Source organism: Gilliamella sp. B3482, assembly GCF_026536805.1.
GTDB classification, from domain to species: domain Bacteria; phylum Pseudomonadota; class Gammaproteobacteria; order Enterobacterales; family Orbaceae; genus Gilliamella; species Gilliamella apicola_E.
Window position 1 is genome coordinate 576,715 of the sequence record NZ_JAFNNL010000001.1, and the last position, 57,671, is coordinate 634,385.

Sequence of the window (57,671 nt, forward strand, 5' to 3'; positions counted from 1 at the left end):
TCACCTACTACATTCGAAAAATCAATGGAGATAAAACGAACTTTATGAGAAGAACCAAATCTCTTCCACAAATAATGAGCCATTTGTTTAACGCCAATTTCATGAGTTTTTCCACCTAAATTAAAGAAGCAATAGTGAACTCGGCAGCCTCGTCGAATAAACATATAGCTCGACACACCAGAATCAAATCCGCCAGAAATAAGAGAAATAACATCTTCTTGAGTTCCTGTCGGAAAACCACCAATTCCTGCATGGCGTTCTTTAACTAATAATAGCTTGTCTTTATCTATTTCAAGATTAACTGTTACATCCGGACGAGTTAATTTTACTTTAGCTGTCGAAACATGTTGATTCAGCCCTCCACCAACATAACGCTCTACATCAATTGAAGTAAACTCATGCTTACCACGACGTTTTACTCTAACACAAAATGTTTTATTCTCAATTAAAGGGGCAAAATGAGTAAACGCTTTTTCATATATATCATGCAGATCGACAAAACTAAGCTCTTCAACTACTAATATATGGTGAATACCAGGAATTCGAGTTAATAGTTCTAAGATTTGACTTTCACTATTTATAACTTTAGGGCGAACTTCAATAAAATCCCAATGACGAATAACTGCAACATCATCAATTGAATGTTTTAAAATATTACGAATGTTACTCGTTAATATTTTAATAAAACGTAAACGAACAGATTCACTTTTGATCGTGATTTCAGGAAAAAGTTTAACTATAAATTTCATACAACAGAATTTGCGAGACTAAAAATGGCGACATTATACTTATTTTTCCCTAAAAACGTACAATTGATTATGATAAATACAGAAAATAACAAAATATACTTGCTTGTTGCTCACTCTTTCGCTAATATTTCGCATCAATAAATTCTGTTCTATAACATAAAATTGACAGGTTGAAATGTACGAACTATTAATTATAGGTTATTTAATTATCGCACTTGCGATAATCGTTTTAGTGTTAATACAGCGCGGAAAAGGTGCTGACATGGGCTCATCTTTTGGTGCGGGTGCATCTGCGACTCTATTTGGCTCATCAGGTAGTGGAAACTTCCTTACACGTACAACGACAATATTAGGTGTATTATTTTTTGCATTAAGTATTATTTTGTCCAATATTGGTAGTTTAAAAGCAACTAATATCAGCGATGATTTCAAAAATATTGGCGATAATACACAGCAAAGTACAGATGACTTGAACAGTAATAGACAAGTAATTCCAACTACTGATCCAGTTATACAGCCACAGAGTATTAATCCGACTTCAGATATTCCAGAATAAAAACGGCGCCGTGGTGGTGAAATTGGTAGACACGCTATCTTGAGGGGGTAGTGCTCTAAGGGCATGCGGGTTCAAGTCCCGCCCACGGCACCAATTTAATAAACAGGAACATTCTTTAAAATCCTTTAAACCACACCAAAACCAGTATAAACAAGGCTTATAGCCTATTTTACTATTCTATAAGCATCAGTAAGATACATTTACATTCATATTTTTGGGGACTATATTAAGGACTACGTGAACATAGTCCTATAATTTCTTAGTCCCAAAAGGTGAAAGTATGCCTAAAAGAATAGCTCCAATGACTGATACACAAATTTTGTAGTTATCTTGATGCGCTTGATTATCCTAATGGGATGTTTATGGGAGGTTTGGGGATGATCACCCCTTTAACCCAAGAAGATATTTGTATCATGCTTATATTGAATATATACGCAATACAGGCTTAAACAACCTTTTATCGCTCACACAATTTGGTACATCACTTAATTATGCAATGAAAGAAAACGGTAAAAATTATATCCGTAAAAGATCAAATAAAGGAATGAGTACAAACGTAGAGATTAATACCTATACTAGTCAGGATTGGCTACCAAGAGCAGAAGAACCTAGTTAGTTGTTATTACTTGTTATCATATAAATCGCTTAATTTTGGCGTTTTTTTGTTATAATTAACGAAATAAATAATAATGGCTTTTCTCTATAATGAAAAAAATAACTAGTTGTATTTTTATAATTTGTTTAATTATTCCTAATATTCTATTTGCAGACGATAGAAATAAAAGCGTTGAACTTAGAATAAAAGTATTCAATGAACATAAAAATATTACGACTTGTATTTGGGGATATGCATCTGAACAGATTAAAAAAACTCAACATTCATCAGAACAAATCGCTTTTGAAGCTATTGTTTCTTGTGATGATGTTATAGAAAAAATGAGGCTATATAATCGAGAATACATTAAATTAGCTTATAAGGATGATCTGAGAAGTAAAGGATTGTTGTTATACAGTGCGGAGAAGCAACTTTGGGAGCAAAAACAAGCATGGATAAATAACATCCAAAATTATATTGATCTTAAAAGAAAAAATGGTGATTAATTACTAATATTGGGCTAAGTCATAAGTTCTATTTCCAACTAAAATAAAAAAGTGAATACCTAAAGTGAACACTAGTGAATAACAAATCCTGAAGTGTTAACCGCCTAAAGCCTGTTTCACTATTTTGCAAGTATCAGTAAGTTACATTTATAACCACGTTTTTAATTATATGCTTATTTATGTGAATCTTGTATAACTAAAAATTTTATAACGATAGAAAGAACTGTCAAATAAAGATAGGAATAAATCAAATCACTAGAAATACCCTTTGACTGAAATTGAAAGTCTACATATTGATAAGGTTTGATTGAAAATGAAAATTTCATTAATGCAAAGTCTAACATATAATTGATATTGAAGAATAATTCTCATATTATTATTCAAAAACAAAGGAATGTTATGAAAAATTTTATTCTTAGCATGGTTAGTCTAATCCTATTCGGTTGTGGTGAGAGTGATAATAAAGTTCTCAAAGAATATCTTGTGGGCGATTGGCAATGCACTATGATATATAGTATAGGGCTAAATGTATCCCCAGAAGAAGAGCTTAAACATACCACTGAGCCTGAAGATTTTACAATTAAATTTAGAATATTAGATGATAAGCTTTATGAAATTAAAAATGATGGAACAAAACAAGCTATCGATGTCAACGGCTTTAACAGTACAGTAAATGAAATATGTTATGAATCAAATTGCACTCTGAAACAATATTTAGAAATCAAGGATGACGACTCATTTGACATCATAATAACGAAACGCATAAAAAAACTCAATAATCACACAGATACTATTGATTTTAGATCTAAAATCGAATCAGTTTGTAATAGAATAAAATAAGTATCAGAAATAACACTTTAATTTGCTTATAGATACTTTAATATTTATTAGTAACAAATTTTGAGCAACTATTATTAATAGATAGGATACATACATTAGTGAAAAATTTGGCCATTGGCTAATTATGCTGCATATGTTATTGTTCTGAAGTATTCATGAGGTTTAAAAGAGCCGCCACCCATTCACCAATTCAATATTCAGCAGCATTCTTTAAAATCCTGTAAAGCACATCAAAAAGAGTATAAATAGTTTGTAGCCTATTTTGTTATTTTAAACAAGGCAAATACCAATCATACTTTTTGATTAGATTGAACGCTACCATATACCGCCGACATAAAGTCGGCGAATTAGTTTGTTAAATTAAATTATGCAAAGCCTTTTAAACCAACCACATGAACATGTTCTTGGTTATTAATGACTTTACGTACTAATTTATACGTTGTGCCTTTTTCCGGACTGATATTTTCTGGCGCAGCAATAATAAGTTGCATTTCCAATCTTTCGCAAAGTTCAAAGAGCGTTGCAATTGATTTAGCATCAAGTCGGGCTGCTTCATCTAGGAATAATAAGCGACAAGGTGATATGTCTTTATTACGCAAGCGTTTAGATTCTTCTTCCCAACTTTGAATCACCATCAATAGGATCGACATACCTGTACCGATTGCTTCACCTGTTGATAATGCACCACTTTCAGCACGTAACCAGCCATCAGCGCCACGATTAACTTCAACATCCATTTCCAGATAGTTTCGATAATCAAGCAATTCTTCACCTATATTTTGCGCAGTTCGCTGCCCCATATCAATATGAGGATTCAAGCGTTGATAAAGTTTAGCTAATGCTTCTGAGAAAGTAATACGATTATTACTAAACAGATCTTGATGCTCGTTTTGATCATCAGCTAATGCTGCTAATAACGAAGAGTGAGCTTCCCGGATACTAACATTAAGACGTACACCATTTACCTGACCAAATGCCACCGCTTGCAGACCTTGATTAAGCATACGAATACGGTTTTGCTCTCGTTGAATAGTTTTACGAATAATATTAGCCACACTTTTTGAGCTAATTGCCAATTGCTGTTCACGTGAATTAAGTTCTTCAGTTAATCGTGATAACTCAATTTCCATTTGCTCAATAGCTTCAATTGGGTCATCCGTTTTAACAATATCTTGGCGAATTCGTTCACGAAGATGTTTATAAACCGCAATATAAAATTGTATTTTACGTTCTGGTCGTTTTGGATCTTCGGATAATCTTAATACATCACGTAAATGTTCATTATCATTTACTGCTAGACGCAATGAACCGAGTGCCTTATCTGACATAGAGCGCAATTCATCAGCACTTAGATAAGCTAATTCTCGACGATGTAACCTTCGTTCAACGCTATTTTCTTTAACTAATCGTAAAACTAAACACCACCCTGCTTTCGCTTCCACAACTTGTTCACGTAATTGTTTATAATCACGTAGTGTTTGTGCTAAACGTTTTTGCATTTGTGTCATTTCGCTTTCGCACATAATAAGTAGTTTTTCAAGCGATGTGCATTGTTGCCGATTAGTGTTAAGTTTTTGATGAATTTCATCACGACGAATACGTGCTCGTTCTTCGGTTGCTGCATCCGCTTTAACACCTATTTGTTCAACCTCTTTATGCAACTCATTGAGCATGTCACGTTTAGTTTCAAATGCACTTTTTAAAGAAGCAAGAGTTTGATTATATTGATTGTATTTATCTTGGTACTGTTGCATCTGGCTACGTGCTTCAGTACGCTGTGCTTCAACCACCTCAAGTCGAGAACGTAGTTTTTCATTCAAATCACTATTTTCATTTAGCATTCCAGCCGAATCTTCATAGCTAAAATGCGCACGGCGTTGCATGACTTCGGTTAAGGCAAAAACTTGTTGACGAATAGTTTGTTGCTGAGCTTTGATAGTATTATATTGCTCACGTAGTGAATCATTCTGTTCAGGATCACTTTGTAACACAGCAATAATTGGTTCTAATTCCGAAACAGTATGGCGATGACGACTCACATATTGCGCAGCTTCTTGCGCTTCAGCCACTTGTTCACGTAAATCATCAACTCGATCGGCTAAATCATCATCATCCAATAAATGCATCTGAGCAACTAATCGATTAACTGTAGCTAGCTGCTCTTTACACATTGCCACTTGCTGTTGGTTTTGTTTATCAATGCTTTCTTGTGCTAATAATTGGCGTTCGATTTCATTGCGTCGTGTTGTTAGTTTTTGTACTTCGGCTTCTGGATCGATATCAAAAGCTACAGATAAATATTCACCAATAAACTGCCCAACATTTTGCTCAATACGCTGCAATTTTTGAAGGTCAAACGAAATTGTTGCATAAAGTTCATGTAGCTCATCACGTTCAGCTGATAATTTCTCAAGATGTATTTCACGTGCAGCTCGACCAAACAAAGGAACTTTAGGAAAACTTGAGAAACGCCATTGACGATCACCTGTTTTAACAAGAACCGATTTATTCATCTCTTCACAATCAAATACGCTATCATCAAATGATGATGGATCACCTTCGATAAAATAGATATCTTCTGGATAATCTTCTTCACTGCTAGTAAGGCTTTCGAGTTGTGTTTTGACTAATGATAAATCCGGTACCACAATGGCTTGCCTTGACGGACCATACAATGCTGAAAAATAAGGTGCATCATCAATTGTTACATCTTCATAAATTTCAGAAAGTAAAACACCATTGAATCGTTCAGCTAAAACAGATAAACGCCCGTCATCAACACCACTTGGTTGATTAAGTTGTTCTATTTGCGTATCAAGTTGATTTCGTTTGAAGTTTATTTGATCACGCTGAGTAACTAAAGCACGTTCCTGTTCAAGCAGTTGTTGCATATGCTGAGTAACTGATTGACTATTAGTAAAAGTTTGTTGTGTTTGTTCTTGCAATGCTATAAGTGCATCTTGAGCTTTTAACCATAATGGGGCTTTTTGACGATAGTCACTTATTTTTGTTTGTATTTGCTCAAACTCTTGCCTAAATTCAATTCGTTTTTCACTTGATTCGTTAGCAAGCTCGGCATTTTGATCCAATTGAACTTCAAGTTCTTGTTTTAATTCATCAAGTTCATCATAATTGATTTGACGACCAAAACGCTTACAGAATTGAGTTAGTAATGATTCAGCTTCTTTTTGTTCAAAAAAGCGTTGTTCTAATTCATCTAATTGTAGCTGTAAATGTTCTGCTTGCTCAGCTTGATAACATTGTGAAGGCCATTGTTTTAATGCTTCTCTAGCAGCACTCCATGCTTCACTTCGTACTACATCGCCAACCAACTTAACAACTAGTTGATACGCTCTATCAAATTGACTTATTGCAGCATCAGAAATACTAACTCTCTGTTCCAATTCTAATAATTTTTCAGTAACTTCTTTTTGTTTTTCTTGAAAAACTTCATAGTGATTTTCAACATTGCTTATACCTAATTTAGGCAATTGGCATAGTTGTTGGGCATTTTTCAGAGCTTGAATTGCTTGCTGATATTGAATAGCTCGAGTTTGTTGTACATCTAAAGCTTGTTGATAATCTGCCAATTGAGTTTTAATCTCATCAACTTCTTGTTCTGTCTGTTCAACTTGATCTCGGTAAGTTTGATACTGTTCATTTGCTTCAAATACAACTTCATTTTGCTCTTCAAGTTTTATATTAAGATCATCTAAATCTGCTTGATAGCGGTCAATTTTTTCTTGTTGACGCAAAGCAGTTTGTGCAAGATTAAGATGATCATTTGCTGCCTGAAGGTCTGTCTCTAAATCGCCTTGAGCATCTTGATATTCTTTAAGCTCTTTTGCCATCTCAACTTGTCGATACTGATTACTGATAAGCAGATCTTGCGTTTTGAACATATCTCGACGTAGTCCTAAAACTGATTCGATATGAACTCTACGCTCATTAGCATGACGCATATAATCAGCAGCCACATAGTTTGTAGATTCAGTAATGAGATGTTTGAATAAATCGCGATCTGATTGTGTAACTCGAATAGCTTCAAGTGTCATCCGATTTTCACGAAGTGCTGCTTCCATATCTTGGAATGCTTTTCTAACACCACTATTTTCTGGTAATAAATAATCACGTAATGATCGCGTGATAGCACTTGAAATTCCACCATAAAGAGAAGCTTCAATTAAACGATAATATTTACTTCGATCAGATGAAGAACGTAATCTTTTAGGTAAAATACCAAAATCAAACATGACTGAATGATAATCAGTAATGGAATTAAATTGCTTAAAGATAACCCCTTCCATTGATTCAATCTTATCTTTCAATTCCGGTAAAGATAAAATTCTAGCCTGTTTTTCATTTAAGCGCTCTGTTACTAATTCTGTTGGAGTAATATTGACAGGCAAACCTTGTATTAAAAAAGGTTTAATATCAACTTTTTTATCACGACCAGCAACCTGCTGTAAACGCACACCACAGATAATCCGTTGATTACGAGAATTAATTACATCCAGCATCGAGTAACACACGCCTGGCTTTAATTTACCATGTAAACCTTTATCTCTAGAACCCGAAGTTGCTCCTGCTTCAGTTGTATTTCTAAAATGTAATAAGGTTAAATCTGGGATTAATGCAGTGACAAATGCTGCCATAGTGGTTGATTTACCAGCGCCATTACCACCAGAAAGTGTGGTAACAAGCTGATCAAGCTCAAACGTTCGAGCAAAAAAGCCGTTCCAATTAATTAAGGTTAATGAGTGAAATTTACCGTGTCCCATTATCATTATTCAATCTCCTCATTAACATCTTCATCATCACTATTATCATCATCTAATATAAGTGATGATTCAATTTTAATCGCTTCACCATCGCGAATCAGGCGTAATTGTGCTTCTTGAGCATCATCACTGCTACGCACATCAGCTCCAAATCGGAATATAGATTCATTAATACGAAAACGGCTACTATCATTACCTACAATAAAGAAGATCATACCAAGTCGACGTAATCGATTTAATGCAGTTTTTACTTTATCAAATAATTTTTGGCGATCTAAATCCGAGCCTGTAGAACGCTGATTGACTAGTTTCAATAATTTACTTTCATCCGCTAATGAAACAAGCTCATCAAAAAGTTCTTGTAAGGTAAAAATGCCTTCATGTGCTAATCGCTCTGGACTTAAATAGAGATAACAAAGCACTTTACCGACTAACATATCAAGTTCAGATAATACTGAACGTGGAATCAGAGTAGTTGAACGAGGACGCAGATAGAAAAATCCTTCCGGTGCGCGAATAAGCTCGACATTATAACGTTGATAAAACTGTTCAAGCTCAAGTTGGAAATCCATTAAAAAAGCATGATTATCAAGCTCATCGATACCAATATGACGACCTGACCTTAATAGACTGTCAAGTTCCGGAAATATTGGATTGGCAATAGCTTGAGCTAATTTTACCGGCATAAACTTATCTATCGACGCTTGAGAGCTTGCTGCAATACGCCCCATAACCTCATCAAGATGATAGGAAGTTTGTTCTATTTCTAAATCATTAATATCTGTTGATGACATGTGCTTGTACCTTAGCTCCATAATCGTTAATAGGTTTCCATTCGGCTGGGATACCGAGTAAATCGCTTTCGGCAACACCTAATCGAATAGCCTGATCAATAAACAATCTTGCAATATCAAAATGTTGTTCACGTGGGAACTGTGCTAAATAACTATGAATTGCATTACTCATATCAAGTGGTTTATTTTCTTGTTTAAAGATCAATAAATTTTGTTCTATATGCGAAATAATATGTTCTTGAATTTCTTCAATCATTTCAAACTCAAGCTCGGATGGTAATTCACCCGTCACTTCTGCTTCATGCAGTGCTAACTCTTCATCACGCATATCAAGTAAACGCTCAGCATTAGCAAAAGTGAGTGACCATGGTAAATCAAAATAGCTTTGAATCGATTTACGTAATCGCTGAGAAAAAACTCGATTCTTATCTAAATCGATTGCTGTACGAATAAATTTATGAACGTGTCTATCATAACCAATCCATAGGTCTATTGCTTTTTGTCCCCAGCCAATAATTCGGTCTAGTTTTCCTTGCAAATCCATAACAACATTGTTAATTTTATCAAGATCTGGATTATCTAATGTGGCATCTTGTATCAGAAGCAAACTGGCTTGTAGCTTATCACCTGCAGCTGCCAACGTATCTTGCAGCTCACGCAATGTTTGTGATGTTTCGGTAAGTAAACCTTCACAACTACTGATGGCTGCTTGCCAATCTTGGCTTAACAATGCTGAAATATTTTGTTTAACTTCAGCTTGTTGTTCATCCATTACTCTCTGAGTGATATCAATACTGTCAAAAATTTCTGCAACAGAATATTTCAATGGAGCAAAAACATTTCGATGCCAATGTAAATCATCGCCACCTTCAAGAGCCGCATCTGCTGCACGCTTTAATTCTTGTGCAACAATAGAAAGCTGAATAGATAAGCGTAAAGTCGAGAATTCTCGTTGGCGTATATAGTAATCAGAAATGCCGATTCCTAGTGGAGTTAAACGGTAAATAGAATAACCATCGGTCATTTCGCTAGCAAAGCGAGTAATTAAACGTTGGCGCACTAGATCATTAATGGCATTGTTAGCTCGAACAGTAATAGTATCTTCACTTTGCTCAAAGATCTGAGAGACATGTCTGAATCCGTCAATTAATTCAGATTCAGTCATTTCACCATCAAAGCGCTCACTGTTTAATACAGCAATTGCTAATAAAAAGGCTAATCGCTCAACAGGTAGAGCAATCGAAAAATCATTCTTTTTTGCCCAAGAGACCAGTTCTGGCACTGATTGGGAAAAATCCATCATAGTGATTCCTTAATTAAAGATGCACAACATCGCGACATCTTAAAATAATATGAGAAACACAATATATTGTGTTATGGACAAAATTTTATCGATTATATAACAAATTGTAGTAGTTAAAAATAGCTAAGTTTAGGATTTATTATTAGATGTGATAACCAATATTTAATTTTCTTAAATAAACTTGTTACCAAGACAAAAAAGACCAATTTATTAGCCAATTAACTTTATATTTAAATTGACTTATATAAATATAAAAATGATAATAATTATCGTTTTCATTTAAAATATTGAGGTATCTATGCGTAAAGTATTATTATCAGTTTTATTGGGGACTTTAATGGGTTTAATTTCACAATCCGTGACAGCTCATGGTATATGGATTACTGATCGAGTCGATCAAAAGCAGATTATTTTAGGTGAAGGACCTTTAGATAATGGTTATCAACCTGAAATGGTGAAAAAAGTTAAAGCTTATAATAGTGATTGGTCGGTACTACCCGTTTCAAAAACAGCACATAATAACTTTGTGACCATCGAACCTGCAAAAGATACAGCTGTAGTAACAGTTGATTTTGATTATGGTTATTGGACCAAAAATTCGGATGGTAAATACGTTAATTTGCCAATGAATCAAGTAAAAGGTGCAGATAAGGGCACTCATGCCATAAAATATAGTGTCAACTATTTATCATCCGTTATCAAACCCAAAATAATAGAAGATATTCCACTACAAATTGTTCCTTCTATTGACCCAACAAAATTAAAACGAGGCGACAATTTACCGATAACCGTTTTCAAAGATGGTAAACCACTAACCAATACACCTGTCATCATCGATGTTGTAAATAATTTAGACAAAACAGTGAAAACTGATGATAGAGGCCAGGCTACTATTATTGTGCCAAATCAAGGTTTAAACGTTATAGGTGTTGAAATTGGTTTCCCGCTTAAAGATAATCAACTAGCTACCCAAGACAAATTTTTTACTACATTAGTTTTTACATTAATTCCTGAAGAAGATTAATTTATATATAAAAAACGGGATCATTATCCCGTTTTTTATAATTATCTTTTTAAACTTCAGCACTAATCGGACGCGGTATAAGAAAACTACAAAATAGAGCTAAAATCGTAATGATTAAACCTAACAACATACCATTAAAGTAACCATCAATTGTGTCTCCATTTATCATCTGAATTGCTGGCAATAAAGCAAAACTCAAACCAGCACCTAAATTAAATGCCCCTGCATTCATACCAGGTAAAAATCCTGGATTATCAGTAGGAGATAAGACGATACCTAATCCATTTAAAATGATATTAGCCATTCCAGCATAAAAAATACCTAAAACAATCACGCCAACCGATAAAATAGGTAAAGAATGAATGCCATAAAACATAATAACTAAAATACCAATAATACAACCTACTAAACCTAATTTGAGCACTTTATTATAACCCATTATTGGTGCCAATCTTCCTGAAAATGGCCCAACAAACCAACCAATTAAAGCATAAGGTGTGAGAAAAATTAATGATGCCCAATCGGCGTCTAACCCCAAACCTATTTCATGATTTTGGGCAATTGACATCACTAAACCATTAACGATGGCAAAGATCCCAGTCATGGTTAATGTGGTTGTTAATAACAACGCCCAGGTGGCACGCTTTTTCAAATGATTGATTGTGACTAAAGGTTGCTTACTTCTTTTTTCTACATTCCAAAATAAAATAAAACATAAAAAAGCCAATAAACTTAAACCACTAACAATCAGCCAATTAGCATTGTCAAGTTTACCGGCTTCATTAAGTGCAAGTAATAACGCAGCTATTGTTAAAACAATTAACAAAACGCCTAACCAATCCATCTTGGTACTTTTAGAGGGCTGAGATTCTAACGCAAAACGATGAACAAAAAAAGTCGAAATTGCTGCAACAATAGCTATAATCCAAAATACAGACCGGAAGCCAAAATGCGTAGCAAGTAAACCTCCCGCAATAGCATCAACACCAGCAATACCACCATTTACTGCTGTTATGATACCCATTAACATACCATATTGCTTAACGTCTTTTACTTCAAAACTTAACATTAACAAACATAATGGAACCACTGGCCCTGATACACCTTGAATAATGCGAGCAACATACAAAACCTCAATATTCGGCGCAATAGCAGCAATGACTGTACCTAAAGTCATTATAATCAACATGGCTGTTAATACTTTTTTTCTCCCTTTTATATCACTTAATCGGGGCAAGAATAGTGAAAATAGTGCAGCTGCTGTAAAAAAAGAAGTTTGAGATAGTCCGACAGCTGCATCATTAGTTCCTAATTCTTTCGCTATAGTAACTAACACTGGGCTTAACATGCTTGCATTAAGTTGGAAAGCAACACATGCAGCAAGCAAAGCAACCATTAAAGCCAAGATATTATTTTTTTTCTGGCTTAGATCTGCCATATATTTACCTCATTAAATGTTTTAATTGATCGGCATTTGAATATCATTAGTAACTATACTCAAATGAGATGATTCTTTATTTGTATCTATTTGATATATAATTAAATATCAATAATTTTATTTTCTCACGTATAAAACCAATAAAAGGTTATTATCAGAGATCATGCTGTCGTAGATGTTTTCATCTGACTATGAAATATTAACTAAAGTTCAAATTAACCTTGAATTATCAGATAATTGCAAAACCTAATCTGATAAATCACACACCAATTGAAATATCTAATTAATAATTAACCATAGGTAGAAAAAACAATTTTTGGCAAACAGAGGTGTTCTTAATGGCGATTAAGATAGTTCACTTTTAAAACAAACTATTCACACTGATTACAAGAGAAATATTCTAATTTCAATTCTCAGATTTAAAATCCACTTATTATTAAATTTAATATTAAGATTTCGATAATAAAAAATAAATTACCTACTCGCACTGTCGCTAATTTGTGCTAAAATCGGGAGACATGAATAATCTTTTTTAACATAAGGATGTAACGTAATGCATATCGGTATACCAAAAGAACGGTTAGCCAATGAAGCTAGGGTTGCAGCAACACCTCAAACTGTTGGACAACTATTAAAACTTGGATTTACAGTTTCAGTAGAACAAGGTGCTGGACACGCTGCTCATTTTGAAGACCAAGCTTTTATTGATGCTGGGGCCACTATTCAAAACACAAAGGATATTTGGCAAAATGATCTTATTTTAAAATTTCACGCGCCAACTGATGATGAAATCGCTCTGATGAAAGAGGGATTAACACTCATTAGCTATATTTATCCAGCTCAACATAAAGATCTTTTAGAAAAACTTGCCACTAAAAATATTACTGTAATGGCAATGGATTGTGTGCCTCGTATTTCACGAGCTCAATCACTAGATGCATTAAGTTCTATGTCTAACATTGCAGGTTATCGCTCTGTTATTGAAGCTGCGAACCAATTTGGTCGATTTTTTACCGGTCAAGTCACTGCTGCAGGTAAAGTACCACCAGCAAAAGTATTGGTAATTGGAGCTGGTGTTGCTGGTCTTGCAGCAATTGGTGCAGCAGTTAGTTTAGGTGCTATTGTTCGTGCATTTGATACACGTCCAGAAGTTGCTGAACAAATCAATAGTATGGGTGCTGACTTTTTAGAATTAGATTTCGAAGAGGAAGCTGGTTCTGGAGATGGCTACGCAAAACAAATGTCTGCAGCCTTTATTGAAGCTGAAATGGCTTTATTTGCTGAACAAGCAAAAGATGTTGATATTATTATCACTACAGCATTAATTCCAGGTAAACCTGCGCCAAAACTTATCTCTAAAGAGATGGTTGAGTCAATGAAACCAGGTAGTGTTATTGTTGATTTAGCAGCCTTAACTGGTGGTAACTGCGAATTAACCAAACCGGGTGAAGTATTCGAAACAGATAATAATGTTAAAATAGTTGGTTACACAGATTTAGCTAACCGAATGCCGGCACAAGCATCACAACTATATGGAACTAACATTGTTAACTTATTAAAATTACTCGCCAAAGAAAAAGATGGTAACATCGACATTAATTTTGACGATGTTGTGATTCGTGGCGTAACTGTCGTTAAAGATAAAGAAATAACATGGCCAGCTCCACCAATTCAAGTTTCTGCACAACCACAGAAAAAAGCGGTTGAACCTATCGCCAAACCAGAACCCACACCAATGCAACCTGCAAAAAAATTTGGTATTTTAGCTTTATTGATTATTGCTTATTTCTGGTTAGCTAATGTGGTTCCTGAAACCTTTTTAGGACACTTCACTGTATTTGCTTTGTCTTGTGTAGTAGGGTATTACGTAGTATGGAATGTAACTCATTCATTACATACACCATTAATGTCAGTTACTAATGCTATCTCTGGTATCATATTAGTAGGTGCAATACTGCAAGTCGGTGATGATAATGGCTTAACTACGGCAATTGCCTTTGTTGCTATTTTAATTGCTAGTATCAATATTTTTGGTGGATTTTTTGTTACACAAAGAATGCTAAAAATGTTTCAACGTGGCAAGTAAAGGAGATTATTGATAATGTTTAGTCATGGAATAATTCAAGCAGCCTATGTTCTTGCTGCATTACTTTTTATATTTAGTTTACGAGGACTATCAAATCAAGAATCAGCCAAATCTGGAAACATTTATGGCATGGTTGGTATGGTAATTGCACTTATTGCTGCTATTGCAAGTATTAAAGGCGGACTACACTGGATCATTATTGCTATGGTCATTGGTGCAGCTATTGGTCTTTATCTTGCTAAAAAAGTAGAAATGACACAAATGCCAGAGCTTGTTGCACTACTCCACAGTTTTGTTGGTATGGCTGCAGTTCTCGTTGGTTTCAATAGCTTCTTAGATTCTAATATTATGGTTTTCAGTGGCAGTGAACTTACTGTACATTTAGTAGAAATTTTTATTGGTATCTTTATTGGTGCAGTTACTTTTTCTGGCTCAGTCGTTGCATTTGGAAAACTAAATGGCCGCATTAGCTCTAAACCACTTTCTATTCCTTATAAACACTACTGGAACTTAGCGGCAATCGTTGTTTCAGTAATTTTGATGTTTACTTTTATTGGCGTGAAAAGTGGCGCAGGCGCACTTGTTAGTCTACTTGTTATGACTATCATCGCATTAGTATTTGGCTTCCATCTTGTGGCATCAATTGGTGGTGCAGACATGCCAGTAGTTATTTCAATGCTTAACTCATATTCTGGATGGGCAGCAGCTGCAGCAGGATTTATGTTAGGTAATGATTTACTTATTGTAACCGGTGCTTTAGTTGGTTCTTCAGGGGCAATTCTTTCTTACATCATGTGTAAAGCAATGAATCGCTCATTCATCAGCGTCATTGCCGGTGGTTTTGGTAGCGATGGTAGCGCATCAAGCTCTTCAGAAGAAGAACAAGGTGAATACCGTGAAATGCAGCCAGCAGAAGTTGCTCAAACATTAAAAGAAGCACGTTCAGTTATTATCGTACCGGGTTATGGTATGGCCGTTGCTCAAGCACAAGGTGCGGTAAGCAATATTACTGAAAAACTACGTGGTATGGGTATAGAAGTCCGATTTGGTATTCACCCAGTTGCAGGACGTTTACCTGGTCATATGAATGTATTATTAGCCGAAGCAAAAGTACCTTACGATATTGTATTAGAAATGGATGAAATCAATGATGACTTCCCTGATACAGATGTTGTTTGGGTAATTGGTGCAAATGATACAGTTAACCCAGCGGCAGAAGAAGATCCAAATAGCCCTATCGCAGGTATGCCTGTTCTTGAAGTTTGGAAAGCAAAAACTGTTATTATATCCAAACGCTCAATGAATACCGGATATGCAGGTGTTCAAAATCCACTATTCTTTAAAGAAAATAGTTATATGCTATTTGGTGATGCCAAAGATAGTGTTGAAAAAGTTTTACAAAATCTTTAATGACGGTTAGTCTTTAGTAGATACAAAATATTACTGCGGCTTTAGCCGCAGTATTTTTATAAGATATTAAGGGTTTAAATTTTTTTGATCTAAAAAAGTAGTAATTTGATTAATTATTTCATCATGAATTTCGGTTCTGGTTCGTTCCCCGCCATCTTTACAAATGATACTTTCGCCTTTAGCTTCTTGCTCTAATATTTCTATCGCCTGTGGTTTACAAACTTGTATAAAACTAAAATGCATCGCATCTGGTATAACAGTATAAGTAGATAATGATTTTAAAAGAAACCGTCTTAAATAGCCTGATTCAAGTTCTACATTCATGTCACCAACATCAACACCAGCTCCAATAATCAAAGAGGGAATATTAATATTTTTCAGACTTTCGGGAGTAAAACCTCTGACTAACCCTGCATCTAAAGAGATAAATGATTTTATTTTTGAATCTAACATACTTTGAGTTAATTTTGGGTTATCAAGACCTAGTTCATTTACTAATTGGCAAGCTTTCAATTGTGAATTTTCAGTACAATCTTCTTTAAATAGATCAATATCAAATCTTGCACCAGCAAGCGCTATTACGGTCCAACCGCCAAGGGAATGCCCAATGGCTGATATTTTATTCATATCAATATGGTTAGCTAATAGCTTATCTTCTTTTAAATATCAATAGTTTTACTTAGGTCTTCAGGACGTAGCCATAATTTTCTTGATTGATTAATATCTTTATTAAAAAAAGTTGTTCCTGGATGATTTGGCGCTGCAATAATATATCCCTTACCTGCAAGTTCATAGGCAAGCCAACTTAAATTTTGCCAGCTACCACCGTAACCATGAGAAACAACGATTAACGGAAGTTTCCTGGAATCATTGATAGGTATTGCGTTAGGGACAACTTCAGAACCATTAAAAACTACATTATCGCCTATAAATACTGTTTTCTGTTGATTAGTAGTTGGATACCATATTGCAATGTTAAGAGGTCTACCATCTTCTTCTCCATAATGGATTTCCCTAAATCCAACATTTGAATCTGCATAACCAAAAAATGAAATTGAATATATGAAAAAAAACAGATAGTACACTTTAGCCATTAACTTATTCCCTATATAACTGCATTATATAAATAATATTAATCAATAAGATAGGTTTTGATAATAGTGAGTTAAAATAACGATTTCAACTTACAATAATTATTCATTATTATTTTTGATTTTTTCTTTATGATAAAGGTAATAAGCGCCACGAGAAACCATACGAAGTTGAAATATAAGATCTTCAATTAGTTTTTGGCGTTGTACTATGTCGAAATCAATTGCTTCCGCGCCAGCATTAAATGCGATAGTCACCATTGCTTCGGCTTGAGCTTCATTATAATGATGTGGCATTTGATTGGCATTGTCTAAATAATCAACAAGCTCCACAATAAAGTGCTGAATTTCGCGTGCAATTGCCGATCTGAATGCTGAAGAAGTCCCGGCTTTTTCTCTGAGCAACAATAAAAATACTTTAGGGTTTTTATCAATAAATTCAATAAAGGTGGTTACCGAAGTTCGAAGAACACTCCCTCCCTTTTCAATACGTTTTCGAGCTTGGCGCAATAATTGACGAAGAGTTAAACCGCTCTCATCAACCATCGCTAAACCTAACTCATCCATATCACGAAAATGGCGATAAAATGATGTAGCAGCTATACCTGCCTCACGGGAAACTTCGCGCAGACTTAAACTTGCAAAACCTTGTTCCGCGTTGAGTTGATGAAATGCAGCATCAATTAAACTTCGACGAGTTCTCTCCTTTTGCTGCGCTCTAACTCCACAGGTTTTAACATTTTTCATTTTTTAAATTCTGCGCTATAAGAAATATAAATTATTTCTGGCCTAACAGTCGTTCTTTTTCAGCAAAGACTTTTGGCATATGGTCACGAATAGTTTTAGCGATAGTTTCATAACGAGAACGTAATGGAGAACCAGGTCGATAAATTAAAGCGATGCTTCGTGTTGGGACAGGATCAGTACATGGAATATAGCAAATATTATCACGAGTACGTTCATTTGGAGCCGCTAACTCTGGAAATAAAGTAATTCCACGTCCTGCTGATATCATACTACGCAATGTTTCTAAACTCGTCGCTTTAAATTGTTTATCTTCATCAATTCCTACCTGAAAACAATACCCCATAGCATGTTCGCGTAGACAATGACCATCCTCCAACATTAAAAATTTCTTCCCTTTCAGACTAGAAAGCTTAACTGTCTGTTTACTAGCTAATTCATCATTTGCAGGAACGGCTAAAAACATAGGTTCATTGAATAAAGGTAGTTCAATAAATTGTGCGGTTTCTTTTACTTGAGCGATAATAGCACAATCCAATTTTCCACTTTCAAGTTGAGCAACAATATTGGCAGTTTGCGCTTCATGTAAATAAAGTTCTAGTTGAGGAAAGGATTCATGTAATACGGTAATCACATGTGGTAATAAATATGGAGCGATAGTCGGAATTAATCCAATATGCATAGGACCAGCCATCTCTTCCCCCTGACGACTAGCCATCTCTTTTAAAATCTGTATATTACGTAAAATTTCTTTAGCTTGCTCAACAAGCATCATGCCAGTTTGAGTAAATAACACTTTACGACTAGTACGTTCAAGTAACATTACGCCTAATTCGTCTTCAAGTTTTCTGATTTGACCACTTAGTGTTGGTTGACTAACATTACAAGCATCAGCTGCTTTACGAAAGTGCCGGAATTCAGCTAATGATACAAAATATTCCAAATCTCGAATATTCATAGAGTCCCCAATAAGTTATCAGTTAATATTTTTATACTCTTAATTGTAAACCAAATTAATAATTATTTTTATCAAAAATCTTTTTTAAAAGAGTATAAGTTTAATAAAATCAATTAGTCATTAATAAAATAAATAAGATAATCTATTTTGAATTAATTTTTATTAAGTTAAAAAATAATCTAACTAATTGTACTATATAAATTACTATTGTTGATAATTATGTTCAAAAAATCAAATAAAATATTTAATTAATATAAAGAAATTTCCTTTATTTTGCTTGGTATAACTATTTCAAGAAAAATGGAAAGTTAGATTTAATTGCGATATAATCGCGCGCTATATTTTAGTATAGACCATTATTAATTCGAGGTGCGCTATTTTTAAACAAGTTTCTCGCTTTTATCGTAAAATGTTCCATCACAAAGAGCGACAAGAGTCGCATTATATTTCCATCTCACGTAATGAGCATAATATTTCTCGTAAGAATATAAGCGAAAATGCGTTGAAAGTACTTTATCGATTGAATAAACAAGGATATGAAGCCTATCTCGTAGGTGGTTGTATTCGCGACCTTCTATTAGGTAAAAAACCAAAAGATTTCGATATTGCGACAAATGCTACACCAGAACAAATTCAAAAGATTTTTCGAAATTGCCGCTTGATAGGTAAACGCTTTCGCTTAGCTCATATTATGTTTGGAAAAGAGATAATTGAGGTTGCAACGTTCCGAGGTGATCATGATGATCAGAGTGAACAAAAGAACATATCAAAACGATCACAAGCAGGTATGTTATTAAGAGATAATGTCTATGGAACGATAGAGCAAGATGCCGTTCGTCGTGATTTCACTATGAATGCGCTTTATTATAGCGTCAAAGATTATACAATTCGTGATTATTGTGGTGGACTAAAAGATTTACAAAATGGCATTATTCGATTAATTGGTGATCCACAAACAAGGTATCGTGAAGATCCAGTAAGAATGTTAAGGACAATCCGTTTTGCAGCAAAACTTAACATGAAAATTGACCCAGCTACTGCTGAACCAATAAAAAAACTGGCTCCATTATTAAATAATATTCCTTCTGCCCGTCTTTTTGATGAATCATTGAAATTATTGCAATCAGGATATGGTTACGAGACTTATATATTATTAAAGCAGTTTCATTTATTTAAACAGTTGTTTCCTGTGGTTCAACGTTTATTTACACATGACCATGAAGGAAATATGGAAAAAATGATTGCTCAAGTGTTAAAAAATACTGATTACCGTATAGCAAATGAGCAACGCATTAACCCTGCTTTTTTATATGCAGCATTTTTTTGGTATCCAATTATAGAACAAACTCAATTAAACTGTATTGAGAGCGGTTTGCAATATTACGATTCTTTTTCTATGGCAATTAATGATGTACTAAATGAACAATGCCGTATTATCGCTATACCAAGACGTTTGACAGCGGTTATGGGTGATATGTGGCGATTACAATTAAGAATGAAAAAACGAGAAGGAAAACGTGCATTTGTCATCTTAGAGCATCAAAAGTTCCGAGCAGCTTATGATCTATTAGAAATGCGAGCTTCTATCGAAAAAGGTGAGCTTTTAGATTTAGCTAAGTGGTGGGATGAATTTCAACAAGTATCGACTGAAAAGAAAATAGTCATGGTAAGACAACTTGGTAAAACGAATAAACGACGGACTAAACGTTAATTTTCATTCGCACTTTTATAAATAACCGCTATAATGTTTCAATTAAAATAATCATAATCATATTCTAATCATTAATGAAAAAATTATCGCTTTCTCGTATTGCTATAGCTGTAACATTTTCTTTGTACAATTATAGCAGCCCAAGTTATGCAATAGATTTACCAAAAAATGACACTACTAATCCGCAGTGTCTTGTTGGTGTACCTAAATTTGAGCGACCAATTGTTAATGGAGATATAAATACATTACCTATTAATGCAGAAGCAGATGAGTTTGAAGGACTTTATCCTAATTTAGCTATTTACAAAGGTCGTGTTTATGTAGAGCAAGGCAATCGTACAGTTTTAGCTGATAAAGTGACGGTTGACTCAAAAGATGCAAATAATCGGATGGTTACACTCGATGGTGATATCACTTATCAAGATAATATGATACAAACCAAAGGTAACCACGCATCAATGAATCTAAATAGCAATGATGCGAATATAAATCCAAGTGAGTATCAATTAGTTAATAGACTTGGACGAGGTGAAGCCGATGAGATCAAACTTGAAAAGAATCGCTATGTAATTCTTAAAAATGGTAGTTTTACTTCCTGTCCTGTAGGAGATAGTGCTTGGAATATTACAGGTTCAACAATTATTCACGATAATGAAGAACAGTTGTTGGAAGTTTGGAATGCGGTATTTAGAATAGAGAAAGTACCTGTTCTTTACTCACCTTATTTACAATTGCCTACAGGCAATAAAAGACGATCAGGATTGTTAATTCCTAATTTTGGTTACGATAGTGTTGATGGTATCGATTTTTCATTACCGTATTATTGGAACATTGCTCCAAATTATGATGCAACTATAACACCACGAATACTACAACACCGTGGTGTACAGTTACAAACTGAGTTTCGCTACTTAAATCAATTAGGATTAGGGACTTTCGCTTTTGACTGGTTACAGCATGATAATCAATACAGTGACGATAGAAAAAAATCAACAAATGGCAACAGATACGATAACAATCGTAATCGATGGTTATTCTATTGGAAAAACGACGAATTAATTAACTACAATTGGCGTTTTATAGCTGATACTACACGAGTCAGTGACAATCAATATTTAACAGATCTCAGTTCTAAATATGCATCTCAAACAGCTGGATATCTGACTCAGTTTTATAAATTAGCATACAATGATGAAAATTGGGATGTTGCTTTAGGTTACAAACATTTTCAACCATTTCACTATGATATTCTTTACCAAACTCAGCCTCAATTAGATATCAACTATTATAACTACGAGCTGGGGCCATTAAAATTTAAGACTTTTTCACAACTTTCTCATTTTATAAATTCAACAGATAATGAACCCGAAGCTTGGCGAGTCCATATAGAACCAACTATTAATTATACAGTTTCAAATTCTTGGGCAAATTTATCTGCAGAAACTGGTTTTATGGCAACTCATTACAACCAGAAAAACATATTTAAATATAATAATAATCTTGAACACATAAAAGAAGGGATAAAGTTAGATCGTACTGTAAATCGTTTTATACCTAAATTTAGTATTGATGGTAAAGTAATTTTTGAACGAGACTTTGATCTAATCGATGGGTATAGCCAAACACTCGAACCTAGAGTGAAATATACTTATAACCCTTATCGTAACCAATCAAATATTGGAAATTACGATTCCACACTCTTACAAGCTGATTACATTGGTTTATTTAGAGATCAAACATATAGTGGTTTAGACCGTATTGCATCAACAAATAAACTTTCAACGGGTGTAACTACACGTTTTTATGATAGTAACAAAGTTGAAAAATTTAATATGTCCTTAGGGCAAATTACCTATTTTACAAAATCTAAAACCGGTGATCACAATAATGAATTAGATAAAAATTCTGATACAGGTAGTGTCACTTGGGCAACAGATAATTTCTGGCGAATTAGTGACGATATTATTTTCCGAAGCGGGATTCAATACGACACCCGTATTGATACTATTTCGCTAGCCAATACAACGTTTGAATATCGACCATCGGGTGACAAATTAATTCAATTATCTTATCGTTATGCCAATCGTAACTATATTGACACTGTAGATGACAGGTATAAGTATTCCGCATATAAAGGTTATAAACAAGATCTCTCTCAAGCAGGCATTATGGTTAGTTGGCCACTATCTGAAAAAGTGAGTGCGGTGGGATCTTATTATTATGATATTAAGCAAAAACAAATTTCAGACAGTTTTATTGGGGTAAATTATAGCGACTGCTGTTGGGGAGTAACCGTACAATATGGACGCAAATTGACCGACTGGGATAACACAGAACATATAAGTAAATACAAAAACAAACTGTCAATTAACTTTGAACTTAAAGGTTTAGGAAGTAATCGTGACACGCAAGCCAAAATGTTAAACTTTGGTAAATTACCTTATACAACAACATTTGAATAAACATACTAATAAATTTATTGTGGTAAATTTAATACCGCAACAACATAATGAGTTGAGTAAATATGAAATTATTAAAACTTTTTATTGCATTAAACTTGAGTGTTAATTTAGTGCTCTTTACACCTTTTTCAGCAAATGCAGCTCCCAAAGTGGTAGAACAGGTTGCAGCTGTTGTGAATAACAACGTCATTTTAGAAAGTGATGTTAGTGACATGCTCAAAACGATTAAAGCGAGCGCCGATCCTAAATCTTTACCTAATGATAAAATACTTAGAAAACAAATTATTGATCGCCTTGTTGTTGAAAAATTAATTTTACAAAGAGCGGCTAAAGCAAAAATTACTATTAGTGATGATGAAGTTACCGCCGCAATCGATAGAATAGCTGCTGAAAATGGTATGACAATAGATCAACTAAGAAGCAGATTATCAACTATGGGCATGAGCTATAGCACTTATCGTGATCGTATTCATACTGATATGCTAATAGAACAAGCGCGCTTGCATGAAGTTCGACCTAGAATCAAAGTCTCTAACAGAGAAGTAGAACATTTAACCAAAACAATAGCTAACCAACCAACTAACAATATTGATGTTAAAATTAGTCATATTCTAATTACTATTCCAGAAAAAGCGTCTAAACAACAAGTTGATAGTGCTACCAATAAAGCGATGGACATCATCAATCGTGCAAAAAAAGGAGAAAATTTTGCTAAATTAGCCGCGTCATACTCAAATGATGATCTTGCTTTAAAAGGTGGATCAATGGGCTGGAAAAAGTTAAATGAGTTACCTACTATTTTTGAGGAACGACTAATTCGAGCGCCAAAAGGAAGTATTATAGGCCCAATTCGCTCTGGAGTTGGGATTCACATATTAAAAGTTGACGATAACCGTTCTGAAACACCACAAAAAATTACACTTCAAGAAGTTAATGCTCGTCATATTTTAATTAAAACCAACGTATTAGTTACCGATCAGGTGGCTAAACAAAAATTAATTAACATTCGCAAAGCCATTACCAGCGGAGCAACAACTTTTGCTGCAGCAGCAAAAGCTAACTCAGAAGACACAGGTTCAAAAGATAGTGGTGGTAATTTAGGATGGAATAGGCCAGAAGTTTATGATGAAGGTTTCAGGACTGCATTATCACAATTGAAAAAGGGTGAAATCAGCCAACCAATAAAATCATCTTATGGTTGGCATATAATCCAACTAATTGATACCAGACAAACTGACGGTACAAACTTAGTTAAAAAAGATCAAGCTTATCGTATGATTTTCAATAGAAAATTTGCTGAAGAAGCACAAGTTTGGATTCAAGAGTTAAAAGGTGATGCATATATCAAAATTACAGGTGAAGGTAAGAATGAATAATCGTGTTCATCAAGGTCATTTTGCCCGTAAACGATTTGGTCAAAACTTTCTACATGATAATTATATTATTGAAAGTATTGTGGCAGCCATACAACCTAAGAAAGGAGAAGCACTAGTTGAAATAGGACCAGGGCTTGCCGCATTGACAGTACCTGTAAGTAAATTGGTAGATCATTTAACTGTTATTGAGATTGATAGAGATTTAGCTAGCCGATTAGTTGAAAATCCTTTTTTACAAAATAAAATCAGTGTGATTGAACAAGACGCACTGAATTTTGATTTCAACAAATTGTCCGATACATTAGGTCAACCTCTGAGAGTTTTTGGTAATTTACCTTATAATATTTCAACACCATTGATGTTTCACTTATTCGAATATGCACCAATCATTACTGATATGCATTTTATGCTGCAAAAAGAGGTTATTACTCGTTTAGTTGCTGCACCTAACAGCAAAAGTTATGGTCGATTGAGTGTTATGGCACAATACTACTGCCAAATCATCCCTGTTTTAGAAGTACCACCTACAGCTTTTAAACCAGCACCTAAAGTTGATTCAGCTGTAGTTAAACTAATACCTTACAAAGAAAAGCCCTATTTAGTTAATGATATTAAAGTACTATCACGTATTACTACCGAAGCTTTTAACCAAAGACGTAAAACAATTCGTAATAGCTTAAGTAATTTATTTAACAGTGAGCAAATAGATGAATTAGGTATTGACCCGAATTTACGTGCGGAAAATTTGACAGTACAACAATATTGTCTATTAGCAAACGCTTGGAAATAACCTTATGGCAAATCTAATAATTGGTGATATTCACGGCTGTTATGATGAGTTTATGCGACTATTAGAGAAAGCTGATTTTTCATCATCAGATACCTTATGGCTTACTGGAGATTTAGTTGCTAGAGGACCAAAATCACTTGAAGTTCTTAGATTTGTAAAACAAAACAGCGAACAAATAAGATTAGTTTTAGGTAACCACGACTTACATTTACTATCAATTTACGCCAATGTTACACCATCAAAAAAGAAGGATAATCTTGACGAACTCATCCACGCTGATGATTTCGACGAACTAATGAATTGGTTGCGTAAACAACCATTAATTCAAATAGATGAAAAATTAAAACTTATTATGACTCATGCCGGAATATCTCCACAATGGGGTCTTGAAACATTGAAAAAATGTGCTAATGATCTTCATCAGGTTTTAAGTAGTGACTCATATCCCCTCTTTCTTGACAAAATGTATGGTAACTTTCCTGATGAATGGTCATATGAATTACAAGGGTTAGATCGATTACGCTTCATTGCTAATGCTTTAACAAGAATGCGTTACTGTTACGAAGATGGACGGCTTGATTTTTATTGTAAAGATCAACCAGATGAGGCTCCATCGAAACTTAAACCATGGTTTTCATTACCAAGTAAAATCCCATCAGAATATAGTATTGCTTTTGGTCATTGGGCAGCATTGAATGGAAAAGGAACACCTGAAAATATTTACGCACTCGATACAGGGTGCTGTTGGGGTGGCAAATTAACATGTTTACGATTTGAAGATAAAAAATATTTCAAAAAGAAAAACATGAAAAATTAAAAATAAAAGAATAATTAAAGGGTTATTTTATTATGTCTGTACTAACTGTTATAAAAGCAATATGGAAAGGTATCAATTTAATTAGAGAAATATTTCTTAACCTAATTTTCTTAATCATAATCCTATTGATCTTTAGTGGTATTGCATTATTTAAAGAATCACAAAAGCAAGACATCATTCCTCAATATGGCACATTAGTTATAAATCTTGAAGGCGTTATTGTCGACAACTCGCTTTATAGTGATGAATTGTATGAAATACAAAATAAATTATATGGTAAAAGAGTAAATCTATCACGCGAAAATAGTTTATTCGATTTAGTGCAAAAAATATCACAAGCTACATCAGATCCTAATATAAATAGCATAGTCCTAAAATTGGACAACTTTGTCGGAGCAGACTTAAGTTCTTTGCAATATCTTGGTAAATATTTAAACAAATTCAAAGAGGCAAATAAGCCTATTTACGCTATCGGTTCAAGCTTCAATCAAAGCCAATATTATTTGGCCACTTATGCTAATAAAATCTATTTAACTCCATTAGGTGCAGTTAATGTTTTTGGATTATCCGCCAATAATTTGTACTACAAAACATTACTAGACAACTTAAAGATTAATACTCATGTTTTTCGTGTAGGAACTTATAAATCAGCTATTGAGCCATTTATCAGAGATAATATGTCAGAAGAAGCAAGAAGTAACACATCTCGATGGTTAAACTTAATGTGGAATAACTACCTTAATGACATTTCTGCAGAACGCAAAAAAGCACCAACACAACTAGTTCCCCCAACTGGTAAAATGTTATCAGAACTAAAATCTGCTAATGGTAATATGGCCCAATACGCTTTAGCAAACGGTTTAATTGATGCTATAAGTGATGAATTTGATTTTGAACTTGAACATAAAATAAAGCAAAAAGTCAGTATCTATGATTATAGACTTAAGGAAGATGCTGAAGAATCAAATAAAGAACCCAAAATAGCTATTATTTTTGTGAATGGAACTATTACTAACGGCGCAAATAGCAGTAATGTAGCTGGTAGCCAAGATATTGTTAAACAATTAAGAGATATTCGTAATAAATTACAAAATAATAACATACAGGCTGTCGTACTCAGAGTAAATAGTCCAGGAGGAAGTGTCGAAGCTTCAGAAGCAATTCGCAGTGAACTAGAAACTTTACGTCGTTACCAAATCCCGGTTGTTGTTTCTATGGGCGGAATGGCTGCTTCCGGAGGATACTGGATATCAACTGCATCTGATTATATTATCGCTAGTCCGAATACGATTACAGGTTCTATAGGTATTTTTGGCATTGTACCAACCTTTGAAAACTCACTTTCTCATATTGGTGTTTATAACGATGGGGTTTCAACCTCACCATTGGCAAATAACAGCCTAACTCAAAATTTATCCGATGAAATGAATCAATTCATTCAACTGAATATTGATAATGGTTACTTGAATTTCATCTCTTTGGTAGCAAAAGCTCGTAATATGACGCCAGAACAAGTAGATCATATAGCTCAAGGGCAAGTTTGGCTCGGCTCCGAAGGAAGTAAAAATGGCTTAGTGGATAAATTAGGGGATTTTGACGATGCGGTTGACATGGCTGCAACATTAGCCAATATTTCTAATTATAAAATAGATTGGCAAAAGGCTGAAGGAAGCTGGTTCAATGCACTTTACTCAGATATGCTTGCTATTATGCCAAAATCAACAGCAGAGGTATTTTTTGAGCATATCCCAGAAGTAAAACAAATCAAGCAGCAAGTTTCACTATGGGATAAGTTCCAAGATTCACAAAACCGTTATATCTACTGTCTAAACTGTGCTGATGTTCGATAATAAAAATCCACCTTACGGTGGATTTTTTTATTTTTGTGCCTGGAAAAAATAACGCATATTATTCATTGCCGACTGGATCGTTTTATAATCAGGTGTCTTATCGACCTGATTATTATGGCAATCAAAATAGTGGCTTATACCAAGACGATTAACAAAATAGATGTTGTCTGTGGTCCGAACTGCATAAGAACTATAATTTGACATTAATAGCCAATCTCGATCGATTATTGGGTTAAATAAATCATAACCTGTCGAATAATCTGAAATATCATTTTCCACATGCAAATAATGTCGCATTATTGTTGGAACGACATCTTCATGGCTGGTAAATTTATTTATATTATCTGTAATATATTTAAGATCTTTTGCTCCAACTATGATAAAAGGTACTTTAGTTTGAGCATCAGTATAGTTACCATTATGCCCCCAAAAACCCAGTTTATTGTCATTCATTTCTTGTGAATGGTCACCGGTTATAAAGATTAACGTATTATCTAGCGAGCCTGATCGTTCAAGTTCATCATAGACCTTTTGAAGCAAATAATCATCATAGTTGACACTTTGTTTATAACGATTAAAAATGGGAACAGGATCTGTATCATTGCTTAATGCCATATAATTTAGCTCGCCAATTGGGTTGAATTTAACTTCAAAATAATTAGGAAAATCATAAGCATGTGGTGCATCAAAAAATAAAAATGAAAAACTTGGTTTAGATGTATCTCTACTCTTATACCAGTTTAGCCAATCATCAGTTAACTGTTTATCTCGACTCGATGCAGATCCATCTTTACTACTAATTCTTAAGTTTTTAATGGTTAAAAATGCCGTACGATCGAATTCTGGCGCAGTAACTTTGGCTGAAGTAAATATACCTATATTATAATTTTCTTTTTGCAATGTTGTTACGAATAACGAGGGAACTCTATTTCTTAAAAAAGCATCCCAATACGTGCCGGGGATACCATAAAAAAGTCCAAAAATACCAGTTCGAGTTGCATTCCCTGTTGAGTAATGATTATTAAAAATTATTCCATTATTCTGTTTCACAAAATGGTAAGTATTGGGTGAAATTTCTTGACTAAAAGTATCATAACGCCAAGAATCTAAGACAATAAACATAATATTGGGTGTTGTCGTATTATGAGGGTTAATCATCAGCTCATTTTTAGGATAATAGATAGTTGCGTGTTGGTTCTCCTTTTCTATAAGTGTCTTACGTTGCCCTGATTTATCAAACAATCCCATTATCTTTTTCGAGGTAAATGGACGATATAATGGAATATATTCTTTAACAATCATGATGGGGGAATAGGCATAATAAAACGCAACCATATGGATTAAATGACTAATAAAAAAACAACCGAAGAGAAATACTGTCGATACGATTAATATTCTTGAACGTTTTTGGCTAAATTTTTTATCTAACAAATAAAGAATTAAATATTCTGCTCCAAAAGATACTAATATTAACAAAAACATCAAAACATAAGTGATCGTTGAAAAATCGACAACTTGCCCCGAGAAAACCATTGATAGCACAGATTCATTGATATGAAATCGATACTGTTGAAAAACAATAGTATCAACATACAGCACAATCTGTAACAAACTAAATAAAGCAGCTAAACAAATATTACTTAACGTTCTCTTCACCCAAATAAACGGAAAACATAAAATAAAAAGTAATAAATAAACAGAGAAAAAATGGCCTAACACGGCAAATAGAGAAAAAAAGCTTCCATCCCAACTAAACGATGAACCAGGCACCCAAAAATATCGGATAGTAATGATAGACGAAATAAAAATATTTATTAATACGAACGAATAGAGTTTTTTCATATAGCTCCACGAGCAATAGGATTAAAAATTTTTAATAATAGCGATTTTTCTACTTAAAATTAGTACTTTCCTCAAAATTTTTAACAAAAAAAGATAAATATGAAGAGATTAATATAAGCTTAACAAAAAAGGCTCTTTTTTGAGCCTCTGAAGACATTTTGATGATGAAATCTATTATAGACTAAATAAATATTAATACCATTTCTTCAATGCATTTATATCCGATTGCTTGGCTTCTACCCAATTTTCGCCACTAGAGGTCTGTTCCTTCTTCCAAAATGGAGCCTCATTTTTTAGTACATCCATAATAAACTCCGCAGAAGCAAAAGCATCACTGCGGTGTGCTGCACTAACACCAACAAAAACAATACCTTCATTTGCATAAATTTGACCGACACGATGGACTATTGCAACACGATTAATCGACCATCTATCTCTGGCTTGATTAATAATATTGCAAAGCACCTTTTCAGTCATTTCTGCATAATGCTCTAACGTTAAACTTATGACTTGGTTTTCAAAACTACGCACCTTACCCATAAAAGTCACTACAGCACCATCTATAGGCGATTGATAAAGCCAAGTTATTAATGAATTCACATCAATGGGAGATTGGTTAACTTGAATAATGTTCACGCTGTTAACCACCTGTAACTGGAGGGAAAAAAGCAATTTCATCACCCTTTTGAATGACATAGTCATAGTCAACTAAAGTGTGATTAACTGCACATAATACTGTTTTTTCTTTTAAAGCTAATACCCACTTATCACCACGCAAACTAAGGTGATCTAAAAGTTGATTTATTGACATTTGCTCTACTGATAATTCAAGTTTTTCAACCCCAATTAATTCTCTAATTTGTGCAAAAAAAATAATTTTGTTCATAGTATCACTGCTCTGCCGCATTAAATTCGCCCGATTTACCACCAATTTTATTCAGCAACCGAACTTGATTAATAACCATATCTTTTTGATTAGCTTTACACATATCATATATCGTTAATGCAGCAACTGAAGCAGCAACTAAGGCCTCCATTTCGACACCTGTTTGGCCCCTTAGCCGACAAATTGTTTCAATCCTAATGCTGTGATTTTCAAATACAGGTTCGATATTGACTTCAATTTTACTTAGAAGTAGTGGATGACAAAGTGGAATCAAATCCCATGTTCGTTTAGCCGCTTGAATACCGGCAATTCTTGCAGTTGCAAAAACATCACCTTTATAATGTTTCCCTTCAATAATTAGGTTAAATGTTTCAGCATTCATTAATACTATTGACTCGGCTCGAGCTTCTCGTAAAGTTAACTTTTTTTCAGAAACATCAACCATATGTGCATCACCATGTTGATTAATGTGTGAAAATGATGCTGACATTTTTAACGACCTTTAAATATTATGCTTTAACTTGCCGTTCAAGATAACAAATTTTGTTTATGGATACTACTATCATATAAATAAAGTTTTTAGATAGTTAACTCAAAAATAATTAATTTCTCTATGTAACTTTTGCGAGTTAAATAAAATCTGCGTACAATATCAATTTTTAATAATAGTGATTGTTAATGCTGATTGCCCATGTAGCCTTACCGGTACCCCTTTATCGACTGTTTGATTACAAACTAACAGTACCTGCTGAAATTGGTGCGCGGGTTAGAGTGCCTTTTGGTAAAAGGGAAATGATTGGAATAATCATTAAAATTGATCAGCAATCGACCTTTGATAGCGAAAATTTAAAATCAATTACCGCAATTATTGATACCAAAAACCCCTTTCCTCAACCAATTTGGCAGTTATTGAATTGGGCAACAAGTTATTATCACTTTCCAATTGGCGAAGTCATATTTCATGCCATGCCAGTTCTATTAAGGCAAGGTCGTCAAGCTATCAAGGATGATATAAAACAGTGGCAATTAACACCTTTAGGGCAACAAATTGATTTAAACTTATTATCACGTACACCAAAACAAAAGTTATTATTATCTTCACTTAGAAACAACTGTTTAAATGAAGACGAATTTAGTTCAAATTTATATCAAGAATTACAAAAAAAACAGCTTATAGAATTAGTTTATCAACAACCTGACAATATTTGCTGGCAATACTCGACCAACCCAACATCGATCCAATTAAATGATGAACAATCTAATGCCATAGAGACTATTAATAAACAGAATAAACAATTTGGTGTATTTTTGCTTGATGGTATAACTGGTTCAGGAAAGACTGAAGTTTATTTAAATATAATTACAGATGTTTTATCACAAGGTAAGCAAGCTTTAGTTTTAGTTCCTGAAATTGGTTTAACACCTCAAACAATAAAGCGTTTTAAACAGCGCTTTAATGCCCCGATTGATATTTTACATTCAGGCTTAACAGACAAGGAACGTTTAGATGTTTGGTTAAGAAGTAAAGAGGGTGAAAATGCCATTGTCGTAGGTACTCGTTCTTCGCTTTTTACTCCCTTTAAAGATTTAGGTATCATTATTATCGACGAAGAACATGATAGTTCTTACAAACAACAGGAAGGATGGCGTTATAATGCTAGAGATCTAGCAATTATCCGAGCTAGAATTGAAAATATACCTATAGTTTTAGGTTCCGCAACGCCTTCTCTTGAATCGATTAATAATGCACAAACTCATAAGTACCAGCAGCTCAAGCTTACTCAAAGAGCGGGTAACGCCCAATTAGCCAAACAATCTATTTTAGATATTCGCGGCATGGCTTTAGCTTCAGGTTTATCTCAACCTCTTATAGAAAAAATAAAAACGCATTTAAATAACAATAACCAAGTTATGTTATTTCTTAACCGTAGAGGGTTCGCACCATTAATAATTTGCCATGATTGTGGTTGGATAGCGGAATGCCCACGTTGTGATCGCTCTTATACTTATCATAAAAAGCAGAATAAACTGATTTGTCATTATTGTGATACGCCAAGAGAAGTGCCAAAACAGTGCCCTAAGTGTGGTTCGACCCAATTACTACCAATTGGATTTGGAACGGAGCAACTTGAAAAACAACTTAATATTTTGTTCCCAAATATAAAAGTTACTCGTATTGATCGCGACACGATAACTAAAAAAGAAGCATTGAATACCTATTTAAATGATATTCATAAAGGCGGAGCTCATATTTTAGTCGGCACACAAATTTTGGCTAAAGGTCATCACTTTCCTGATGTGACGTTAGTTGGCATAATTGATGTTGATGGCGCCTTATTTTCAAGTGATTTCAGAGCAACTGAAAGATTTGCTCAGATTTATACTCAAGTATCAGGCCGAGCTGGTCGTGAAACAAAAGCTGGCGAAGTAATTCTACAAACCTATCATCCAGAGCACCCTTTATTAAATACTTTATTAAATGAAGGTTATCAGGCATTTGCAAAACAAACATTAATTGAACGTCAACAAACTTTACTACCACCATTTAGTTATCAGGTGTTAATTCGTGCTGCTGACCGTAATAATTTACAGGCACCAAAATTTTTACAGCGTATCCATGATTGGTTAAAGTCTAATTATGACCATAACTTATGGCAACTTGGTCCAATGCCTGCTAGTCAACCTAAAAAAGCGGGTTATAATCGTTGGCAATTATTGTTACAACATACAAACAGACAAATATTACAACAAATATTAGATAATCTTATAACTGAACAGTGGAGTGAAGCATCAAACGTAAGATGGAGTATTGACGTTGATCCAATTGATAATTAAAAATATCTTCCAACAGATAGATTATCTATTGGAAGATAGGATATTTATAAAGTGATTTTTCCTATATTTTTATCCAGCGTTGCTTGACCAATACCAGAAACTTCCTTTAATTGTTCTATAGAAACAAAAGGACCAAATTTTTCTCGATACTCAATAATTTTCTTAGCCTTACTCATCCCAATACCAGTTAATACTTTACTTAGCTCTTCAGCTGTTGCCGTATTAATATTGACTTGTACAATTTGCTCTTCTTTTATAGTGACATCTGTTTTCGAATCAGCAAAACTAACTGTTGAAAAAAGTAAAGATGAAAATAAAAGGCATAATAGTGTAAAAATTTTCATGTAAATTAACTCCAAAATAATTATGCAACTAAATTTGCTTCATAACTATCTCATGGAATTAATTTTCTAAATTTTAATATTCATAAAAATGCGAAAAGCCACAAAAGTGGCTTCTCTTTTTTTGATTTATCACCAAAATTTTTCGATCTTTATCACAAATTTGCATCTGGCATGATTTCAATCTTCGCTTTAGAACGAATATCATCAGCAAAGTAATAATGAGTATCAGCTATAGATAATGGTAATAATTCAGCAGAAATATCTTGATATTCTTTAGGCGTATCAACATCAGTTATGACGACAATATAAGCGGTATTATCCTCTAAAAATTCCGCATTAAAACGATTAGATTTTCGCCCCGAAATTGATGGTTCTAAATTAAAGACCATATCTACGACTTTTTTGTCTAAATCTGTAGAATCTCTATGTAAAACATATTTATTACTAAAGCTTATTTTATCTGATTTTCCAGTAGTATTTAACTCATTTAAAAGATTTTCAACATTAGCTTTAAAACGATTCTCAGAGATGTCTTTATATAGTTTTCTATTAATGTCTTCTTTAACCTCATCAAAAGGAGCTACCCCTTCGGGGCGATAGTCAGTAACTTGAACAATAAAATCATAACTACCATTAGATCTTTCAACAGGAATTAAGTCTGATATATTAAGAGTCGATTGTCCATTAGCGATCATTTCTTCGCTAAAGACTAAATCACTAATTTCAGGATGAATCATGATTGTAGATATCTCTTTATAACTTGTCCAATCAGTTGTTTGAACTGGAAGACCTGTTTTTTCAGATAACTCTTCAATAGATTTAGGCGATTGAGATAAGGCATTTTTCATTTTATCTTCAATAACATTAAATTCATTTTGTAATTTTTGTTTGCTTAAATTCTCGTAAATTAAAATTGAAGCATAATCAAAATCCATAGTCTTTGATGGTACCAGACCATCAAGTTTAATTATGATAAAGCCATCATCAGTAGGAATTGGTTTTGAAATTTGGTTAACTTTTTTCAAGTTTGCTTTTTTAAAGAACTCAGGCAGAGAATCATCATCAACAAACCAACCTAAAGAACCATTTTTACCATAAGCTGAAATATTATTATTATTTTGATTTAGACTTTCAGCTATATTTTGAAAATTTGCGCCTGAAGATAACTCTTTAACGATCTTGTCTGCTTGCTCTTTGTCTGTAACAAAAATAGCGCTAAACTCTTTTTTTGCTGGGTAAGAATATTTTTTTAAATTTTGTTCATATTCTTTTTTGATATCATCATCAGTTACCTTAATGGTTTTAGCGATGTCATCTTTCGAATTATAGATATATTTTAATTTTACTCGATCTTTCTTTAAAAATTCATTTTGATGTTCATCATAATACTTTCTTTCATCTTCTTCAGTGATATTAACATCTTTCATATCATCTATAGATGAGTCAACTTTAGCCGCATAAATTTTTCTTGTTTGGTTTTGTAACAAGTTGATTTCAGAATCTGATGGTAAAACAAAACTAGTTTTTACTAATGCATCAATAACTTGTTCTTGTTGTAATGATGTTTTTAATATTTCAGCATAACTATCAGGAGTAAACCCATTTTCAGCAAGTAGATTTAAATAATTTTGATTATCAAATTTACCATTTACAAAAAATACTTTTTGCTTTTTAATGAAATTTTTTACCCGTTCATTACTAATTGCTGCATGAATTTTTTGTGAAAATTGATAAGCTAAATAGTTATCTATTTGCTGAGCTAAAACACTTCGTCGGACCATTTTAATAAACGAAGCATCACCACCCTTGATATTATTTAATTGTTGTTTTACTTGAGTCTCAAATTGAGCTCGACCGATACCTTCTCCATCAACTTTAGCAATATATAATTGCTCATCATTTACATTTCTACTACTGCCACCAAAGCCTAAGAATCCAACACCAGTAAAAATAAAACATAAAATAATAATAGCAAAGATTATTTTAACAACAAGACTGTTTGCAGCTGTTCTAATTTTTTCCATCATAGCTTGTCATTCTCCATATACCTGAATTTTAATTTCGCAAGTATATCATATTTGCCAAAATTGGCTATTATCTAATTAAAAGTCAAAAAAAAGCCAACATAAGGTTGGCTTTTTGATTTTTTTATTTTAGTTCAATCGAGTTGAAATATTTGCTGTATTTTTAATTTTTTTAACAGATTTTTTAACTGGTGACTTTATTTGAACTTTTTCCTTAACTGGCTCAATACCAAATGGATTATTTTGCAATGCAATCGTCAATACGTCATCTATCCATTTAACAGGTTTTATATCAATTTCAGCTTTAACATTTGCTGGAATTTCTTCAAGATCTTTAACATTATCAATAGGAATTATAGCTGTTTTTATACCACCTCGGTGAGCAGCCAATAATTTCTCTTTTAATCCACCAATTGGTAATACTTCACCTCGTAGAGTAATTTCACCTGTCATGGCAACATCAGCACGAACAGGGTTACCCGTTAAAGTAGATACTAATGAAGTACACATTGCAATGCCTGCACTTGGACCATCTTTCGGTGTAGCACCATCAGGAACATGCACATGTATATCACGCTTTTCATAAAAATCGCTATTAATGCCCAATTTTTCAGCGCGCGAACGAACAACCGTAAGTGCTGTTTGAATGGATTCTTGCATAACGTCACCAAGTGAGCCGGTATAAGTTAATTTTCCTTTACCAACAACACTCATTGATTCAATGGTTAGCAAATCACCACCAACTTCTGTCCATGCTAGACCATTCACTTGACCGATCCGGTTTTCACTTTCGGATTTACCATAATCAAAACGCTGTACACCCAAGTAATCTTTTAAGTTAGTTTGAGTTACACTTACTTTACGTAAACGCTTGTTTAAAGCCAATTGTTTAACAACCTTACGGCAAATTTTAGCAATTTCTCTTTCTAAGCTTCGGACACCAGCTTCACGAGTGTAATAGCGAATAATGCCAATTACAGCTGAATCATCAATATCAATTTCATTTGCTTTTAGGCCATTATTAGCAATCTGTTTAGCGATTAAATGTTGTTTAGCAATGTTCAATTTTTCGTCTTCGGTATAACCAGATAGCCGAATAACTTCCATTCTATCAAGTAGTGGTGCTGGAATATTCATTGAATTAGCTGTCGCAACAAACATTACATCAGATAAATCATAATCCACTTCTAAATAATGGTCATTAAATGCATTATTTTGTTCAGGATCCAGAACTTCCAATAATGCCGATGCAGGATCACCACGCATATCAGAAGCCATCTTGTCAATTTCATCTAATAAAAATAGCGGGTTTTTTACACCAACCTTTACCATACGCTGAATTAATTTACCTGGCATTGAACCAATGTAGGTTCTTCGGTGTCCTCGTATTTCGGCTTCATCACGCACACCACCTAAAGCCATACGAACATATTGTCTTCCCGTAGCTTTAGCAATAGATTGACCTAATGATGTTTTACCAACACCTGGCGGCCCGACTAAGCATAAAATTGGGCCTTTAACTTTATTTACTCGACTTTGTACGGCCAAATACTCTAAAATTCGGTCTTTTACGCGATCCAACCCATAATGATCTTTATCTAAAACTTTTTGTGCAGAATTGATATCTTTTTTTACTTTACTGCGTTTATTCCAAGGAACTTGTAACATCCAATCAATATATCCGCGAACAACAGTTGCTTCGGCAGACATAGCGGGCATCATCTTAAGCTTATTAAGCTCAGATAGTGTTTTTTCCTTTGCCTCTTTTGGCATTTTTGCTTTAGTAATTTTTGAGTTTAGCTCTTCAAATTCATCAGGTTTATTATCTATATCACCTAGCTCTTTATGAATAGCTTTGATCTGTTCATTTAGATAATATTCCTTTTGCGCTTTTTCCATTTGTTGTTTGACGCGTTGACGGATGTTTTTTTCAACTTGCAACAAGTCAATTTCTGATTCCATTAATGAAATAAGCAACTCGAAACGTTTTTCTAAATCAGCAGTAACTAAAATCTCTTGTTTTTGTTCAACTTTTATATATAAGGTAGCAGCTATGGAATCTGCCAATTGAGATGATTCTTTAATTAAATGAATAGAATCAACAACCTCTTGAGTGACTTTTTTATTAAGTTTCGCATAATCATCAAAATTTGATAATAAGACTCTTATCATCGCTTGACTAATACTATCTGCTTTTTTAGGTTCTTTTAGTGGCTTAATATTTGCGATTAAAAAATCTTCTTCTTTTCGCTCAATAATATCAACAATTTTAGCTCGCGCGACACCCTCAACCAGAACTTTAACTGTACCGTCAGGTAATTGAAGTAATTGTAAAACATTGGCTATAGTACCAACTTCATACAAATCCTCTACATCAGGTTCATCTTGTGAAGGATATTTTTGTGTTACAAGAAAAACTTGTTTATCCATCTCCATTGCACTTTCCAAACAACGGATTGATTTATTACGACCAACGAAGAGAGGAATTACCATATGTGGAAATACAACAACATCACGCAATGGTAAAATAGGCATAATCATTTGTTTAGTTTGTTTTGTCTTCATTTTATTCTCTCGGTAGTACAAACTTATCTGTCTTATATTGGGGTGATTTTAAGATATTCAAGCTTATCCTGTTTTAAATACGTAGTACAATAAATGTACATACGTATTTCATTTTTTACATAAATGCTACTTACCAATTTGAATAGGATAATTGCTTATCTATTATGCAGATAGTTCTGTATCTTCACGAAAAATCAATTTAGGTGATTGCAAATGATTTACCGTATCTTTCTCAATAAGTACTTTTTTGACGTTTTGCATTGATGGTAAATCATACATTGTATCTAACAGTATATTTTCGACAATTGAACGTAATCCTCGAGCACCTGTTTTACGTTTCATCGCTTTAATTGCAATGGCATCTAAAGCTTCTTTAGTAAATTCCAGTTCTACACCATCCAATTCTAATAACGCATTAAACTGCTTGGTCAAAGCATTTTTGGGTTCAGTTAGGATATTAACTAAAGCCTCTTTATCTAGCTCTGATAACGTTCCAATAACAGGTAATCTACCAATAAATTCAGGTATAAGACCAAATTTGACCAAATCTTCAGCCTCAATTTGAGCTAATAACTCAGATTCTGTCGCTTTATTTTTAGTGCTTTTTACATCAGCACCGAAACCAATACCTGTATTGGTTGACACCCTATTTTCAATAACTTTATCTAATCCACTAAATGCGCCTCCACAAATAAAGAGGATTTTAGAAGTATCAACTTGTAAAAACTCTTGTTGAGGATGCTTACGTCCGCCTTTAGGAGGAACAGATGCAACAGTACCTTCAATAATCTTTAATAAGGCCTGCTGAACTCCTTCACCAGAAACATCTCGCGTGATAGATGGATTATCTGATTTTCTAGAAATCTTATCAATTTCATCAACATAAATAATCCCTCGTTGCGCTTTTTCTACATCATAATCACAACTTTGTAATAATTTCTGAATAATATTTTCTACATCTTCACCAACATATCCAGCCTCAGTCAATGTAGTTGCATCAGCCATGGCAAAAGGGACATCAAGAAAACGCGCTAATGTTTCAGCTAATAATGTTTTACCACTACCCGTAGGACCAATTAATAAAATATTACTTTTACCTAATTCAACATCACTACGGTTAGAATAGCTACGTAAACGTTTATAATGATTATAAACTGCAACTGATAATACTTTTTTAGCCCGCTCCTGACCAATAACATATTCATCAAGGTGAGCTCGTATTTCATGCGGTGTCGGTAATGGTTTACTAATAAATTCTTCATGTGAAAGAAAACTTTTCGTTTCTTCTTTTAGAATATCATTACATAGTCCAATACATTCATTACAAATATAAATAGATGATGGCCCAGCAATTAGCTTACGGACTTCATGTTCACTTTTGCCACAAAAAGTACAATAGAGTAATTTTTCTGAGTTTTCTTTATCCACTTTCTTTACCTATTTATTATTAAGAGCGTTTACTGTATATGGCGTCAACTAATCCATATTCAACTGCTTTTTCTGCTGACATAAAGTTATCACGATCTGTATCTTTTTCAATTACACTAATATCCTGACCAGTATGCATTGATAAAATATTATTTAATCGGCTTTTAACCTGTAATATTTCTTGAGCATGAATTTGAATATCTGACGCTTGTCCTTGAAAACCACCTAATGGTTGATGGATCATGACGCGTGCATTAGGCAGGCAAAAACGTTTACCTTTAGTACCAGCAGTTAAAAGTAATGAGCCCATTGAACACGCTTGTCCAAGACAAATAGTACTAACATCTGGTCGAATAAATTGCATCGTGTCATAAATAGCCATACCAGCAGTCACTACGCCACCAGGAGAATTGATATATAAATGGATATCTTTTTCAGGATTTTCAGCTTCAAGAAAAAGCATCTGAGCAATAATCAAATTTGCCATATTGTCTTCAACTTGCCCAGTTAAAAATATAATTCTTTCTTTTAATAATCGTGAGTAAATATCATAAGCTCTCTCGCCACGAGAACTTTGCTCAACAACCATTGGAATCACACTCATGTATGGTTCTAAAGGCATTTTCATCTCCTAATTAAACAAAATAGCCCAAACAATTGATCCTTATTTGGGCTTATGATGAATTTTAATTAATTAAAGTGACAAGCTGCTTATTAAACAACTTGTTGATTCATTAATTCTGAGAATGAACAAGTCTTATCTGTTATTTTTGCGCTAGCTAATAATAAATCAACTACTTGATCTTCTAGTGCAACAGAACGGATATTATCCATTGCTTTCTTATCTTTACGATAATAATCAACCACTTCTTTAGGATCTTCATAAGCAGTCGCTATTTCATCAATTAAAGATTGTACTTTTGCTTCGTCAGCCTTTAACTTGTTACTTTCAATAATTTCGCTAAATAGTAGTCCTACTAACACACGGCGTTTTGCTTCTGCTTCGAATAACTCTTTAGGTAAATCCATTGATTGTTTAACATTACCACCAAAACGAGTTAACGCTTGTTGACGTAAGACATCAATTTCGCGATCAATTAAAGCAGATGGAACTTCAATATCATTATTTGTTACTAAACCATCAATGACTTGTGTTTTGATTTTATTGCGAATTGTTGCATTAAGTTCACGTTGCATATTTTTACGTACTTCTGCTCGTAAACTTTCAACTGTGCCATCTGCAATACCAAATCTTTTCACTACTTCTTCAGTTAGTTCTGGTAACTCAAGCTCTTCAACTTTTTTAAGTGAAGCTGAAAATACTGCTGGTTTACCTTTTAAATTCTCAGCATGATAATCTTCTGGGAATGTAACATTAATATCAAATTCATCTCCAGCTTTGTGACCGATGATTGCATCTTCAAAACCAGGGATCATTCGACCTTGTCCTAATACAAGTGCAAAATCATCAGCTTTACCGCCTTCAAATTCAGCGCCATCGACTTTACCTAAAAAGTCAAGTGTGACACGGTTTTGTTCTTTTGCTGTCTTTTTAACTGCTTTCCAAGTACCTTGTTGTTTACGTAAGGTTTCAATCATTGTTTCCACATCAGCATCAACAACTTCAGCTACTGGTTTTTCAACTTCAATTTTATCTAAATCTTTGATTTTAATTTCAGGATAAACTTCAAATTCAACAGTGAAAGTATAATCTTCACCATTTTTATATTCAGTTGGAATATATGTTGGCGCACCAGCTGGATTTAATTTTTCTTGGATAATTGCATCGATGAAATTACGTTGCATCAAATCACTTAAAGCGTCTTGTAAAATAGAAGCACCATAGCGTTGTTCAACAATTTTTAAAGGTACTTTTCCTTTACGGAAACCATCAATACGAACTTTCTTTGCTGTATTGATAAGTTCTTTATCAACTGCTTTGGTAATATCTTCTGATTTAATTGTAATTGATAAACGACGGCCTAAACCTTCTGTTGTTTCTACCGAAACTTGCATCTTTATACCTCGGAATTATTGAATATATTTGCTCATAATTATAAATTGATTAATTGAGCTAATTAAATTTATAAAATAGGGAAGCATTATACCGACCGTAATCGTCTACGTCGAGACATTTAATAGCTTCTTCTCAAGTGCTTTCAAACGTTTATTCATTTCATCAATATGTAAAACTAATGAAGCTGTTTTACGCCATACTTTATTTTGTTGTAATGGAATACCCGATGAATATACACCCGGCTCAGTAATTGGTCTCATAACCATACCCATTCCAGTCACAGTTACTTGATCACAAATTTCCATATGGCCGTTAATAACACTCGCACCACCAATTAGGCAATGGCGTCCAATCTTTAAACTACCAGCCATAATAACACCACCAGCAACAGCAGTATGATCACCAATAACATCGTTGTGCGCAATTTGACATTGATTATCAATAATGACGCCATTACCGATGACAGTATCATCTAAAGCACCACGATCGATTGTTGTTGATGAGCCAATTTCAACGTTATTACCAATTACTACCCGGCCAAGCTGAGGGATTTTTATCCATTTACCTTTATCATTTGCATAACCAAATCCATCTGCACCTATTACTGTTCCTGATTGGATCAAACAGTTTTCACCAATAATACAGTTATGGTAGATAGATACATTAGACCATATTTTTGTGCCTGCACCGATTTGAGTATCTTTCCCAATAAAACAGCCAGCACCAATACAACAGTTATCACCAAGATTTACACCACTTTCTATAACAGCATTTGGACCAATTGAGACATTTTGTCCAAGCTTAGCAGTAGAATCAATTACCGCAGATTGCGCGATTCCTTTAGCTGGTAACGGTGTCGTATCTAAAAGTTGTGCTAATTTTGCATAAGTAAGATAAGGATCTTTAACAATCAAAGCAGCCCCATTCCAATATTTAAGGCTATCTTCTGTCATAACAACTGCTGAAGCGTTACAAGTTAATAAATTGTTTTGGAATTTTTTATCCGACAAAAAAGTGATTTGACCTTTTGTGGCACTTTTCATTGATGCTATACCGGTGATAGTTAATTCACCATCACCATGTAATGTAGCATCAAGTTTGTCAGCTAATTGCTCTAAACGAAAAGCAAACATTATTTTTTAACCTTCTCCAAAACTTTGTCAGTAATATCAACAGCGTCTGAAGCATATAAAACCGTATCGACTCTTAAAATAAGATCATATTTTTCTTCAGCAACGATGGTTTTGACTGCTTCTTGAATTTTAGTTAGTAATTTACCAGCTTCTTTTGTTTCGCTTTCACGATATTCATTTGCGAAAGCTGTGGCTTTATTCTGAAAATCTGCAATAGTTTTATTTAACTTAGTTTTTTCAGAAGATGACAAAGTTAGTCCTTCTTTCTTTAAACGTGCAGCAGCTGCATCAGCAATTTTTTCTTCTTTTTCTAATGCTTTTGCTCTTGCTTCAAATTTTTGGTTCAATTCTTTACCGATCGCTTCTCGTTCTGGCATACGATCCATTACGGATTTAATATCGATAACACCAATTTTAGTTTCAGCGTTTGCAAAGCCTGTAAAAAGTAGAGCAATACTGATGCCAATAACAGATATAATTTTTTTCACTTTATTCACCTATGTGTATTTTAGTTATTAACAACATGGCATTACCATGTTGAACCTATATTAAATTGGAACTGCTGAGCTGAATCACCCTTATATTTCTTTAACGGCTGTGCATAAGAAAATACCAGTGGCCCTAATGGCGACATCCATTGAACAGCAAGACCAGCAGACATTCTAATATCAGATGGGGAACTATAATCTGGAATATTTTTGCCTTTTAGATCCCATTCAGTATCCCAAACCGTTCCTGCATCAAAAAATACTGATGTTCTAATACTATCTGCATACTTTTCACTTGCAAATGGTGTTGGGACTATTAGCTCCGTACTTCCGAATGCTAACGCATTACCACCTATTGCATCTTTAGAACTAGTACATTGAGCTGTATCACCTAAGGTTTTACATCCGGGTGTATTAAAGTATACTGCTTTAGGGCCGACAGTATTTGTTTTAAAGCCACGCAATACAGTTGAGCCACCTGCATAGAAATTCTCATAGAATGGTAATTCTTTTCCGCCAAATCCACCACCATAACCTAATCGTCCACGAGCTAAAAATACCCATTTATGGTCGTTATCAATTGGATAATAATAAGAAGCATCACTAACCATTTTATAGAATCTATTGTCAAATACTGGCGCTGTCGCTTTCAAACTAGCGGTAAGTTTTAACCCATCTGTTGGGAAATAGCCGCGATTTAACGAGTTATATGTCCAATAGGCGTTCAATAACAAATCATTAGTGTCATATGAATAAGACTTATCTTTATTTGTCATGTTTTCACCCATTGATTCAAAATAGCGCCACATATTATACTGAGGTTTCATATCAGTTAATTTATGATTAGCGTATTCTGTGCCAAAACGAACAAAGTTATTTTCACTAATCGGGAAGCCGAGGTCTAAATTAGCCCCCCAAGTTTTACTTGAATACTCAGATTCATCATCATCACTATCAGTTTTATAAGTATTGTAGTAAACGCTACCACCTAAACTAACACCATCAACAGTAAAATAAGGATTAACAATCGAAACAGATGCACTTTTATCACTACTGGTTGTATTAATATCAAATGAAACGCTATTCCCCGTTCCTAACCAGTTATCTTGAGAAATTCCGGCATTAAAACTTATACCACTGTCTGAGCCAATACCCACGCCAAATTTAATACTACCCGTATTACGTTCAGCTACTTTATAAATAATATCAACTTGATCATCAATGCCAGGAACTCGTTCAGTATTCGCTTCAACGCTTTCAAAGAACCCTAATCGATTTAGACGTTCTTTACCTAGTTCAACCAAACCATTACTCAACCATGAGCCTTCCATTTGACGAAGCTCACGACGAACCACACTTTCACTTGTAATTGTATTGCCGACAATTTTAATATTGCGTACGTAAAAACGTTGCCCTACATCAACTAATACTACCAATTTAACAGTATGTGATGAGTCATCCATTTCAGGCTGAATAGCTACTTGAGGATAAGCATAGCCAAAATTAGCCAGCAATCGCTTAATATTATCCTCAATATCAGTTATTTTTTTACCATTATAAAGTTCACCTACAGTAAGCTTTTCTTTGGCTAATTTTTGTATTGCCTCTTCATGCCCAGCAAAGTTACCTTTAAAATCAAAATCGGCTAACTTATATTGTTCACCTTCATGAATATTAATAGTAACATAAATCCCTTTTTTATCTGGCGTTAAGCTAACTTGTGTAGACTCAATATTAAATCGAGCATAACCTCGATTTAAGTAAAAACTTTGCAACTCATCTAGGTCCGATGCCAATTTTTGCTTTTGATATTTGCGATCACCAAGCATATTCCACCAAGGCACATCATCACGTAATGAAAAACGTGAAATAAGCTCTTCAGATGAAAAAGCTTTTGCACCCACGATATTGATTTGATCTATTAAAGCAGATTTACCTTCAGCAATAACTAATTTTAAATCAACGCGATTTCGGGATAGTGGTGTTACGACGGCTTTGATTTGAGCATTATATTTACCAACACTATAGTAAAAATCTTCTAGACCTTTCTCGATTCCTGAAAGCATTGTACGATCTAATGCATCGCCTTCACGAATACCGGTACTATCTAAATTCTTTTTCAACATGTCGTCTTTGACAGATTTGTTACCAGAAAAGGTAATACTTGCTATAGTTGGGCGTTCTTGGACATGGATAATTAATCTATCGCCATCACGAGAAACAGTAATATCATCAAAATTACCGCTGGCGTAAAGTGATTTGATAATGCGACCTAAATCAGATTCATTTACATAGTCACCGACTTGAACAGGCATTTCAAGCATCGCAGCACCGATTGTAACTCGTTGCAAACCTTCAAACTTGATGTCCCTAACCACAAAATCATCAACACAAAATGCATTGGAACTATATACTGCTGTGCTACTAAACAGCAAAGATGCTATAAGTAATTTATTTATTTTCATCGTATATATTTATAACCTCATCCCATTACAATCGTAAAATATCATTAAATAGTGCAATTCCCATTATTACCATTAATAAAACAAATCCGATACGAAAAAAACGCTCTTGTGCTTTATTTGATAAGGCATTTCCTTTTATTTTCTCAAAAAATAAAAAAAGCAACTGCCCGCCATCTAACATAGGTAATGGAACAAGATTGATAACTCCTAAACTTATACTAATAAAGGCTAGAAAATATAAGTAAGGAGTAAATCCATAACTTGCTGTTTGCCCTGCGTTTTTTGCTATTGTAATTGGTCCTGATAAATGTTTTAGACCAATCACTCCTGTTACTAATTGATAAAGAGAACGAACCGTTAACTTGGTTGTTAACATTGTTTGTTTCATCGCTTTATCAAATCCATTAAAAAAATCATATTGTTTAATTACTGCATCAGATGTCGGATAGAAACCTGCAACACCTTCTCCATTTCTATTTCTTGTTGGCTCAAGTGTAAGATCGATGTCTTTATTGTTCCTACTTACCTTCAGTTTTAAAATTCCAGCCTTTTTTATAGTATCAGTAAAATCATTCCAATTTTGATAAAGGTGATCATTATAACTAAGTATTTTATCACCTACTTTTAAACCAGCTTGAGCCGCTGCTGAATCGGGTACAATTTTACTCACAATTGGATAAATTTCCAATTGTTTAGGTATAAATCCAAATGCTGCGATTGAAGATTCCTTTTCAATATCAAAATACCAATTACTAATATTAACATCTCGACTAACTTCTTGTTGATCAATATCAGTACTATAGGTAACCTTAATATTGCTTTTACCTAAAGCAGAAATCAATGCTGCATTTACATCATTCCAAGTGTCTATTTTAGTATTATCAATCATTCTTAACTCTGCATCTGCTGGCATATTGATAGATGCAGCTGGTGTTGAAGGTATAATACTTTTTATTTTAACAGGATAATCAACCACACCCGTCAAAAAAATAACCCAATAAATAATTAAAGCTAAAACAAAATTAGCAAATGGCCCTGCAAAAATAATTGCAGCCCGTTGCAAAATACTTTTTTTATCAAAAGCGTGTTTTTCTAAATTGGGGGATAATTCACTCGTTCTGCTATCAAGCATTCTAACATATCCGCCAAGTGGAATCATAGCGATAACTAATTCAGTTCCATTTGAAAATCTATGCGACCATATTTTTTTTCCAAACCCGATTGAAAAACACTCTACATGTACTTTACATAGCCGAGCAACAAAAAAATGCCCAAACTCATGAACTGTAACTAATATACTGATAGTAATAATAAATAACAACAGTGACCAAAGCAAAATCAGTAACCCTTTAGAATAAATGTAAAGATAATACAGTAAATACAGGAACTGCCGCGGTTAAACTATCAATACGATCTAAAATACCACCATGCCCTGGGATCAGATTTCCACTATCTTTAATTCCTGCTTCACGCTTAAACATGCTTTCAGTCAGGTCACCTAATACCGAAGCCAAAATAGCCAATAGAGAGCTAAATAAAAATTGAGTAAAATTAATATTAAAATAACCAGTTAAGTAAGCGAGCACACAAACTAGAATTGCTAAACTGACACCACCGATAAAACCTTCTATCGTCTTTCCTGGTGAGACTTTAACAGCCAATTTCCGTTTACCAATCGCTCTCCCAGCAAAATAAGCACCTGTATCGGTTGCCCATACTAACACAAATACATAGAGCAACCAAATAGCCCCAGTATAACTATTAACACTGTAATTAATAGTCCGTAATTCAAGCATTCCTATAAAAAAAGGGACTAAGGTAAAAAAAGCAAACAACAGCTTAATTAATGGTGATTTAGACCAGTATTTTGCTGAGTTAGGATAGCCTACAACTAATAACAAAGCGGTTAACCACCAAATAACTGATAAGCAAATTATTAAAGCAAATAACTGACTTTTTAGTGTTGACTCAATGGGTATGAAGTAAAGCAAAACTATTGAAAAAACAATAAAAAACAAAAGAACTGTTTTCTCGTTTTTTTTTGCTAAAAAATTACGCCATTCCCATGCCGCTAATGCACAAACAGCGATGATTAAATAAGAAAATATCGATAAAGGTGCAAAAAATAGTGCAATAATAACAAGGGGAATAAGTACGATGGCAGTTAAAATACGCTGGATTAGCATGAAAGGTCCTCATTTAGAACGCCACCAAAACGCCGTTCTCTAGTGTTAAAAATATTTATCGCTTCATCAAATGATGCTTGATTAAAATCAGGCCACAATGTGTCAGTAAAATACAATTCTGCGTATGCACATTGCCATAATAAAAAATTACTAATTCGGTATTCTCCACCGGTGCGAATAACTAAATCAACTTCAGGTAAATCATTCATACAAATAATCGAGCCAAAATATTCCTCATTGATATCCTGTGGCGTTATTTTACCATCTAAAGCTTGTGAAGCTATTTTTTTAGCTGATTCAACAATATCCCAACGGCCACCATAATTAGCTGCAATATTCAAGGTAAGGCCAGTATTATTTTTTGTTAAAAGCTGAGCATCAATAATAAGATTTTGAAGATTTTGATTAAATTTTGATATATCACCAATGATATTTAATCGAACATTATTTTTATTTAAATTTTTAATTTCGCGATTTAACGCATAAATAAACAGTGAAATTAAAGCAGTAACTTCATTAGCTGGACGTTTCCAATTTTCACTACTAAAAGCATATAAAGTAAGCACTTTTATATCTAATTTTGCTGCATATGTGACAATTTTACGCACCGCTTTTAAACCAGCTCGATGGCCTTTAGCGCGTAACTGATTTCTTTGCTTAGCCCATCGACCATTACCATCCATAATAATCGCCACATGATTGGGAATATATTGCGTCATGTATAATCTCGTTATATATCTATCATATTAATGATAATTTCGATAAATCAACGGGTGCCATAAACAACTATCGTTTTACCATGTGCTGAAATTAGGTGTTGATCTTCAAGCATTTTTAAAATTCTTCCAACGGTTTCACGTGAACAGCCGACAATTTGCCCAATCTCTTGGCGGGTTATTTTTATTTGCATACCATCTGGGTGAGTCATCGCATCAGGCTGTTTAGTTAAGTTTAATAGTGTTTGTGCAATTCGACCGGCTACATCCAAGAAAGCTAGATTACTGACTTTTTCTGATGTAACTTGTAATCGGCTTGCCATTTGACTAGCTAACCGCATTAATATATCTGGGTTAACTTGCACTAGCTGTTTAAATTTTTTATATGATATTTCGGCCACTTCACAACTTGTTTTCGCTTTAACCCAAGCACTACGTTCTGTGCCTTCTTCAAAAAGACCTAATTCACCTAAGAATTGATTTTGGTTTAAATACGACAAAATCATTTCATTACCTTCATCATCTTTAATCAATACCGCTACAGATCCTTTTAAAATATAATAGAGAGTTTCGGCTTTTTCACCTTGGTGAATAAGGGTACTTTTAGCTGGATATTTATGAATATGGCAATGAGATAAAAACCATTCCAATGTTGTATCTGATTGCTGTTTACCAATCATTATTCCTTCCTCTCTATTCAAATTACTACAGTAACACTATAACAAAGTTACAGAATAAATCATATACTCACTAAAATGATTTTAATCATTACTTAATAAATTTAATATCTACTGTTTCATGTAATTCAGACCAAAAAATTACAGCCGAACCATTAATTAAATGAAGTTTTACATCATTCACTTTATCTTCAAGTGATTTTTCTTCCTCCCCATAATCAGTCCCTTCACGTAAAACAAAGTATTCTATTAGATTGTTTAATGTAGTTGAATCAAGAGATTGCCAAGGAATTATCATAATTATATTTGCTAAGTTAACTTACATTAAGTTATTTTAACAAGTTAATTATAAGAAGTGCATACGGAATATTAAATAAAAAAACCACTCAGTTGAGTGGTTTTAAATAGTTTCATTAAATATCATTAAATAATGATTAGTTTGCAGTAACTTTAAGTTTGTAGCCTTGAAGACCTGCTTTAGTGCCCATTGAATATTTTGAGTTATGTTTAACTGTAGCAGAAACATCTCCTAATTCAATTATTCCATAGCCATGAGTAGGATCTCTATCTAATCCAACGCTAATTGCAGCAGCAGGAGCTGCATCTCCCTCATAAGTACCATCTAGATGCCATGTATAGTTATATGCTGAAGATTTATTCATATCAGGAGTAGATCCCGTAAAATTAGGGGCATTCGAAACAGTACCACCTGAATTATTCATCCATACAATAGCTGCCAATTTATCACCATACATTGGAGTTGAAGCTTCATCGGTATTTCCTGTAGTAGCAAGGTTAACTGCTAAATCTACAGAACCGTCAGCCTTATACTTGAAGATACCCAAAGCAGTAGCCCCTGGAAGTTCGACAGGACCAACTGGGTTATCTGGATCAGGATCACCTGGACCTTCGTTGCCCGTACCTGGATCGTTTGGTTTAGTATCATCTTTCTTAGGAGGATTAGCAGTAGACCAAATATCAGCAACACTTAACCATTTACCATGGTCTGGACTACCAAATTCCGTTCTTTCTTCAAGTTGGAAACCAATTTGTTCAGCCCCTGCCATTGAATTACTAATTTGGAAAGAAATATGACCTTCTTCACCATTAGCTTCATACGCTATAGCGGTGCCAGTGATATCTGTTACTTCTTGCCAAGAACCATTAGCACGATCCAATTTCATCCAAACTTTTAATGTACCTGCTACTTTCCTCGCAGCTGTAGGATCTAGATCCCCATCTTTATCTTTTAAATCATAAAAAATGTGGATGTAATCACCAACTTTAGCTTTTTCACCACTACCAATAGCAGTTGTACCAGTAGCATTATTTGAGATACGAACTGTCATAGTATGAGCTACTGTTCCAGCTTTAGACCACATCACAGGCGCACTACCTTGAACCGCATTCGTTGTAGTTGCAGGAGTTATTGCATAAGCACTACTTGCAGCATAACCAGCTAAAAACAAGCTTAATGCAATTTTATTTATTGCTAATTTTTTCATGTTTAACTTCCTATTTTCTCTAATAAATTAACATGTTATATTTATATGAATACACCATTTTTATTGGTGTTGCCTTTTAAATCACCTTCGATAATTCGAAGATGATTAAAATTTTTCTCTAATTAACTGAAACTTGTAATTTAAATCCTTGATCTCCAGCACATGCTACTGGTGATGCTGTTACCTGATTAAGATTTATATACCCTGGAGCTCCAGCCACAGCAGGAATGCTTGTACCTGTTGTTGCATAACTAGTCATGTTTGTTCTGATAGTGTAAGGTGCATTCGGTCCCATACTTACGTTAAACCAAGGACCATTAGGATTATCAACATAACTTGGTAATGTTGTTATTGCACTTCCAGGACATGCCAAGTTATTTGAACCAACAAGTGACCATATAATAAATGGGTTGGTAATTTCCACAGTTTCAGTATCATCAACGTAAGCTTTTACGTTATATTCAGTACCTACATACCATCCAGTAATACCGGGTTCAAAATCAAGTACGTTTCCATTTTGTCTAGCAACTAAAGTCCCATCATTACGATATACTTTAATGTAACCAGCTCTACCCCCACCAAAATTAACCGAAGCTTTGTTGAAAGACTGACCATAACCATCTAATTTGATAGAAAAATCAACTGCTCCATCAAAGTTTGAAGCAACGTCGATGGTGTAAGTATCACCAATAGCTGTTGTACCCGCTGCGGTAGACGCATTTGCTGAAATGTTATCGCCCATTTTAACTTTTTCAAAAGATTTAACAATTACACAACGTTCTGATGTAGGACAACTTCTTACAGTACCGGAAGTACCATCAATTAAATTGACTTTTGTACCATTACTGGTTGCGGTCCACAAATCAACCACTGAGGATTTGAATGTATTGCTTACCTTAGACATCAATGATTGGTCACTAAAACCATCATAACCATCCCCAAAGCTTCCACTTCCAGTAGGCGTTCCAGGGGTAACCAAACTTGCTAATAGTGTTACTGAAGTCGTGCCATCAGCTACAGCTTGTACAGACGTTGTTGGATTTCTTAAACTATCAATCGCCCAAACACCTACTTTACGAATATTTAAATTAGGTAGAACTTCAAATGAAACTGAATTAGATGTTGCTGATTTTCCTTTGCTATCAGTAACCGTTACTGCTAGGTTATAAACGCCATTTGTACTAATTGGCAATCTGTTCCCATTTCGGTCTACATAACTAGGTGCAACAATCTTCCAATTCTTAACATCAGCAGGAGGTGTTAACCATGAAGAGCTAGTACACACTCCCACAGCAGAACATAAGAAACCACCACCATTATCAATATCTTGCATATTGCCTGACCAAGCTAAACTTGATATACCTTTGGCATTATGAACACCTATAACTAGATCATGAGTAGTACCTTCAAGTAATTGAAGAGAATCTAACCCTAAATCAACAGTCATTTTCTTTTCTTTATATTCAAGAACGATATAGTTATTACGATCAACTAGATCATATCGACTGCCTTTTAAAGAACGAGCCGCTTGAACCATATCTGGGTCTAACTGATCTTTTAACGGTGTACCAATACGATAATTCATTGTTAATTCAGCAGATGTGATTTTTTTACTATCCTGTCCGCGCTTATGTTGAGCTTTAACGGTAAATAAAGGAACTGGGGTATAATCTAATCCGACTGTGATCGCTCTTGGATCTTTTTGTAAATTATCCTTACCAAATAAAGCGACCTTATCACCATAGTATTGTTCATACATAAGTGATCCGCCTAAATGAGGATATTGAGGTAAATATCCCTGAAAGCGAATGTCAAAACCTCTAGCTGCTCGTTCTAAATAGTCATCAAAGTCTCTGGAATCTTTCCAGTCAGATAATGGATGATAATAGTTAGCAGCAAACTTCATATAATCAGTCCAAGCTTCAGCACCTAGACCTAAACGATTGTGTGAACGTTGGAAATCATGATCAAGAAAGGCGTTATACCCTAATAGCCATGTATTATCAGCAACATCCCAACGTTGACCAATACCAAAGTTACCAATATGACGATTATGTTCGTATTCTTGGAATGATAACTGACTAAAAATCAGCGTGCTATCCGTATCAATCAATGGGCTAAATAATTTAACATTAATATTATTGAATTCACCCTTATCGCTTAAATCAAATTGTAATTGAGCAGTACCAAAACGCCCTAAAAAATTTTGAGCAGCGCTACGAAGAGGATCTACTACTTGTGAATGAATACCATTACGGACATAATTTTCAGCATAATCTTTACCTTTGTTTTTCAAATGTCCTGAGATACCGCCATTATCGGCTGAAGTAATACTTTTCCAATCTTGAGTTGCAAGTGTTTGCAAGGTGGTAGCTATTTGGCTTGATAGTGCATCTTTGTCTTTATTTACATCGTAATTATCATCAGAGCCTAGCGAAGGTAAATTTGAGTATTTATCTTTCTTATTATTTTTATTTATTGCTGGTAATAAAGGAGAATTTTCAGGTAAAACTAATCGTTCATCGACTTCAACCATATCTTTTTTATCGAAACGACCTGCATTCATAGCACGTAATTCAGAAATTGAAATATTACTTAATAATGCAATTTGGTACAAACTACGCTTTTGATTATTAATCATTTCTCGAGCTTTAGTACCATTTTTTAATTCAATGATTTTATTGCTATCAACCACATTCGACAATTGCTGAGTATCAATAGCATAAGCATAATTCCAACTTAATGTAGCCATTACAAATGCTGAGATAACTCTTAAATTAAGATTCTTTCTCACCGTAATCATTCCTTATATTTCACCAACTTTAATAAAGGCATCGTTTTTATTTACGTTGCTATACTGTTGTTAAAGTTGCTATTATTTAATATGTTGTTTTCATTATGCGACTTTTATACTAAATATTATTCGCGTCAAAATTAAAACTTCTTTACAAAACAGCTGTATTTGGAGAGATTTTATTACATAAATGTAATTTATAAAACTATTTTATAACTTTTTTTGACATCTTTTTGTAAAGACGTTTTTTTGATATATTAATCAACAGTTTAATTAATTGTATTTTTGTTTAAAACTTACGATTTTTATTAATTAATCAACTTTATATTACTTTTTAGTAATAGAAATTAAGCAACAATATGTAAATTGTAAAGTAAAAAGGTTAATTTATGGGATGCAAATAAGCTTGAACTATTCACTTCAAGCTTATTTATGACTTTAGGTTGTATTTTAGAAAATTAAATGGCTAGTATTGACCTTCATTATAAATTTCAAGATTTTCAGATTCTGGTATGATTGATTTATTTTCAGCTCTGTGATGCTCTAGAGTATCAAAATAATTATCATCAATTCCTTCAGTAACATATTTTCCATCAAAAACAGAACATTCTAGATGATGAATATTAGGATTTTGCTCTTTAATACAATCAATTAAATCAGAAAGATTTTGAAATATTAATTTATCTGCTCCAATTTCTTTTGCAATTTGACCAACAGAACGGTTATAAGCTATAAGTTCACTAGCCACTGGCATATCAATACCATAAACATTAGGATGTCTAATTTCAGGCGCTGCCGAAGCTAGATAAACTTTTTTAGCACCAACTGAACGCACCATCTCAAGTATTTTTTCTGATGTAGTCCCTCGAACAATGGAATCATCAACTAGAAGAACATTCTTACCTTCAAATTCAATACGATTAGCATTTAGTTTTCTTCTTACTGAAAGTTTTCGTTCCGCTTGACCTGGCATGATAAAAGTACGCCCAACATAACGGTTTTTAACAAATCCTTGTCGATAGGGTTTATTTAAAATTCTGGCAATTTCAAGCGCTGCATCACATGATGTTTCAGGAATAGGAATTACGACATCAATATCAATGTCTTTCCATTCTCTAGCAATTTTTTGACCTAGTTTCTGTCCCATTAATATACGAGATTGATAGACTGAAACACCATTCATCAATGAGTCTGGGCGGGCAAAATAAACATATTCAAAAATACATGGATAATATTGAGGATTATTTGCACACTGTTTTGAATAAAGTTGTCCATCTTGAGTAATATAGATAGCTTCACCTGGTTCAACATCACGCATAAATTCAAAATCGAGAATATCTAAAGCAACACTTTCCGATGCAACCATATATTCTGTCTTTTGATTATCAAGCACTTTTTTACCTATCACCAAAGGACGAATACCAAATGGGTCACGAAATGCGACTAATCCATGTCCAATAATCATTGCAACACATGCATAAGCACCTTTAATGATTTGATGTACCCGATTGATAGCGGTGAAAATATTTTCTGCAGTTAATGGATAGGTAGGGAATTTATCAAGTTCGCTAGCAAAAATATTAAGTAATACTTCTGAATCAGAGCTTGTATTAATGTGGCGTCTTGCTAATTCAAATACTTTATTTCTTAATTGGTCAGTATTAGTTAAATTACCATTGTGTGCAAGTGCAATACCATAAGGTGAATTGACATAAAATGGTTGCGCTTCTGAAGGACTTGAGCTGCCCGCAGTGGGATAGCGAATATGCCCTATTCCTAAATTACCTTGTAAACGCAACATATGATGTTCTTGAAATACATCTTTAACTAAACCATTTGCTTTACGTAAGCGAAAACGATTTTGCTCGTCGATAGTTACAATCCCCGCAGCATCTTGTCCTCGATGCTGCAAAACAGTTAAAGCGTCATAAATAGATTGATTAACTGTACTGCATCCTACAATACCAACAACACCACACATACAATGATTACCTCAAAGTTATTGAACTAAAAATGAAGACGACTGCTGTATAAAATCAAAAAACCAACGAATAATAAAATGAAAATGCGGAATTAGCTGCGATTGCTCCCATTCAGGAGATTGGGATAACGGTGTGAAAGTATCGACAAAAAAGAGCACTGCCGCAACAACTAAAATACCCCTTAATACACCAAAACAAATACCTAATACGCGATCTGTACCTGATAGTCCTGTTTTTTGAACCAATTGCCCAATAATATAAGAAACAATGGCACACACAATTAGTGTAGCAATAAATAAAATAGCGATAGCTACAGCAATACGAATTACATCACTATCAAAATAAGTTAAGTAACTAGTGATATGCATGTAAAAACGGCTTGCTATAAAAAAAGCCAGAACCCAACTTATTAGGGATAACGCTTCTTTAACAAAACCTCTAATAATACTAATTAGTGCAGATAAAATAATCACACCAATAATCGTATAATCAACCCAATTCATCATAATAACTCACAATTTTATATTAATATTTTTATTTAATGTTTGTACTCACTAAAGAGTAAAATAATTTTTAATTTGTAACAATAACACCTTTTAATTTTGTTAAATTGTTTAGGTTACTAAGCAATTGTTCTGCTTGCTCTTTTTTTGCATAAGGACCAACCTGTAATTTTATTAATTGATTAGGTCCTGGGTTACTTGGAATGATTCTAACGTCATAATTGTTTAGCCTTAATAATGCCACTAATTCCTCAATTTTTTTCTTATTTTTTAATGCTCCAAGTTGAATCATATAGGGCTTATCTGTTTGTTCAGAAATAGATGAAGAATCACTATTATCATTATCAGGTGATGCTAAAGGGCTAGTATATTGATCGGAATCAGGTGTATAAGATTGTTCAAATCCTGAACCGCCATTAATCGTTGACTCATTTTGTGATGTGATCACTTGATTTTGTTCATTTACTACTTCTGGTTGTAAAATAGGAATTGTAGGCGTATGTAAATTAGATTTATCTGTAATGATATTAGGTGCAATTATAGCAATAATTAGCAATAATGTAGCAAAACCAACTAGTTGATTCCTAATTTTATTTGAAGTAGTTTTCTCTTGATTAGTATCCATGATTACATTTGCCTAATTTATCTAACACGGCAGATACAGTATAAAATGAACCACAGACGACAATAATATCATCTTCTTTTGAATCTTGCATGGCCTTTTGATATGCATTATCAACTGATTCAAACGTAGTTATATTTTCTACTTTATTATCTTGCAAATACTGCTTTAATACCTCAGCATTACACCCACGCTCACCATAAAGTGAAGCACAATACCATTCATCAGCATTTAATAAAGATAGAGTGCTTTTAATATCTTTATCTTTCAACATACCAATCACAAACCTAATTTTACCAATAGTAGGTTGTTTCTTTACCAATAACTTAATTTGGTTAGCTAAATAGTTAGCTGCATGAGGATTATGTGCAACATCAACAATTACAATTGGTGATGTCTGTATTATTTGAAATCTTCCAATTAAATTTGTTTTTTCAAGGCCCTTTATTATTTGATTCTGGTTAATAGAAAGCGAAGAATAAGTTAGCGCAGCTATTGCAGTAGCAGCATTAGCTAAAGGCACATTGGGAATAGGCAATTGATCATACTGTTTTAACGGTGAAATGAATTGCCATAATGAATCATCAATTTGTTGATATGACCAATCTTTATTAACTACATAAATAGGACAATTCACAGTTTTAGCAACATTTATAATAGATGATGGTATCTCTGGCTCACCAACAATAGCAATACTATTGGGTTTAAAAATACCTGCTTTTTCTCGACCAATACTTTCTCGAGTATTACCTAAATATTCTACATGGTCGATACCGAT

General features: G+C 33.9%; 46 protein-coding genes, 1 tRNA gene and 1 pseudogene (2 of these 48 only partly in view). 15 read left to right on the plus strand and 33 right to left on the minus strand.

From position 1 onward, the window contains the following. Positions 1-749: the 5' portion of a tRNA uracil 4-sulfurtransferase ThiI gene (gene thiI / locus J3U18_RS02635; RefSeq protein WP_267352837.1), read on the minus strand. Its footprint begins 700 nt before the window's first position; only the first 749 of its 1,449 coding nucleotides appear in the window; the start codon lies at positions 747-749; its stop codon lies beyond the left edge, outside the window. A 175-nt stretch (positions 750-924) separates the two neighbouring features. Here thiI and secG point away from each other — a divergent pair, with 175 nt between their 5' ends. The 5 genes and pseudogenes from secG (at position 925) to J3U18_RS02655 (ending at position 3,246) form a co-directional block, all read left to right on the plus strand. Next, the gene (gene secG, locus J3U18_RS02640; RefSeq protein WP_324169783.1) at positions 925-1,305 is read left to right on the plus strand and encodes a preprotein translocase subunit SecG; all 381 of its coding nucleotides are present in this window, start codon (positions 925-927) and stop codon (positions 1,303-1,305) included. Between the two features lie 7 nt (positions 1,306-1,312). Further along, positions 1,313-1,398: transfer RNA gene (locus tag J3U18_RS02645), tRNA-Leu, on the plus strand. 298 nt (positions 1,399-1,696) lie between these two features. Continuing rightward, positions 1,697-1,921 (plus strand): annotated as a pseudogene (locus J3U18_RS11875) (primase-like DNA-binding domain-containing protein); the annotation flags it as partial. A gap of 89 nt (positions 1,922-2,010) precedes the next feature. Then, positions 2,011-2,406 (plus strand): hypothetical protein, encoded by a 396-nt coding sequence (locus tag J3U18_RS02650; protein WP_267352838.1) that lies wholly within the window; start codon positions 2,011-2,013, stop codon positions 2,404-2,406. Between the two features lie 399 nt (positions 2,407-2,805). After that, on the plus strand, positions 2,806-3,246 hold the full coding sequence (locus J3U18_RS02655; protein WP_267352839.1) for a hypothetical protein: 441 nt from the start codon (positions 2,806-2,808) through the stop codon (positions 3,244-3,246). A gap of 365 nt (positions 3,247-3,611) precedes the next feature. Here the strand turns inward: J3U18_RS02655 and mukB are convergent, their stop codons facing one another. The 3 genes from mukB to mukF are packed head-to-tail and all read right to left on the minus strand — an operon-like array spanning position 3,612 to position 10,124. Then, positions 3,612-8,030 carry a chromosome partition protein MukB gene (mukB, locus tag J3U18_RS02660; protein WP_416380375.1) on the minus strand — a complete coding sequence of 1,473 codons (4,419 nt, stop codon included), beginning with the start codon at positions 8,028-8,030 and terminating at the stop codon, positions 3,612-3,614. A gap of 2 nt (positions 8,031-8,032) precedes the next feature. Next, positions 8,033-8,758 carry a chromosome partition protein MukE gene (mukE, locus tag J3U18_RS02665; protein WP_065562474.1) on the minus strand — a complete coding sequence of 242 codons (726 nt, stop codon included), beginning with the start codon at positions 8,756-8,758 and terminating at the stop codon, positions 8,033-8,035. Between the two features lie 43 nt (positions 8,759-8,801). Next, positions 8,802-10,124, minus strand: coding sequence for a chromosome partition protein MukF (gene mukF, locus J3U18_RS02670; protein ID WP_220225151.1), 1,323 nt, complete (start codon positions 10,122-10,124; stop codon positions 8,802-8,804). A 298-nt stretch (positions 10,125-10,422) separates the two neighbouring features. On the opposite strand from mukF, the gene J3U18_RS02675 reads away from it, so the two are divergent. Continuing rightward, positions 10,423-11,148 (plus strand): DUF4198 domain-containing protein, encoded by a 726-nt coding sequence (locus J3U18_RS02675; RefSeq protein ID WP_267352841.1) that lies wholly within the window; start codon positions 10,423-10,425, stop codon positions 11,146-11,148. Positions 11,149-11,197: 49 nt separating this feature from the next. On the opposite strand, the gene J3U18_RS02680 is transcribed toward J3U18_RS02675, so the two are convergent. Beyond that, complete coding sequence (locus J3U18_RS02680) at positions 11,198-12,586, minus strand: MFS transporter (protein ID WP_267352842.1); 1,389 nt, start codon at positions 12,584-12,586, stop codon at positions 11,198-11,200. A 553-nt stretch (positions 12,587-13,139) separates the two neighbouring features. Between J3U18_RS02680 and pntA the strand changes: the two genes are divergently transcribed. Together pntA and pntB are read left to right on the plus strand one after the other, a co-directional pair. Next, positions 13,140-14,672, plus strand: coding sequence for a Re/Si-specific NAD(P)(+) transhydrogenase subunit alpha (pntA, locus tag J3U18_RS02685; protein ID WP_065562365.1), 1,533 nt, complete (start codon positions 13,140-13,142; stop codon positions 14,670-14,672). A gap of 15 nt (positions 14,673-14,687) precedes the next feature. Then, positions 14,688-16,082 carry a Re/Si-specific NAD(P)(+) transhydrogenase subunit beta gene (gene pntB / locus J3U18_RS02690; RefSeq protein WP_267352843.1) on the plus strand — a complete coding sequence of 465 codons (1,395 nt, stop codon included), beginning with the start codon at positions 14,688-14,690 and terminating at the stop codon, positions 16,080-16,082. Between the two features lie 66 nt (positions 16,083-16,148). On the opposite strand, the gene J3U18_RS02695 is transcribed toward pntB, so the two are convergent. From J3U18_RS02695 to oxyR, 4 genes are all read right to left on the minus strand, one after another. Beyond that, a complete protein-coding gene (locus J3U18_RS02695) occupies positions 16,149-16,709 on the minus strand; it encodes an alpha/beta hydrolase family protein (protein WP_267352844.1) in 561 nt (186 codons plus the stop codon). Positions 16,710-16,741: 32 nt separating this feature from the next. After that, positions 16,742-17,176 (minus strand): alpha/beta hydrolase family protein, encoded by a 435-nt coding sequence (locus tag J3U18_RS02700; protein ID WP_267352845.1) that lies wholly within the window; start codon positions 17,174-17,176, stop codon positions 16,742-16,744. Between the two features lie 99 nt (positions 17,177-17,275). Next, positions 17,276-17,920: an HTH-type transcriptional repressor FabR gene (gene fabR, locus J3U18_RS02705; RefSeq protein WP_220225155.1), complete on the minus strand. Its 645-nt coding sequence runs from the start codon at positions 17,918-17,920 to the stop codon at positions 17,276-17,278. 31 nt (positions 17,921-17,951) lie between these two features. After that, entirely contained in the window at positions 17,952-18,875 is a 924-nt protein-coding gene (oxyR, locus tag J3U18_RS02710) for a DNA-binding transcriptional regulator OxyR (protein WP_065562368.1), read from the minus strand. 409 nt (positions 18,876-19,284) lie between these two features. On the opposite strand from oxyR, the gene pcnB reads away from it, so the two are divergent. The 6 genes from pcnB (at position 19,285) to sppA (ending at position 27,881) form a co-directional block, all read left to right on the plus strand. After that, a complete protein-coding gene (gene pcnB / locus J3U18_RS02715) occupies positions 19,285-20,586 on the plus strand; it encodes a polynucleotide adenylyltransferase PcnB (protein WP_267352846.1) in 1,302 nt (433 codons plus the stop codon). Between the two features lie 74 nt (positions 20,587-20,660). Continuing rightward, positions 20,661-23,048, plus strand: a complete 2,388-nt coding sequence (gene lptD, locus J3U18_RS02720; RefSeq protein WP_267352847.1) for an LPS assembly protein LptD — start codon at positions 20,661-20,663, stop codon at positions 23,046-23,048. Between the two features lie 62 nt (positions 23,049-23,110). Beyond that, a complete protein-coding gene (gene surA / locus J3U18_RS02725; protein WP_065562371.1) occupies positions 23,111-24,424 on the plus strand; it encodes a peptidylprolyl isomerase SurA in 1,314 nt (437 codons plus the stop codon). Continuing rightward, positions 24,417-25,214 (plus strand): 16S rRNA (adenine(1518)-N(6)/adenine(1519)-N(6))-dimethyltransferase RsmA, encoded by a 798-nt coding sequence (gene rsmA / locus J3U18_RS02730; protein WP_267352848.1) that lies wholly within the window; start codon positions 24,417-24,419, stop codon positions 25,212-25,214. Before surA ends, rsmA begins: the two co-directional genes overlap by 8 nt. Positions 25,215-25,218: 4 nt before the next feature. Continuing rightward, on the plus strand, positions 25,219-26,031 hold the full coding sequence (gene apaH, locus J3U18_RS02735; protein WP_267352849.1) for a bis(5'-nucleosyl)-tetraphosphatase (symmetrical) ApaH: 813 nt from the start codon (positions 25,219-25,221) through the stop codon (positions 26,029-26,031). Positions 26,032-26,063: 32 nt separating this feature from the next. Next, positions 26,064-27,881, plus strand: a complete 1,818-nt coding sequence (sppA, locus tag J3U18_RS02740; RefSeq protein ID WP_267352850.1) for a signal peptide peptidase SppA — start codon at positions 26,064-26,066, stop codon at positions 27,879-27,881. Positions 27,882-27,908: 27 nt separating this feature from the next. On the opposite strand, the gene J3U18_RS02745 is transcribed toward sppA, so the two are convergent. From J3U18_RS02745 to moaC, 4 genes are all read right to left on the minus strand, one after another. Beyond that, positions 27,909-29,723 (minus strand): sulfatase-like hydrolase/transferase, encoded by a 1,815-nt coding sequence (locus tag J3U18_RS02745; protein ID WP_267352851.1) that lies wholly within the window; start codon positions 29,721-29,723, stop codon positions 27,909-27,911. A 192-nt stretch (positions 29,724-29,915) separates the two neighbouring features. Next, positions 29,916-30,359 (minus strand): molybdopterin synthase catalytic subunit MoaE, encoded by a 444-nt coding sequence (gene moaE, locus J3U18_RS02750; RefSeq protein WP_267332304.1) that lies wholly within the window; start codon positions 30,357-30,359, stop codon positions 29,916-29,918. Positions 30,360-30,363: 4 nt separating this feature from the next. Beyond that, a complete protein-coding gene (moaD, locus tag J3U18_RS02755) occupies positions 30,364-30,609 on the minus strand; it encodes a molybdopterin synthase sulfur carrier subunit (protein ID WP_267352852.1) in 246 nt (81 codons plus the stop codon). A 4-nt stretch (positions 30,610-30,613) separates the two neighbouring features. Continuing rightward, the gene (gene moaC, locus J3U18_RS02760) at positions 30,614-31,099 is read right to left on the minus strand and encodes a cyclic pyranopterin monophosphate synthase MoaC (RefSeq protein ID WP_267332302.1); all 486 of its coding nucleotides are present in this window, start codon (positions 31,097-31,099) and stop codon (positions 30,614-30,616) included. A 188-nt stretch (positions 31,100-31,287) separates the two neighbouring features. Here moaC and priA point away from each other — a divergent pair, with 188 nt between their 5' ends. Continuing rightward, the gene (gene priA / locus J3U18_RS02765; RefSeq protein WP_267352853.1) at positions 31,288-33,444 is read left to right on the plus strand and encodes a primosomal protein N'; all 2,157 of its coding nucleotides are present in this window, start codon (positions 31,288-31,290) and stop codon (positions 33,442-33,444) included. Positions 33,445-33,488: 44 nt separating this feature from the next. Here priA and J3U18_RS02770 read toward each other — a convergent pair whose 3' ends face one another. From J3U18_RS02770 to folC, 20 genes are all read right to left on the minus strand, one after another. Further along, positions 33,489-33,788 carry a ComEA family DNA-binding protein gene (locus J3U18_RS02770; RefSeq protein ID WP_220225168.1) on the minus strand — a complete coding sequence of 100 codons (300 nt, stop codon included), beginning with the start codon at positions 33,786-33,788 and terminating at the stop codon, positions 33,489-33,491. Positions 33,789-33,940: 152 nt separating this feature from the next. Continuing rightward, on the minus strand, positions 33,941-35,815 hold the full coding sequence (locus J3U18_RS02775; RefSeq protein WP_267352854.1) for a SurA N-terminal domain-containing protein: 1,875 nt from the start codon (positions 35,813-35,815) through the stop codon (positions 33,941-33,943). 126 nt (positions 35,816-35,941) lie between these two features. Further along, positions 35,942-38,377, minus strand: coding sequence for an endopeptidase La (lon, locus tag J3U18_RS02780; RefSeq protein ID WP_065562382.1), 2,436 nt, complete (start codon positions 38,375-38,377; stop codon positions 35,942-35,944). A 162-nt stretch (positions 38,378-38,539) separates the two neighbouring features. Beyond that, on the minus strand, positions 38,540-39,805 hold the full coding sequence (gene clpX, locus J3U18_RS02785) for an ATP-dependent protease ATP-binding subunit ClpX (protein ID WP_267352855.1): 1,266 nt from the start codon (positions 39,803-39,805) through the stop codon (positions 38,540-38,542). 19 nt (positions 39,806-39,824) lie between these two features. Next, the gene (clpP, locus tag J3U18_RS02790; RefSeq protein ID WP_304363924.1) at positions 39,825-40,427 is read right to left on the minus strand and encodes an ATP-dependent Clp endopeptidase proteolytic subunit ClpP; all 603 of its coding nucleotides are present in this window, start codon (positions 40,425-40,427) and stop codon (positions 39,825-39,827) included. Between the two features lie 92 nt (positions 40,428-40,519). Then, positions 40,520-41,821 (minus strand): trigger factor, encoded by a 1,302-nt coding sequence (gene tig, locus J3U18_RS02795; RefSeq protein WP_267352856.1) that lies wholly within the window; start codon positions 41,819-41,821, stop codon positions 40,520-40,522. A 105-nt stretch (positions 41,822-41,926) separates the two neighbouring features. Beyond that, positions 41,927-42,955: a UDP-3-O-(3-hydroxymyristoyl)glucosamine N-acyltransferase gene (gene lpxD / locus J3U18_RS02800; protein WP_065562386.1), complete on the minus strand. Its 1,029-nt coding sequence runs from the start codon at positions 42,953-42,955 to the stop codon at positions 41,927-41,929. Then, positions 42,955-43,443 carry an OmpH family outer membrane protein gene (locus tag J3U18_RS02805; protein ID WP_065562387.1) on the minus strand — a complete coding sequence of 163 codons (489 nt, stop codon included), beginning with the start codon at positions 43,441-43,443 and terminating at the stop codon, positions 42,955-42,957. Before J3U18_RS02805 ends, lpxD begins: the two co-directional genes overlap by 1 nt. 41 nt (positions 43,444-43,484) lie before the next feature. Continuing rightward, positions 43,485-45,908: an outer membrane protein assembly factor BamA gene (bamA, locus tag J3U18_RS02810; RefSeq protein ID WP_065562388.1), complete on the minus strand. Its 2,424-nt coding sequence runs from the start codon at positions 45,906-45,908 to the stop codon at positions 43,485-43,487. 25 nt (positions 45,909-45,933) lie between these two features. Further along, positions 45,934-47,244: an RIP metalloprotease RseP gene (gene rseP, locus J3U18_RS02815; protein WP_267352857.1), complete on the minus strand. Its 1,311-nt coding sequence runs from the start codon at positions 47,242-47,244 to the stop codon at positions 45,934-45,936. Positions 47,245-47,257: 13 nt separating this feature from the next. Continuing rightward, a complete protein-coding gene (locus tag J3U18_RS02820; protein ID WP_267352858.1) occupies positions 47,258-48,094 on the minus strand; it encodes a phosphatidate cytidylyltransferase in 837 nt (278 codons plus the stop codon). After that, positions 48,088-48,813 carry an isoprenyl transferase gene (locus tag J3U18_RS02825; RefSeq protein WP_267352859.1) on the minus strand — a complete coding sequence of 242 codons (726 nt, stop codon included), beginning with the start codon at positions 48,811-48,813 and terminating at the stop codon, positions 48,088-48,090. The genes J3U18_RS02820 and J3U18_RS02825 overlap by 7 nt, the downstream gene beginning before the upstream one ends. 47 nt (positions 48,814-48,860) lie before the next feature. After that, complete coding sequence (crp, locus tag J3U18_RS02830; RefSeq protein WP_034903327.1) at positions 48,861-49,493, minus strand: cAMP-activated global transcriptional regulator CRP; 633 nt, start codon at positions 49,491-49,493, stop codon at positions 48,861-48,863. 85 nt (positions 49,494-49,578) lie between these two features. Continuing rightward, positions 49,579-49,785: a YheU family protein gene (locus J3U18_RS02835; RefSeq protein WP_065562392.1), complete on the minus strand. Its 207-nt coding sequence runs from the start codon at positions 49,783-49,785 to the stop codon at positions 49,579-49,581. Positions 49,786-49,921: 136 nt separating this feature from the next. Then, a complete protein-coding gene (locus J3U18_RS02840) occupies positions 49,922-50,992 on the minus strand; it encodes a hypothetical protein (protein WP_267352860.1) in 1,071 nt (356 codons plus the stop codon). A 118-nt stretch (positions 50,993-51,110) separates the two neighbouring features. Beyond that, a complete protein-coding gene (locus J3U18_RS02845) occupies positions 51,111-53,786 on the minus strand; it encodes an inverse autotransporter beta domain-containing protein (protein ID WP_267352861.1) in 2,676 nt (891 codons plus the stop codon). A 466-nt stretch (positions 53,787-54,252) separates the two neighbouring features. Then, positions 54,253-55,767 (minus strand): amidophosphoribosyltransferase, encoded by a 1,515-nt coding sequence (purF, locus tag J3U18_RS02850; protein ID WP_065562395.1) that lies wholly within the window; start codon positions 55,765-55,767, stop codon positions 54,253-54,255. A gap of 18 nt (positions 55,768-55,785) precedes the next feature. Further along, entirely contained in the window at positions 55,786-56,271 is a 486-nt protein-coding gene (locus tag J3U18_RS02855) for a CvpA family protein (protein ID WP_065562475.1), read from the minus strand. 70 nt (positions 56,272-56,341) lie between these two features. Then, positions 56,342-56,896 (minus strand): SPOR domain-containing protein, encoded by a 555-nt coding sequence (locus J3U18_RS02860; RefSeq protein ID WP_267352862.1) that lies wholly within the window; start codon positions 56,894-56,896, stop codon positions 56,342-56,344. Beyond that, positions 56,886-57,671, minus strand: partial view of a bifunctional tetrahydrofolate synthase/dihydrofolate synthase gene (gene folC, locus J3U18_RS02865; protein WP_416380376.1) — the 3' portion only. 504 nt of this gene lie beyond the right edge of the window; only the last 786 of its 1,290 coding nucleotides appear in the window; its start codon lies beyond the right edge, outside the window — the gene reads right to left on this strand; the stop codon is at positions 56,886-56,888. The genes J3U18_RS02860 and folC overlap by 11 nt, the downstream gene beginning before the upstream one ends.

Bases quoted from the DNA above. Each gene is read 5' to 3' on its own strand.
- J3U18_RS02825 (WP_267352859.1), bottom strand. From the start codon at position 48,813: ATGACGCAATATATTCCCAATCATGTGGCGATTATTATGGATGGTAAT.
- moaD (WP_267352852.1), bottom strand. From the start codon at position 30,609: ATGAACAAAATTATTTTTTTTGCACAAATTAGAGAATTAATTGGGGTT.
- pcnB (WP_267352846.1), top strand. From the start codon at position 19,285: ATGTTCCATCACAAAGAGCGACAAGAGTCGCATTATATTTCCATCTCA.
- J3U18_RS02860 (WP_267352862.1), bottom strand. From the start codon at position 56,896: ATGGATACTAATCAAGAGAAAACTACTTCAAATAAAATTAGGAATCAA.
- mukE (WP_065562474.1), bottom strand. From the start codon at position 8,758: ATGGGGCGTATTGCAGCAAGCTCTCAAGCGTCGATAGATAAGTTTATG.
- J3U18_RS02855 (WP_065562475.1), bottom strand. From the start codon at position 56,271: ATGAATTGGGTTGATTATACGATTATTGGTGTGATTATTTTATCTGCA.
- bamA (WP_065562388.1), bottom strand. From the start codon at position 45,908: ATGAAAATAAATAAATTACTTATAGCATCTTTGCTGTTTAGTAGCACA.
- apaH (WP_267352849.1), top strand. From the start codon at position 25,219: ATGGCAAATCTAATAATTGGTGATATTCACGGCTGTTATGATGAGTTT.
- pntB (WP_267352843.1), top strand. From the start codon at position 14,688: ATGTTTAGTCATGGAATAATTCAAGCAGCCTATGTTCTTGCTGCATTA.
- surA (WP_065562371.1), top strand. From the start codon at position 23,111: ATGAAATTATTAAAACTTTTTATTGCATTAAACTTGAGTGTTAATTTA.
- J3U18_RS02835 (WP_065562392.1), bottom strand. From the start codon at position 49,785: ATGATAATTCCTTGGCAATCTCTTGATTCAACTACATTAAACAATCTA.
- sppA (WP_267352850.1), top strand. From the start codon at position 26,064: ATGTCTGTACTAACTGTTATAAAAGCAATATGGAAAGGTATCAATTTA.
- J3U18_RS02675 (WP_267352841.1), top strand. From the start codon at position 10,423: ATGCGTAAAGTATTATTATCAGTTTTATTGGGGACTTTAATGGGTTTA.
- tig (WP_267352856.1), bottom strand. From the start codon at position 41,821: ATGCAAGTTTCGGTAGAAACAACAGAAGGTTTAGGCCGTCGTTTATCA.
- clpP (WP_304363924.1), bottom strand. From the start codon at position 40,427: ATGCCTTTAGAACCATACATGAGTGTGATTCCAATGGTTGTTGAGCAA.
- moaC (WP_267332302.1), bottom strand. From the start codon at position 31,099: ATGTCAGCATCATTTTCACACATTAATCAACATGGTGATGCACATATG.
- lpxD (WP_065562386.1), bottom strand. From the start codon at position 42,955: ATGTTTGCTTTTCGTTTAGAGCAATTAGCTGACAAACTTGATGCTACA.
- fabR (WP_220225155.1), bottom strand. From the start codon at position 17,920: ATGAAAAATGTTAAAACCTGTGGAGTTAGAGCGCAGCAAAAGGAGAGA.
- J3U18_RS02745 (WP_267352851.1), bottom strand. From the start codon at position 29,723: ATGAAAAAACTCTATTCGTTCGTATTAATAAATATTTTTATTTCGTCT.
- lon (WP_065562382.1), bottom strand. From the start codon at position 38,377: ATGAAGACAAAACAAACTAAACAAATGATTATGCCTATTTTACCATTG.
- J3U18_RS02695 (WP_267352844.1), bottom strand. From the start codon at position 16,709: ATGAATAAAATATCAGCCATTGGGCATTCCCTTGGCGGTTGGACCGTA.
- J3U18_RS02820 (WP_267352858.1), bottom strand. From the start codon at position 48,094: ATGCTAATCCAGCGTATTTTAACTGCCATCGTACTTATTCCCCTTGTT.
- rsmA (WP_267352848.1), top strand. From the start codon at position 24,417: ATGAATAATCGTGTTCATCAAGGTCATTTTGCCCGTAAACGATTTGGT.
- J3U18_RS02655 (WP_267352839.1), top strand. From the start codon at position 2,806: ATGAAAAATTTTATTCTTAGCATGGTTAGTCTAATCCTATTCGGTTGT.
- purF (WP_065562395.1), bottom strand. From the start codon at position 55,767: ATGTGTGGTGTTGTTGGTATTGTAGGATGCAGTACAGTTAATCAATCT.
- J3U18_RS02650 (WP_267352838.1), top strand. From the start codon at position 2,011: ATGAAAAAAATAACTAGTTGTATTTTTATAATTTGTTTAATTATTCCT.
- lptD (WP_267352847.1), top strand. From the start codon at position 20,661: ATGAAAAAATTATCGCTTTCTCGTATTGCTATAGCTGTAACATTTTCT.
- J3U18_RS02770 (WP_220225168.1), bottom strand. From the start codon at position 33,788: ATGAAAATTTTTACACTATTATGCCTTTTATTTTCATCTTTACTTTTT.
- secG (WP_324169783.1), top strand. From the start codon at position 925: ATGTACGAACTATTAATTATAGGTTATTTAATTATCGCACTTGCGATA.
- J3U18_RS02680 (WP_267352842.1), bottom strand. From the start codon at position 12,586: ATGGCAGATCTAAGCCAGAAAAAAAATAATATCTTGGCTTTAATGGTT.
- J3U18_RS02700 (WP_267352845.1), bottom strand. From the start codon at position 17,176: ATGGCTAAAGTGTACTATCTGTTTTTTTTCATATATTCAATTTCATTT.
- pntA (WP_065562365.1), top strand. From the start codon at position 13,140: ATGCATATCGGTATACCAAAAGAACGGTTAGCCAATGAAGCTAGGGTT.
- J3U18_RS02775 (WP_267352854.1), bottom strand. From the start codon at position 35,815: ATGATGGAAAAAATTAGAACAGCTGCAAACAGTCTTGTTGTTAAAATA.
- priA (WP_267352853.1), top strand. From the start codon at position 31,288: ATGCTGATTGCCCATGTAGCCTTACCGGTACCCCTTTATCGACTGTTT.
- mukF (WP_220225151.1), bottom strand. From the start codon at position 10,124: ATGATGGATTTTTCCCAATCAGTGCCAGAACTGGTCTCTTGGGCAAAA.
- J3U18_RS02840 (WP_267352860.1), bottom strand. From the start codon at position 50,992: ATGAAAAAATTAGCAATAAATAAAATTGCATTAAGCTTGTTTTTAGCT.
- oxyR (WP_065562368.1), bottom strand. From the start codon at position 18,875: ATGAATATTCGAGATTTGGAATATTTTGTATCATTAGCTGAATTCCGG.